The 57,099-nt window shown below is 34.8% G+C and carries 59 protein-coding genes, 6 tRNA genes and 3 pseudogenes (1 of these 68 only partly in view); 44 read left to right on the top strand and 24 right to left on the bottom strand.

Going from position 1 to position 57,099, the window contains the following annotated elements; all coding sequences use genetic code 11:
• From dapB to CCY98_RS04150, 12 genes are all read left to right on the top strand, one after another.
• Positions 1-553: the 3' portion of a 4-hydroxy-tetrahydrodipicolinate reductase gene (dapB, locus tag CCY98_RS04205; RefSeq protein WP_112057341.1), read on the top strand. It extends 215 nt beyond the left edge of the window; the window shows 553 of its 768 coding nt (coding positions 216-768); its start codon lies off the left edge, out of view; the stop codon is at positions 551-553.
• Positions 554-562: 9 nt separating this feature from the next.
• The gene (gene purF, locus CCY98_RS04200; protein ID WP_112057340.1) at positions 563-1,933 is read left to right on the top strand and encodes an amidophosphoribosyltransferase; all 1,371 of its coding nucleotides are present in this window, start codon (positions 563-565) and stop codon (positions 1,931-1,933) included.
• A 5-nt stretch (positions 1,934-1,938) separates the two neighbouring features.
• Positions 1,939-2,901 carry a TIGR01212 family radical SAM protein gene (locus CCY98_RS04195; protein ID WP_112057339.1) on the top strand — a complete coding sequence of 321 codons (963 nt, stop codon included), beginning with the start codon at positions 1,939-1,941 and terminating at the stop codon, positions 2,899-2,901.
• A gap of 11 nt (positions 2,902-2,912) precedes the next feature.
• On the top strand, positions 2,913-3,470 hold the full coding sequence (locus tag CCY98_RS04190; RefSeq protein ID WP_112057338.1) for an isochorismatase family protein: 558 nt from the start codon (positions 2,913-2,915) through the stop codon (positions 3,468-3,470).
• Between the two features lie 89 nt (positions 3,471-3,559).
• A complete protein-coding gene (locus CCY98_RS04185) occupies positions 3,560-3,865 on the top strand; it encodes an ATP-dependent Clp protease adaptor ClpS (protein ID WP_112057337.1) in 306 nt (101 codons plus the stop codon).
• Between the two features lie 9 nt (positions 3,866-3,874).
• Complete coding sequence (locus tag CCY98_RS04180) at positions 3,875-6,115, top strand: AAA family ATPase (protein WP_112057336.1); 2,241 nt, start codon at positions 3,875-3,877, stop codon at positions 6,113-6,115.
• On the top strand, positions 6,115-6,891 hold the full coding sequence (locus CCY98_RS04175) for a DUF815 domain-containing protein (RefSeq protein ID WP_112057335.1): 777 nt from the start codon (positions 6,115-6,117) through the stop codon (positions 6,889-6,891). Before CCY98_RS04180 ends, CCY98_RS04175 begins: the two co-directional genes overlap by 1 nt.
• Before the next feature lie 12 nt (positions 6,892-6,903).
• On the top strand, positions 6,904-7,731 hold the full coding sequence (gene galU, locus CCY98_RS04170) for a UTP--glucose-1-phosphate uridylyltransferase GalU (protein WP_112057334.1): 828 nt from the start codon (positions 6,904-6,906) through the stop codon (positions 7,729-7,731).
• Positions 7,731-8,180: a hypothetical protein gene (locus CCY98_RS04165; protein WP_112057333.1), complete on the top strand. Its 450-nt coding sequence runs from the start codon at positions 7,731-7,733 to the stop codon at positions 8,178-8,180. Before galU ends, CCY98_RS04165 begins: the two co-directional genes overlap by 1 nt.
• 9 nt (positions 8,181-8,189) lie before the next feature.
• Positions 8,190-9,458 (top strand): UDP-N-acetylglucosamine 1-carboxyvinyltransferase, encoded by a 1,269-nt coding sequence (gene murA, locus CCY98_RS04160; RefSeq protein ID WP_112057332.1) that lies wholly within the window; start codon positions 8,190-8,192, stop codon positions 9,456-9,458.
• On the top strand, positions 9,455-10,390 hold the full coding sequence (gene rsmH, locus CCY98_RS04155; protein ID WP_112057331.1) for a 16S rRNA (cytosine(1402)-N(4))-methyltransferase RsmH: 936 nt from the start codon (positions 9,455-9,457) through the stop codon (positions 10,388-10,390). The genes murA and rsmH overlap by 4 nt, the downstream gene beginning before the upstream one ends.
• An 8-nt stretch (positions 10,391-10,398) precedes the next feature.
• The gene (locus CCY98_RS04150; RefSeq protein WP_112057330.1) at positions 10,399-10,890 is read left to right on the top strand and encodes a hypothetical protein; all 492 of its coding nucleotides are present in this window, start codon (positions 10,399-10,401) and stop codon (positions 10,888-10,890) included.
• Between the two features lie 7 nt (positions 10,891-10,897).
• Here CCY98_RS04150 and CCY98_RS04145 read toward each other — a convergent pair.
• Both CCY98_RS04145 and CCY98_RS04140 read right to left on the bottom strand, forming a co-directional pair.
• Positions 10,898-10,974 (bottom strand) — tRNA-Met (locus CCY98_RS04145).
• A gap of 37 nt (positions 10,975-11,011) precedes the next feature.
• Positions 11,012-11,086 (bottom strand) — tRNA-Gln (locus CCY98_RS04140).
• Positions 11,087-11,286: 200 nt separating this feature from the next.
• On the opposite strand from CCY98_RS04140, the gene CCY98_RS04135 reads away from it, so the two are divergent.
• The 21 genes and pseudogenes from CCY98_RS04135 (at position 11,287) to CCY98_RS04040 (ending at position 32,894) form a co-directional block, all read left to right on the top strand.
• Entirely contained in the window at positions 11,287-12,318 is a 1,032-nt protein-coding gene (locus tag CCY98_RS04135; protein ID WP_112057329.1) for a bifunctional 3,4-dihydroxy-2-butanone 4-phosphate synthase/GTP cyclohydrolase II, read from the top strand.
• A gap of 163 nt (positions 12,319-12,481) precedes the next feature.
• A pseudogene (locus CCY98_RS08590) lies at positions 12,482-12,619 on the top strand (alpha-2,3-sialyltransferase); the annotation flags it as partial.
• Positions 12,620-12,727: 108 nt separating this feature from the next.
• A complete protein-coding gene (tpx, locus tag CCY98_RS04130) occupies positions 12,728-13,222 on the top strand; it encodes a thiol peroxidase (RefSeq protein WP_112057328.1) in 495 nt (164 codons plus the stop codon).
• A 55-nt stretch (positions 13,223-13,277) separates the two neighbouring features.
• The gene (locus CCY98_RS04125) at positions 13,278-13,823 is read left to right on the top strand and encodes a YqiA/YcfP family alpha/beta fold hydrolase (protein ID WP_112057327.1); all 546 of its coding nucleotides are present in this window, start codon (positions 13,278-13,280) and stop codon (positions 13,821-13,823) included.
• A 130-nt stretch (positions 13,824-13,953) separates the two neighbouring features.
• Positions 13,954-15,963: a hypothetical protein gene (locus CCY98_RS04120; protein WP_112057326.1), complete on the top strand. Its 2,010-nt coding sequence runs from the start codon at positions 13,954-13,956 to the stop codon at positions 15,961-15,963.
• 18 nt (positions 15,964-15,981) lie between these two features.
• Entirely contained in the window at positions 15,982-17,280 is a 1,299-nt protein-coding gene (gene hisD, locus CCY98_RS04115; protein WP_112057325.1) for a histidinol dehydrogenase, read from the top strand.
• Between the two features lie 10 nt (positions 17,281-17,290).
• On the top strand, positions 17,291-17,557 hold the full coding sequence (locus CCY98_RS04110) for a DUF2018 family protein (protein ID WP_112057324.1): 267 nt from the start codon (positions 17,291-17,293) through the stop codon (positions 17,555-17,557).
• Positions 17,550-17,987 (top strand): hypothetical protein, encoded by a 438-nt coding sequence (locus CCY98_RS04105; protein WP_112057323.1) that lies wholly within the window; start codon positions 17,550-17,552, stop codon positions 17,985-17,987. The genes CCY98_RS04110 and CCY98_RS04105 overlap by 8 nt, the downstream gene beginning before the upstream one ends.
• Positions 17,965-18,885 carry a polyprenyl synthetase family protein gene (locus CCY98_RS04100; protein WP_112057322.1) on the top strand — a complete coding sequence of 307 codons (921 nt, stop codon included), beginning with the start codon at positions 17,965-17,967 and terminating at the stop codon, positions 18,883-18,885. The genes CCY98_RS04105 and CCY98_RS04100 overlap by 23 nt, the downstream gene beginning before the upstream one ends.
• A gap of 8 nt (positions 18,886-18,893) precedes the next feature.
• Positions 18,894-20,222, top strand: a complete 1,329-nt coding sequence (gene hemA, locus CCY98_RS04095; RefSeq protein WP_112057321.1) for a glutamyl-tRNA reductase — start codon at positions 18,894-18,896, stop codon at positions 20,220-20,222.
• Complete coding sequence (locus CCY98_RS04090) at positions 20,222-21,958, top strand: proline--tRNA ligase (RefSeq protein WP_112057320.1); 1,737 nt, start codon at positions 20,222-20,224, stop codon at positions 21,956-21,958. Before hemA ends, CCY98_RS04090 begins: the two co-directional genes overlap by 1 nt.
• A 51-nt stretch (positions 21,959-22,009) precedes the next feature.
• A complete protein-coding gene (locus tag CCY98_RS04085) occupies positions 22,010-22,411 on the top strand; it encodes an FxsA family protein (protein WP_112057319.1) in 402 nt (133 codons plus the stop codon).
• A gap of 2 nt (positions 22,412-22,413) precedes the next feature.
• Positions 22,414-23,358, top strand: coding sequence for a hydroxymethylbilane synthase (gene hemC, locus CCY98_RS04080; RefSeq protein WP_112057318.1), 945 nt, complete (start codon positions 22,414-22,416; stop codon positions 23,356-23,358).
• A gap of 38 nt (positions 23,359-23,396) precedes the next feature.
• A complete protein-coding gene (locus CCY98_RS04075) occupies positions 23,397-23,816 on the top strand; it encodes a CrcB family protein (RefSeq protein WP_112057317.1) in 420 nt (139 codons plus the stop codon).
• Positions 23,817-23,975: 159 nt separating this feature from the next.
• Positions 23,976-24,808: pseudogene (locus tag CCY98_RS04070) on the top strand (ATP-binding protein).
• A 251-nt stretch (positions 24,809-25,059) separates the two neighbouring features.
• Positions 25,060-27,384, top strand: coding sequence for a type I restriction endonuclease subunit R (locus CCY98_RS04065; RefSeq protein WP_112057316.1), 2,325 nt, complete (start codon positions 25,060-25,062; stop codon positions 27,382-27,384).
• Between the two features lie 56 nt (positions 27,385-27,440).
• On the top strand, positions 27,441-28,238 hold the full coding sequence (locus CCY98_RS04060) for a HipA family kinase (RefSeq protein ID WP_112057315.1): 798 nt from the start codon (positions 27,441-27,443) through the stop codon (positions 28,236-28,238).
• Positions 28,222-28,938, top strand: coding sequence for a DUF3037 domain-containing protein (locus tag CCY98_RS04055; RefSeq protein ID WP_112057314.1), 717 nt, complete (start codon positions 28,222-28,224; stop codon positions 28,936-28,938). Before CCY98_RS04060 ends, CCY98_RS04055 begins: the two co-directional genes overlap by 17 nt.
• On the top strand, positions 28,938-30,206 hold the full coding sequence (locus CCY98_RS04050) for a restriction endonuclease subunit S (RefSeq protein WP_258438631.1): 1,269 nt from the start codon (positions 28,938-28,940) through the stop codon (positions 30,204-30,206). Before CCY98_RS04055 ends, CCY98_RS04050 begins: the two co-directional genes overlap by 1 nt.
• A gap of 120 nt (positions 30,207-30,326) precedes the next feature.
• Entirely contained in the window at positions 30,327-31,397 is a 1,071-nt protein-coding gene (locus tag CCY98_RS04045; protein WP_112057313.1) for a Fic family protein, read from the top strand.
• The gene (locus CCY98_RS04040; protein ID WP_112057312.1) at positions 31,398-32,894 is read left to right on the top strand and encodes a class I SAM-dependent DNA methyltransferase; all 1,497 of its coding nucleotides are present in this window, start codon (positions 31,398-31,400) and stop codon (positions 32,892-32,894) included. It begins immediately after the preceding gene.
• Positions 32,895-32,970: 76 nt separating this feature from the next.
• On the opposite strand, the gene CCY98_RS04035 is transcribed toward CCY98_RS04040, so the two are convergent.
• Genes CCY98_RS04035 through CCY98_RS04020 form a run of 4 tightly spaced genes read right to left on the bottom strand, consistent with a single transcriptional unit; the run spans position 32,971 to position 34,789 of the window.
• Positions 32,971-33,480, bottom strand: coding sequence for a hypothetical protein (locus tag CCY98_RS04035; protein WP_112057311.1), 510 nt, complete (start codon positions 33,478-33,480; stop codon positions 32,971-32,973).
• Positions 33,481-33,487: 7 nt separating this feature from the next.
• Positions 33,488-33,895, bottom strand: a complete 408-nt coding sequence (locus tag CCY98_RS04030) for a hypothetical protein (protein WP_112057310.1) — start codon at positions 33,893-33,895, stop codon at positions 33,488-33,490.
• An 11-nt stretch (positions 33,896-33,906) separates the two neighbouring features.
• Entirely contained in the window at positions 33,907-34,188 is a 282-nt protein-coding gene (locus CCY98_RS04025) for a putative quinol monooxygenase (protein WP_181566542.1), read from the bottom strand.
• A gap of 10 nt (positions 34,189-34,198) precedes the next feature.
• A complete protein-coding gene (locus CCY98_RS04020) occupies positions 34,199-34,789 on the bottom strand; it encodes an NAD(P)H-dependent oxidoreductase (protein WP_112057308.1) in 591 nt (196 codons plus the stop codon).
• 139 nt (positions 34,790-34,928) lie between these two features.
• On the opposite strand from CCY98_RS04020, the gene CCY98_RS04015 reads away from it, so the two are divergent.
• Positions 34,929-35,273, top strand: a complete 345-nt coding sequence (locus CCY98_RS04015) for a helix-turn-helix domain-containing protein (protein ID WP_112057307.1) — start codon at positions 34,929-34,931, stop codon at positions 35,271-35,273.
• Between the two features lie 98 nt (positions 35,274-35,371).
• Here CCY98_RS04015 and CCY98_RS04010 read toward each other — a convergent pair.
• The 4 genes from CCY98_RS04010 to CCY98_RS03995 form a co-directional block, all read right to left on the bottom strand.
• Positions 35,372-35,459, bottom strand: a tRNA-Ser gene (locus CCY98_RS04010).
• Positions 35,460-35,510: 51 nt separating this feature from the next.
• Positions 35,511-35,585, bottom strand: a tRNA-Cys gene (locus CCY98_RS04005).
• A gap of 25 nt (positions 35,586-35,610) precedes the next feature.
• Positions 35,611-35,697, bottom strand: a tRNA-Leu gene (locus tag CCY98_RS04000).
• Between the two features lie 38 nt (positions 35,698-35,735).
• Positions 35,736-35,810 (bottom strand) — tRNA-Gly (locus tag CCY98_RS03995).
• A 115-nt stretch (positions 35,811-35,925) separates the two neighbouring features.
• Between CCY98_RS03995 and CCY98_RS03990 the strand changes: the two genes are divergently transcribed.
• The 4 genes from CCY98_RS03990 (at position 35,926) to radA (ending at position 39,836) form a co-directional block, all read left to right on the top strand.
• The gene (locus CCY98_RS03990) at positions 35,926-36,903 is read left to right on the top strand and encodes a DUF3298 and DUF4163 domain-containing protein (protein ID WP_112057306.1); all 978 of its coding nucleotides are present in this window, start codon (positions 35,926-35,928) and stop codon (positions 36,901-36,903) included.
• 64 nt (positions 36,904-36,967) lie between these two features.
• Entirely contained in the window at positions 36,968-37,597 is a 630-nt protein-coding gene (locus tag CCY98_RS03985) for a TlpA disulfide reductase family protein (protein WP_242099736.1), read from the top strand.
• A complete protein-coding gene (ftsY, locus tag CCY98_RS03980; protein WP_112057305.1) occupies positions 37,597-38,484 on the top strand; it encodes a signal recognition particle-docking protein FtsY in 888 nt (295 codons plus the stop codon). The genes CCY98_RS03985 and ftsY overlap by 1 nt, the downstream gene beginning before the upstream one ends.
• Positions 38,485-38,492: 8 nt before the next feature.
• On the top strand, positions 38,493-39,836 hold the full coding sequence (radA, locus tag CCY98_RS03975; protein WP_112057304.1) for a DNA repair protein RadA: 1,344 nt from the start codon (positions 38,493-38,495) through the stop codon (positions 39,834-39,836).
• Between the two features lie 27 nt (positions 39,837-39,863).
• Here radA and fliY read toward each other — a convergent pair whose 3' ends face one another.
• Genes fliY through aroQ form a run of 9 tightly spaced genes read right to left on the bottom strand, consistent with a single transcriptional unit; the run spans position 39,864 to position 47,259 of the window.
• Complete coding sequence (gene fliY / locus CCY98_RS03970) at positions 39,864-40,721, bottom strand: flagellar motor switch protein FliY (RefSeq protein WP_112057303.1); 858 nt, start codon at positions 40,719-40,721, stop codon at positions 39,864-39,866.
• Positions 40,722-40,729: 8 nt separating this feature from the next.
• Positions 40,730-41,788: a flagellar motor switch protein FliM gene (gene fliM / locus CCY98_RS03965; RefSeq protein WP_112057302.1), complete on the bottom strand. Its 1,059-nt coding sequence runs from the start codon at positions 41,786-41,788 to the stop codon at positions 40,730-40,732.
• The gene (locus tag CCY98_RS03960; protein ID WP_112057301.1) at positions 41,781-42,488 is read right to left on the bottom strand and encodes an RNA polymerase sigma factor FliA; all 708 of its coding nucleotides are present in this window, start codon (positions 42,486-42,488) and stop codon (positions 41,781-41,783) included. Before CCY98_RS03960 ends, fliM begins: the two co-directional genes overlap by 8 nt.
• A complete protein-coding gene (locus CCY98_RS03955; RefSeq protein ID WP_112057300.1) occupies positions 42,472-42,861 on the bottom strand; it encodes a hypothetical protein in 390 nt (129 codons plus the stop codon). The genes CCY98_RS03960 and CCY98_RS03955 overlap by 17 nt, the downstream gene beginning before the upstream one ends.
• An 18-nt stretch (positions 42,862-42,879) precedes the next feature.
• The gene (locus CCY98_RS03950; RefSeq protein WP_112057299.1) at positions 42,880-43,737 is read right to left on the bottom strand and encodes a P-loop NTPase; all 858 of its coding nucleotides are present in this window, start codon (positions 43,735-43,737) and stop codon (positions 42,880-42,882) included.
• Positions 43,737-45,131, bottom strand: a complete 1,395-nt coding sequence (gene flhF / locus CCY98_RS03945) for a flagellar biosynthesis protein FlhF (protein WP_112057298.1) — start codon at positions 45,129-45,131, stop codon at positions 43,737-43,739. The genes CCY98_RS03950 and flhF overlap by 1 nt, the downstream gene beginning before the upstream one ends.
• Positions 45,128-45,739 (bottom strand): 2-amino-4-hydroxy-6-hydroxymethyldihydropteridine diphosphokinase, encoded by a 612-nt coding sequence (gene folK / locus CCY98_RS03940; protein ID WP_112057297.1) that lies wholly within the window; start codon positions 45,737-45,739, stop codon positions 45,128-45,130. The genes flhF and folK overlap by 4 nt, the downstream gene beginning before the upstream one ends.
• Positions 45,714-46,757 (bottom strand): M24 family metallopeptidase, encoded by a 1,044-nt coding sequence (locus tag CCY98_RS03935; protein ID WP_112057296.1) that lies wholly within the window; start codon positions 46,755-46,757, stop codon positions 45,714-45,716. Before CCY98_RS03935 ends, folK begins: the two co-directional genes overlap by 26 nt.
• Positions 46,758-46,773: 16 nt before the next feature.
• Positions 46,774-47,259, bottom strand: coding sequence for a type II 3-dehydroquinate dehydratase (gene aroQ / locus CCY98_RS03930; RefSeq protein ID WP_112057295.1), 486 nt, complete (start codon positions 47,257-47,259; stop codon positions 46,774-46,776).
• Between the two features lie 219 nt (positions 47,260-47,478).
• On the opposite strand from aroQ, the gene CCY98_RS03925 reads away from it, so the two are divergent.
• Genes CCY98_RS03925 through CCY98_RS03915 form a run of 3 tightly spaced genes read left to right on the top strand, consistent with a single transcriptional unit; the run spans position 47,479 to position 48,834 of the window.
• Entirely contained in the window at positions 47,479-47,946 is a 468-nt protein-coding gene (locus CCY98_RS03925) for a hypothetical protein (RefSeq protein WP_112057294.1), read from the top strand.
• Positions 47,927-48,520 carry a 16S rRNA (guanine(966)-N(2))-methyltransferase RsmD gene (gene rsmD, locus CCY98_RS03920; RefSeq protein ID WP_112057293.1) on the top strand — a complete coding sequence of 198 codons (594 nt, stop codon included), beginning with the start codon at positions 47,927-47,929 and terminating at the stop codon, positions 48,518-48,520. Before CCY98_RS03925 ends, rsmD begins: the two co-directional genes overlap by 20 nt.
• A gap of 2 nt (positions 48,521-48,522) precedes the next feature.
• Positions 48,523-48,834 (top strand): rhodanese-like domain-containing protein, encoded by a 312-nt coding sequence (locus CCY98_RS03915; protein WP_112057292.1) that lies wholly within the window; start codon positions 48,523-48,525, stop codon positions 48,832-48,834.
• A gap of 11 nt (positions 48,835-48,845) precedes the next feature.
• Here CCY98_RS03915 and CCY98_RS03910 read toward each other — a convergent pair whose 3' ends face one another.
• A complete protein-coding gene (locus CCY98_RS03910; protein ID WP_112057291.1) occupies positions 48,846-49,958 on the bottom strand; it encodes a YeiH family protein in 1,113 nt (370 codons plus the stop codon).
• Between the two features lie 157 nt (positions 49,959-50,115).
• On the opposite strand from CCY98_RS03910, the gene CCY98_RS03905 reads away from it, so the two are divergent.
• The gene (locus CCY98_RS03905; RefSeq protein WP_112057290.1) at positions 50,116-51,015 is read left to right on the top strand and encodes a LysR substrate-binding domain-containing protein; all 900 of its coding nucleotides are present in this window, start codon (positions 50,116-50,118) and stop codon (positions 51,013-51,015) included.
• Between the two features lie 3 nt (positions 51,016-51,018).
• Here the strand turns inward: CCY98_RS03905 and murD are convergent, their stop codons facing one another.
• Both murD and mraY read right to left on the bottom strand, forming a co-directional pair.
• Positions 51,019-52,233, bottom strand: coding sequence for a UDP-N-acetylmuramoyl-L-alanine--D-glutamate ligase (gene murD / locus CCY98_RS03900; RefSeq protein ID WP_112057289.1), 1,215 nt, complete (start codon positions 52,231-52,233; stop codon positions 51,019-51,021).
• 9 nt (positions 52,234-52,242) lie between these two features.
• Complete coding sequence (gene mraY, locus CCY98_RS03895) at positions 52,243-53,301, bottom strand: phospho-N-acetylmuramoyl-pentapeptide-transferase (protein ID WP_112057288.1); 1,059 nt, start codon at positions 53,299-53,301, stop codon at positions 52,243-52,245.
• Positions 53,302-53,381: 80 nt separating this feature from the next.
• Here mraY and gpmI point away from each other — a divergent pair, with 80 nt between their 5' ends.
• Positions 53,382-54,848 (top strand): 2,3-bisphosphoglycerate-independent phosphoglycerate mutase, encoded by a 1,467-nt coding sequence (gpmI, locus tag CCY98_RS03890; RefSeq protein ID WP_112057287.1) that lies wholly within the window; start codon positions 53,382-53,384, stop codon positions 54,846-54,848.
• A 151-nt stretch (positions 54,849-54,999) separates the two neighbouring features.
• On the opposite strand, the gene selD is transcribed toward gpmI, so the two are convergent.
• Entirely contained in the window at positions 55,000-55,992 is a 993-nt protein-coding gene (gene selD / locus CCY98_RS03885; RefSeq protein WP_250607486.1) for a selenide, water dikinase SelD, read from the bottom strand.
• A gap of 142 nt (positions 55,993-56,134) precedes the next feature.
• On the opposite strand from selD, the gene CCY98_RS03880 reads away from it, so the two are divergent.
• Positions 56,135-56,911, top strand: a complete 777-nt coding sequence (locus tag CCY98_RS03880; RefSeq protein WP_112057285.1) for a sulfite exporter TauE/SafE family protein — start codon at positions 56,135-56,137, stop codon at positions 56,909-56,911.
• A gap of 7 nt (positions 56,912-56,918) precedes the next feature.
• Here CCY98_RS03880 and CCY98_RS03875 read toward each other — a convergent pair.
• A pseudogene (locus CCY98_RS03875) lies at positions 56,919-57,099 on the bottom strand (hypothetical protein); the annotation flags it as partial.

Here is a 57,099-nt window from a genome sequence, read left to right as displayed (position 1 = left end):
ACAATTACTAGAAGTTGCTCTAAAACATCCTCGCCCTATTGTAATAGGGACAACTGGTTTGGAATCACACCATGAAAATTTAATAAAAGAAGCAGCCAAAAAAATGCCTATTCTTTATGCGAGTAATATGTCCTTGGGTGTGGCGATGCTCAATAAAGCTATTAAGCTTGTTGCAAGTGCGTTAAGAGATTTTGATATTGAAATTGTTGAAACACATCATCATTTCAAAAAAGATTCTCCAAGTGGAACTGCACTAAGACTTGCAAAATCTTGTGCAGAAGCAAGGAATCTTGATTTGGATAAAGTGCGTATTAGTGGTAGAAATGGAAATATTGGAGAGCGCACAAAAGATGAAATTGGTGTAATGGCGTTGCGTGGTGGGGATGTTGCAGGAATCCATAATATTGGTTTTTATGGCGAGGGAGAATATTTGGAATTCACACACACTGCAACTTCGCGATTAACTTTTGCAAAAGGTGCTATTAAAGCTGCTCTTTGGCTAAAAAATCAACCCAACAATCTTTATGGTATTGAAGATTCTTTGGGTTTATAGGAAGGCAAAGTGGAAGAAAGAAATTGGAATGAAGAATGTGCAGTAGTGGGGGTTTATAACGCTCCTAATGCAGCAAGTATTGCTTATTATTCTCTTTTTTCTATGCAGCATCGTGGTCAAGAGGCTACTGGGATTGCTTCAAGTAATGGAGAAAAGATCACAACTATCAAAGATCACGGATTAGTAACTGATGTTTTTTGCGATGAAACTTTAAAAAAACTAAAAGGCTTCAGTGCAGTAGGACATAATCGTTATGCAACCGCAGGAGCCGATTCGCTAAGTGATGCACAACCTATTTTTGCGCGTTATGATTTGGGAGAAGTTGCTATTGTTCATAATGGGAATCTGACGAATGCGGAAAAGATTCGCAATGATCTTATTAGGGATGGCGCCATTTTTCAAAGTCATATGGATACAGAAAATCTTATTCATTTGATCGCAAAAGCCAAGGAAGAAAATCTAGTAGATCGGATTAAAGAGGCGGTTTTAAAATTAGAGGGGGCTTTTTGCTTCATTATTTTAAGTCGCAAGAAAATGTTTGTTATTCGCGATAGAAATGGTTTTAGACCGCTAAGTTTAGGACAGATACAAAATAACGATGGTAGTGTTGGTTATATTGTGGCAAGCGAAACCTGTGCTTTTGATTTGGTGAATGCTAGATATTTGCGCGATGTGGAACCAGGTGAAATGCTTGTGCTATCTAAAGATGGTATTGAAAGTCATCATATTATGCCTAAGAATCCTTATCCTTGTGTGTTTGAATATGTGTATTTTGCGCGCCCAGATAGCCATGTTTTTGGGCGTTTGGTATATAATATTAGAAAGGCTATGGGCGTAGAACTTGCTAAAGAAAATCCAATTGATGCTGATATTGTGATACCTGTTCCTGATAGTGGCGTGGCAGCTGCGCTTGGATATTCGCAAGAAAGTGGAATCCCTTTTGAATTAGGAATTATTAGGAATCACTATGTGGGGAGAACTTTTATAGAACCAACCCAGCAAATTAGAGAATTAAAAGTTAAGTTAAAATTAAATCCAATTAGAGAATTAATAGAAAACAAACGCATTATTGTGATTGATGATTCGGTTGTTAGAGGGACTACTAGTAAGCAAATTGTTAAAATATTACGCGATTGTGGCGCCAAAGAGATTCATATGAAAATTTCTTCTCCACCAACTATTGCACCTTGTTTTTATGGGGTGGATACGCCAAGTAAAGATGAGCTAATTAGTGCTACAATGAGTAATGAAGAAGTTTGCGAGTTTATTAAAGCCGATTCTCTTTCTTTTCTTTCGCTTGAGGGTCTAAGGCGAAGCATAGGGGTGGAAAATTATCAATTCTGTCAAGCCTGTTTTGATAATAATTATATTGTAAGGTAAGTTTTATGAAGCAAATGTTGACTTTTGGGCGTTATTGCAAACGCCGTTTTGGGCAAAGGGTAAGAAAGATTCCAATTGCTCTTGCTGGATTTACCTGTCCAAATATTGATGGTAGTGTCGCTAGGGGAGGTTGTATTTTTTGTAAAAATGAAAGCTTTTCTCCGACTTTAGAACATGAACCAAAGGTACCTCTAAAGATTAATCCTAGAATGCAGGATAATCCACTATTGCCAATGCAACTCAAACAGCTTCATAGTCAATATCAATGGCAAACCGATTTTCATAAAAATAAGTTTGGTGTTGGGAAATATTTAATCTATTTTCAGTCTTTTACTAACACTTATGCGCCATTTGATACTTTGCAAAAACTTTACATAGAAGCACTTAATTTGCCTAATGTAGTTGGAATGTCTATTGGTACCAGAACTGATAGTGTTAGTTTGGAATTATTAGATTATTTAGCAAATTTGCAAGAGGCAAGAAAGCAAGAGATTTGGATAGAATATGGAATCCAATCTGTTTATGATGAAACTTTGAAATTTATTAATCGCGGACATACCACAGAGGGAATGGAGTATTGGATTAAGGAGACTAAGCAAAGGGGATTAAAGGTTTGTTCTCATATTATCTATGGATTACCTAATGAAAGTAAAGAGATGATGTTAAATAGCCTTAGGCAAGTGTTAGAGTGGGGAAGTGATGGGATTAAAGTTCATCCACTATATATTATTGAAAAGACTATTTTAGCACAAATGCATGCCAAGGGGGAATACAAGCCTATTACACTCAATGAATACATTGAATTAATAGTTGAAACGCTTAAGATGATTCCGCAAAATATAGTCATTCATCGTGTAAGTGCGGGAGTGAGAAATGATACGCTTATTGCGCCTAAGTGGTGTTTTGATAAAAATATCCAAATGCGTGCCATTCGAGATGCGTTAAGAGCAGCAGGAATTGAATACTAAAAGAGGAAAATATGCCTTCATATACTCTAAAACAAAAAGCGAGTTTTGCCAAAGAGGGGTGCGTTTTTGTCTGTGTTGATATTCAAGAAAAACTTTTTGGGGTTATGCAAAACCAAGAAAAACTTCTAAAAAATGCTAATAATCTCTTGAGATGTGTGGAGGCTTTTTGTCAAAATGCTTTGGTTTTGGAGCAGTATCCAAAAGGTTTGGGCAAGGCTATTGTAAGCCATTCTAGTCAAATTATCCAAAAAAATTCTTTTAGTGCTTTTGGGGAGGAGACTTTTTGTCGAGCATTAGAAAAATGCAATGCTCAAACTCTTATTCTCTTTGGCATTGAAAGTCATATTTGTGTGCGAGAAACGGCTTTGGATTCTTTAAAGAGAGATTTTGAAGTGTTTATTATAGAGGATGCTTGCAGTGCCAGAGATGATCATAATCACGCCTTGGCAATGCAAGAGCTAAGAGACTTGGGAGCAAGAATCATAAGCACTGAGAGCGCTCTTTTTTCATTTCTTTTGCATTCTAGGGAAGAAAATTTTAAAACTATTAGCGCACTTGTCAAAGAATAAATTAAAAGGTAAAAATTTTAAGCAAAAAATGCTATACTAAAAATATAAATTTAGCATTACTTTATTTTAATATTACTTTGGAGGGAAAATTGCCCAAACAAAATCAAATTGAAAACGCAACAGAAACCCTTGAAAAGCTACAAGAACCTATCCGCTACAAAGTTATTTTACTTAATGATGATTATACCACTCAGGATTTTGTAATAGAGATTTTGCAGAAAATTTTTCACAAAAATTTTGAAGAATCGCTCAATCTTATGTTGCAAATTCATCATAATGGGCGTGGAATGTGTGGAATCTATCCCTATGATATAGCAGAAACTAAAGCAATGCAGGTTAGAAAAATGGCAAAAGAAAAACAATTTCCTCTAAGAGCCATTTTAGAAAAAATGTAAAGAAATGCGATGATTGAGATTAGCAAAGAATTAAATTATATTTTGCAAGCCGCACAAAGTCGTGCTAAGCATTTAGGGCATGAATACCTTACACTAGAGCATATTTTCCATTCTCTTTTGGATAGTCAAACAATTAAAAAAGCTATTGAAGAATGTGGAGGCAATATTAAAGCGCTCAAATCGCAAATAGAGCGCTATTTAATGCATTTTTTGCAGTCTCACCCTGATGTGAGTGAGTTGCCTATAGAAACTCTAGCTGTTACGCGTGTTATTGAAATTATGGTAAGCCATGTAAAGGGTGCTCAACGCAAAGAAGCTCAAGTTGGAGATTTGTTAGCCGCAATTTTAGAGGAAGACAAAGCATTTTGCACTCAGCTTCTTAAAGCCCAAGGAATCACACGCCTTAATATTTTAGAGTATATTACAGAAAATCAAGATTTACAACAAACTCAAAAGTTTGAAAAAGATGAAAATAAACAAGAGAGCGTATTAGAGAAATATTGCATCAATCTCACACAAGAAGCAAAAGAGGGCAAAATTGATCCAATTATTGGGAGAGACAAAGAGATTGAAAGATGTCTAGAAGTCTTGCTAAGACGCAAAAAGAATAATCCACTCTTAGTAGGTGAGCCAGGAGTTGGGAAAACAGCTATTGCAGAGGGGTTGGCAATTGTTTTAAATCAAGAGAATAATCCACTTTTTGGTAATGAAATTTTTATGCTTAATATGGGGGCGCTTGTTGCAGGAACGAAGTATCGAGGGGATTTTGAAAAGCGGATTAAAGCTTTAGGTGAAGAAGTTTTAGAGCGCAAAAATGTTATTTTATTTATCGATGAGATTCATATGCTTATTGGAGCAGGAGCTACAAATAGCGGCAGTATGGATGCTAGTAATCTCTTAAAGCCTATGCTTGGCAGTGGAAAACTTAGATGTATTGGTGCTAGCACCTATGCAGAATACCGAAATTTTTTAGATAAAGACAAAGCATTTTCAAGGCGATTTGCTAAAATTGATGTGGATGAGCCTAGTCAAGAAGAAGCGGTTTTGATTTTACAGGGTATTAAAAAATACTATGAAAAACACCATAATGTTACCTATCCGCTAGAATCGCTTAAGTTAGCAGTGGAGCTCTCTAGCCGTTATTTGCATGATCGTTTTTTGCCTGATAAGGCAATTGATGTGATTGATGAAGTTGGAGCGGCTTATAAACTAGCTAACAAGAGTGGCAAGGTAAGTCTCTCTAGCATTAAACAAATGGTGGCTAAAATGGCAAAGATTCCCGAGATTGAAGCCACTAAAGATGACAAGAATCTCTTAAGAAACTTAGAAAAATACCTACAAAATAGAATCTTTGGGCAAGATTTGGCTATCAAAGAGATTGTAACAGCGCTCAAGCGAAATAAAGCTGGACTTGGATCGCCTAATAAGCCCATTGGTTCTTTTTTGTTTAGCGGTCCAAGTGGTGTGGGGAAAACAGAGTTGGCTAAGGAAATCGCTAAGGCTTTAGGGATTAATTTTGAACGTATTGATATGAGTGAATATATGGAGAAATATTCAAGCTCTGGACTTATTGGTGCACCTGCTGGTTATGTGGGCTATGATAAGGGAGGGATTCTTACAGAAATGATTAAGAAAAATCCTCATACTTTATTGCTTTTAGATGAGATAGAAAAGGCACACCCTGATGTTTTGAATATTTTCTTGCAAGTGATGGATAATGCCAAGCTAACAGACAATAATGGGGAGAGTGCAGATTTTTCTTCGGTGATTTTGATTATGACTTCTAATGTTGGCTCCAAAGAAGCTCCAACACTTGGTTTTGCACAAGATTCTGCGACAAAATTCAATTCTGCCATTAAGGACAATTTCACACCTGAATTTCGAAATCGTTTGGATGCTATTGTGGCTTTTAATCCTTTAAGTGAAGCAGAAATTCTAAAAATTGTAGAGAAGAATATCAACGATTTAAACGAGCAAATTGTTTCTAAAAATATCCATATTTTGCTAGATAAGAGCGCTAAAGAACAACTTGCTAAACTTGGATATAATCCAGAGCTTGGTGCAAGACCTCTTGGGCTTGTGATTCAAGAGAAAATTAAGAATCCTCTTAGTGATTTAATGCTTTTTGGTAAATTAGAAAAAGGCGGTGAAGTTATTTTTAGCTACAATAAAAAAAGTGATTCTTTTAGCTGTAAAACTAAACAAAATAAACCATTAAACAATAAAGTTAAAATCAAAAGAAGTCGTTGATGAATCAGTTTGAATGGGATTGTGAGCGACATTGTGCTGCCATTTATCGCAGTAGTGGCTATTTGCATCAAGTTTATGAATTAGAAAATTATGAGTGGGAAGATTTCTATAATTTACAAAAAGAAATAGGGCTTTTATGTGCCAATACCGAATCTTTTTTGTTTAAGGGAATGGGTGTGAATGTTTTGCTCTGGGGCGCTAGAGGTTGTGGAAAATCTTCATTAATCAAAGCACTTTTGCCAAAATACGCTAAAGCAGGTTTGAGAATCTTGCAAATTTTTAAACAAGACTTGAAAGTGTTGCCTGAAATTTTAGATTTTTTACGCACCAAAGATTATAAGTTTATTGTTTTTTGTGATGAGTTGAGTTTTGATGAAAATGATCAAGAATATAAGAATCTAAAAACAATTTTAGAAGGTAGTATTGAGAGATTTCCACAAAATATTCGCTTTTATGTAACTTCTAATCGTCGCCATTTAATGCCAGAATTTCATAGTGAGAATGAAATTTTTGGATTTGAGGGAAATGAAGATAAAATTGCTTTGTTTGAGAGATTTCCACTTTGTATTGGATTTTATACACATGGCAATCAAGAATATTTAGAAGTGTTGCAAGGTTATTTTAAAAAGTTGCCTTTAGAGTTGCAAAATCCCGATAATTGGGAAAATATTCGACAAAAAGCTCTTATTTTTGCATCTAAAAGGGGTTCAAAAAATCCAAGAATCGCAACACAATTTTTTAAACTTTACGAAAGTGGTTTGATAGATTTGATTTAAAAAGGAGAGATGATGATAAAAAAATGCCTATTTCCAGCTGCAGGATATGGAACGAGATTTTTACCAGCTACAAAAGCAATACCTAAGGAAATGCTACCCATTGTTAATAAGCCTTTAATACAATATGGCGTAGAAGAGGCTATTGAAGCAGGGGTTGCTAATATGGCAATTGTAACAGGAAGGGGTAAACGCTCTTTGGAAGATCATTTTGATATTAGTTATGAATTAGAACACCAAATACAAGGAACTAATAAAGAGGGCTATTTAAAAGACATTCGTCGCCTTTTAAACACTTGCACTTTTTCTTATACAAGACAAATGGAAATGAAAGGATTAGGGCATGCGATTTTAGTGGGTGAAAATCTTATTGGCAAGGAGCCATTTGGGGTGATTTTAAGCGATGATTTGTGTGATAATGAGGGTGGTGTTGGAGTGCTATCTCAAATGTGTGAAATTTATAAAAAATACAAATGTTCTATTGTTGCCGTCGAAGAAGTAGCAAAAGAAGAGGTAAGTAAATATGGAGTGATTTCTGGTAGAGAAGTGGATGATGGTGTTTTTATGGTGGATAATATGATTGAAAAGCCAAGCATAGAAGAAGCCCCAAGTAATCTAGCTATTATTGGGCGCTATATTTTAACTTCTGATATTTTTGAAATTTTAAAGCACACAAAACCTGGTAAAAATGGTGAAATTCAAATTACAGATGCCTTAATGGAGCAATGCAAAAAGGGAATGGTGCTTGCCTATAAATTTCAGGGTGTGCGCTATGATTGCGGAAGTGTTGATGGATTTGTTAGGGCAACTAATGTGTTTTATGAAAAATATCAAGGCAAATAGTGTATAGCTTTCAATTTTATCTTTTTATTTGGGTGGCATTATTTTTTGCGATGTTGCCTTTTGCTTTACTTACAAGTGCTTTTTTGATTCTAGGTAAGATTCAAGCTTATCTTGAATCACAAAAAAGCAGGGATAATTTGCTAAAAAATATTCAATACCTTATTTCAATTTTGCAAAATAGCCCTAGCAGGGAAGAATTAGATGAGATTTTAGATGCTTTTAGGAAAAACTTTTTAAATTTTGATAGCTTAAAGAAAGAAAGCAAAGATTATAAAGATAGGATGGATTTTATTTCGGCTTTGGCGTGCTGTTCTGCTGTTGATATTGATAGCGTGGCAAGATATAGGGAAGAGTTTGTAAAGGCAAATCCAAATTTTAAAAAAGAAATTGAAACACTCATTAGTGCGGCATTGAAAAATCGAGAAAGTAGCGAGAAAAATAAAAAATAAAGGAAAAAAATGGACTTTTTACGCATTGAGGGACAAGCGTGTTTGCAAGGTTCTATTCAAATTTCAGGAGCAAAAAATTCGGCACTTCCACTTATAGCCTTAAGTTTGCTTTCTAAAGAAAGGGCGACTTTAAGTAATTTACCTGATGTAGTGGATATTAAGACATTTTTTTCTTTATTGAATATGCTTGGTTGCGAAATTATTCAGCTAGATAAACACACAACAAGCATTGTTGCAAAAACACTTAATAATACAAAAGCCAATTATGATATTGTGCGTAAAATGCGTGCTTCAATCCTTGTTTTAGGACCACTTTTGGGGAGATTTGGTTGTTGCGAAGTAAGCTTGCCAGGGGGTTGTGCTATTGGCGCAAGACCTGTAGATTTGCACATTAAAGCGCTTCAAAAAATGGGTGCTGAGATTCGGTTGCAAGGTGGATATATTGTCGCAGAAGCAAAAGAGGGCTTAAAAGGGAGTGTGATAAATTTTGATAAAATCACCGTGACAGGCACCGAGAATATTTTAATGGCAGCTGCTATGGCAAAGGGTAAAACGCAAATCATCAATGCCGCAAAAGAGCCAGAAGTAATTCAGCTTTGTGAAGTTTTAAAAGCAAGTGGAGTGGAGATTAGCGGCATCGGAAATGATGAAATTGAGATTTATGGCACAAATAGAGAACCTTTAAATTTTCCTGCTAATATTGAGGTGATTCCAGATAGGATTGAGGCAGGGACATATCTTTGCGCAGGTGCCATTACTAATTCACAAATCACATTGCACCGCCTTAATCCCATTCATCTAACAGCAGTTCTCTCTAAGCTTGAGGAGATTGGTTTTGCAATGGATATTAAAGGCGATTCAATTACAATTTATCCTGCAAAGAATCGGCAAAGTTTTGAGATTTCTACAGCAGAGTATCCTGGGTTTCCTACTGATATGCAAGCGCAATTTATGGCTTTAGCTACGCAGTGTGAGGGGGGTAGCATTATTCAAGAGAGACTTTTTGAGAATCGCTTTATGCATGTAAGTGAGCTTCAAAGAATGGGTGCAAATATCAAGCTAAAAGGCAATATAGTAACAATTCAAGGTAAAAGTGAGCTTTTTGGTGCGGATGTTATGGCGACAGATCTGCGTGCTTCAAGCGCATTGGTTTTGGCTGCTCTTGTAGCAAAGGGAGAGAGTCATATTCATCGAATCTATCATCTTGATAGAGGTTATGAGAATCTTGAAGCCAAGCTCACTGGGCTTGGTGCTAAAATTTCAAGAGAAAAAGAATGAGAATTCCACATATTTCGGTTTTAAAGCAAGAAGTTTTAGAAGCTTTTAATACAGAAATAATCCATCAAAAGGGTGGAATCTTGATTGATTGCACTTTGGGATTTGGGGGGCATAGCTTGGCGCTTTTAGAAAAATATCCTAAGCTAAAAATTATAGGCATTGATCAAGATGATGAAGCAATCGCTCTTGCAAAGAAACGTTTAGAACCTTTTTTAAATCGTTTTAGCATCGAATATGGACGCTTTAGCGGAGTTTTAAAACAGATTTTACAAAGAGAGAGCAATGTTGTTGGAATCTTAGCAGACATTGGAGTTTCTTCAATGCAGTTTGATAGCAAGGAGAGGGGATTTTGTTTTGATTCAGAGTTTCTTGATATGCGAATGGATCAAAGTCAAAATTTTACTGCAAAGGATATTGTTAATTCATATCCACTAACTGAATTGGAGCGAATCTTTAGGGATTTTGGCGAGATTAGGGAGTATAAGAAACTTGCTCACTGCATTGTGGAATTGCGCAAAAAAGAAAAAATTACAAGCGCAAAAATGCTTAGTCAATTTATCGCCAAGCATTTTAAGCACCCCAAAATTCACCCCGCTACACTGGCTTTTCAGGCTTTAAGAATTGAAGTAAATAATGAGCTAGGCGAATTAGAATCAATGTTAAAAATTTTTGATTCTCAAGAAATGCAGGATTTTAGCCGACTTTGTCTTATTTCTTTTCATTCTTTGGAAGATAGGATTATTAAAAATAAATTTAAACAATGGGAAAATCCTTGTATTTGTCCGCCACAAGCTTTAAAATGTGAGTGTAGTAGAAATCATCAAAAGGGTAGAAGCCTTTATAAAAAGCCAATTATTCCAAAAGAAGAGGAGATTAAAGATAATCCTCGAGCGCGTAGTTCTAAGATGCGCGTTTTTGAGTTTTTGCATTAAGAGATACAATGGAATCTTATGAATCTTTGCGCTTAAAAGAATCTGATAAAATTCAAAAAACAAATTTTTGGGATCGGTTTAAAAAAGAAAATAGCCAAGAATTGGGAATTCAAGAAGATCTTAGAGAATCATCACAAAATATTCAAAAAGAAAGTCCCTATCAAGCAAATTTTTCTACTAGTGAAACTTCTAGCCAAGAGCTATTAGCTTCAATGGAGCAAACAAGCTTAAATCCACAGGAAAAAGAGGAAGTTTTACAAATTGATTTAGAAAAAAGAGAAATTTCTTTTAAAATGGTTTGTATTTCCATTGGGATAATGTTTTTTGCGCTATTGCTTTTTATTCCAAAAATCTATATCCGAAATAATATTTACTACACTAGTCGCAATATTACTCAGCTTCAAACGCAACTTGATTCGTTAGTAGAAGAAAACAAGCAAATTAAAAAGCAATTAGAAGATATTAAGTTTAGGAATCTAACTCACGAATTGGATTTTTAAAAAGATTTGGTAGCGGGGGGCGGATTTGAACCACCGACCTTTGGGTTATGAGCCCAACGAGCTACCGGACTGCTCTACCCCGCGATAAAAAAATGTAAAAATTATAGAAAGTTTTTGAAAGTGGCTGGGGTACAAGGATTCGAACCTCGGAATGGCTGGACCAAAACCAGCTGCCTTACCGCTTGGCGATACCCCAACAAAAAGTGAAATGGAATTATATTTGAATTTTATTATTTTGTCAAGGAATTTTAGAAAATATCCTAAAAATATTTGATTATTTGATTAAAGCATCTCTTTTAGGGCTTGTTTTTAGGGATTTATTGAAGTGGCTACTTTAGAGTATTTAAGTTTAATTGCATTATAATGCGCGATTATTTTTTTATTTGTTAGGTAGTTATGGAAGCGATTTTAAGAGTAGAAGAAGCAATTAAAGCCATTAAAAATGGTGAAATGATTATTATAATGGATGATGAAGATAGGGAAAATGAGGGCGATTTGGTTATGGCGGGAATCTTTAGCACGCCAGAGAAAATTAATTTTATGGCTCAAGAAGCAAGAGGGCTTATTTGTGTTTCTATTACAAAAGAAATTGCCAATGTGCTAGATTTGCCACCAATGGTTAGTCATAATAGCTCTAATCACGAAACAGCCTTTACTATTTCTATTGATGCTAAAGAAGCTAAAACGGGTATTTCTGCTTATGAGCGTGATTTGACTATAAGTCTTATGTGTAGGGCAAATGCAAAGCCTGATGATTTTGTGCGTCCGGGGCATATTTTTCCTTTGATTGCCAAAGAGGGTGGAGTGCTAGAGCGGACAGGGCATACAGAAGCGAGCGTGGATATTTGTAAATTAGCAGGATTAAAGCCTATTAGCGTAATTTGTGAGATTATGAGAGAAGATGGCTTGATGGCTAGGAGAGGCGATAAGTTTTTGAGTGAATTTTCTATCAAACATAACCTAAAAATCTTGTATGTTTCAGATTTGATTCAATATCGTTTAAGCTTTGAAAATCTTATTGCGATTCTTTCAAAAGAGAGTTGTCAATTTTTGCAAACTAAAACAGAAAAAATCAAAATCAAAGATCACTTAAATCGAATCCACACGATTTTTAAATTTAGCAATCCATTACAAAACCCTTTAGTAAAATTCCACACCATCACACAGGATTTAATGCTGCTAGAAGATACAGAAAAGTTTAATGGGTTGATGAATGCTATAGGCAAGCTAAAGAGCGAGGGTGGATATTTGATATTCCTTGCGACAGAGGCAAACAAGGACATTAAGGGGCTTGGCATTGGTGCACAGATTCTAAAAGCCTTGGAGATTCGGGATTTTAAACTGCTTACCACTTCTAAATTTGATGAAAATGATTGTGGTATGCTAAGTGGATTTGATTTAAAAATTCTTGAGAGGATTGAAATATGATGGAGACTAAGATAAGCTCGGTGGGGTGGGGGCAAATAATAGTGCTTCTTTAAAGGGAAGTATTGTTTTGCTTAGTGGAAGTAATTTAAAGAAATGTAAAATTTGGTTATTGTCAAATCTAATAATTGTTGAAATGTGCTAATTTTTAAATATCCCATTCAATCAAGAATCTCCTAAAGAAAAAGAATGTCTTACTTACAAGCTAGGAGAAGCTTTTATAAAAGCTGATAAAACTTGGTATAAGGGTGGATATGTTAAGTTGTGGTTTGAAGTGAGGAAGCTAAAGGGGGAGAGGAAGTGAGTGTATATTTTGGTTTCATAGGAATTCTAATTTTTTAGAAATTTATTTTTAGTTTAGGGTAGCTAATATAAAATAATAATCCATATTAAAAATAGAAAGGATAATAAAATGGTTACTTTTAAAGGAAATTCAGTTAGTTTAAGCGGTAAAACTCTAAATGTTGGCGATAGTGCTCCTAAAGTGGATCTTATAGCTGGAGATTTGAGCGTAAAAAGTGTGGGTGGTGCTAATGGTAAGTTTCAAATTATCAATGTTGTGCCTTCACTAGACACAGGTGTGTGTGCTACTCAAACACGCAAATTCAACGAAAAAGCCGCAAGTCTTTCTAATGCTGAAGTGTCTGTAGTGTCTCTTGATTTGCCTTTTGCGCAAGGAAGATTCTGTTCAACAGAAGGTATTAAAAATGTTGTTGCATTGAGTGATTTTAGGAATAAAGCATTTGGTGAGGCTTATGGAGTAATTTTGGCAGGTTCTCCACTTGAGGGACTTCTTACACGCGCGGTATTTGTGGTTAATCCAGAAGGTAAAATCGTGCATAAAGAAATTGTTAGTGAGATTACAAGTGAACCAGATTATGAAGCAGCTTTAGCAGCAGTTAAATAATTAGGCTTTTGTGATTTGTGAAGCTGTAAATTAAAAATATTTGTAAGGTAAGAAAATGCTTTTGTATTTGCATGGATTTAGAAGTGTTGGGCTTTGTTACAAGGGTAGTTTGATAGCTAGTTTTGCGCCTAATGCACTAACTCCCAACTTACCTTATGTTCCAGATTTGGCCATAGAATTGATAGAAAATTTTATTAAAAAATATCAAAAAACACAAAAAATCTGCCTTGTAGGTAGCTCTCTTGGTGGCTATTATGCAACTTTTTTAGCAGAAAAATATCAACTTAAAGCAGTGTTAATCAATCCTGTTATAAACGCATATCAAACCTTACTTCCAGCCATTGGTAAAGTATCTATTTCCTATAATAGAGAGAGTTTTATTTGGACGCTTGATTTGGTTGAGAGCCTTAAAAAATACTATGTGGAAGCTATTAATCCTAGTTTGTATTGCGTATTGTTACAAAAAGGTGATAGGATTTTGGATTATAGGGTGGCTGCGCAGAAGTTTAAAGATTCTAAATTGGTAATAGAAGAGGGCGGTTCGCATCATTTTGATAATTTTCTTTTTCAAAAAGATTTGTTGCTAAGTTGGGATTCTTAAAATCATTAATACTTCCAAAAAAATCTTTAAAAAATAATAATAATCTCCAAAGCTTATACTTTTTATGTCTTTTGTTTAAAAATAACTTGTTATAATAGTCCAAATTATTTTATTCCAAGGAAAATAAGCAATGGAACAATCAACGCTCAATCTCTTAAGTGCGTATATGCCAATGGCGCAACGCTACAGATCTCAATTTTCATCTCTTAATACCCTGCTTAGCAAGACGACTTTAACGGGCAAAATCAGCTCTTTAGATATTGCGGCTAATTTGTTTGATTATATGGAACAAACTCAAGAAAAATTTGAGAATCTCCAAGAAAAACTAATTAACACGATTATTGAGCAAAGCTTTTTAAATCTCTTTGAAGAGGCGCAAACCTCTTCAAAGATTTTTTCAGAAATGTTAAGTGCTTTTTTGCAAAGTCGCTATGGCGAGATTCTGGCTTTTTCAAAAAGTCGTTATATTTTGGAGCAATGTGCTAATGCACAAGCACAAGAAACTATTTTTGAATACTTAAGAGAATTTGCCAATCACAGCAGTGTTTATAAAGATATACTTTTGTTTGATGATAAGGGGAATTTATTAAAATCTCTTTTAACAAAAGTGCAAAACAAGACTAATTTGTCGGCTATCTTAGAGGCAAATAGTCTTGAATCTTTTGGGGATTTTTATAGTAAAGTTGATTTTTATAGCCAAAATGATTTTCAAGAAGAGAGGCAAGAGTTTTTCTTTGTGTTGCCTTTGCGTGAGGAAGAGGGGCGACCTATGCGATTTGCAGCGGTTTTTGTGCTAGATTTTCAGAGTATTTTTGAATGGTTAAATCGCCATTTTGCTTATCGACTTCCACAAGCAAGTCTCGTTATTGTTAATCAAAGAAATGTTATTTTATTTTCAAATAATCCCAAAAATTTCGTTATAGGGCAGACTTTAAAGGTGAATGCTTGTGGTGATTATAACTTTACAGAATTTCGTTCAAAAGCGTGTTTGCTATCTCAAAATGAAATTTCACCTATGCCTATTGGGAACTTGGTTGAGAATTGGAAAGTATGTCGGATTTTGCCCTTGTATGTGGCTTTTGATGTTAAGCAACAAAATAAACAAAAAATAGATGCTGAAATGCTAAAAGATTCGCTTTTGATTACAGATGAGCTAGATTCTGTGATTGCAGAGGGAGAGAACATTAACGAAGAGCTTGGAGATGCGGTAATTAATGGAGAAATTATTGCCTCTAAAAGTCATTCTTATACGCTTAATCCTATTTTAAATAACATTAGAATCTTGAGTGAAGAAATGAATACTTTGTGTGTTCAATCAACTGAAGAATTGCAAAGAGGTATTTATGGTGCGCTTTTTAATATTGTGAATTATTATTCAAAATACGCCGTGACATTAATGAATAATTGGGTAAAAGAAAGTGTTGATGAGATTGGTTGGATTAAAAATATTCCGGAATTTTCTAATTTTATCCTTTCTAAAAATGAAAATAAACACTCTGCATTTAAAAAAGAAAACTTACAATTATTTTTAAAAAATCTTAGTGAAAGCTTGAAAAAATATCACAATATTTTCTTGTTTGATAGAGAGGGAAATATTCTTGTTGATGCTCTTGATGAGGTTAAGATTGATAACAATCAAAAGACTAATTTAATTGAGCGTTTTGAAAATGGTTCTTTGAATGCAGGAATTGTGCCATCAAATTATGAGCAAACTTCGCTGTATAATAATAATTCTACAATCATATTTTATACTGGAATTAAAGATGGAGCACGGGTTGTTGGGGGATTAGCCTTTGTTTTGGATATTCAAAAAATTGTGGAATTAATTCAAAACATTATCCCTCAAGATTCGCCTATTATTTCAGAAAAAAGTGAAATTTTTGTAGCACTTTTTGATAATAATAGAAATATTTTAGCAAGCACAAATCCTGAATTTAGCTTTGAAAAATATGAATTAAATGAAAAAATTGATTTTAAAAATATTAAAGATTCAGAGCAAATTATTCAAATTGGGCAAAAACATTATCTTTTGAGAATGGAGGCTTGTCCAAATTCAAAAGGTGGCTTTATAGAATGCACAAAAAAGATGCTTTATTCTATGGTGCTTGTCGCACTAAAAGAGGAAGTATTGGAAGTATAGATTAATGAAGGATTAGCGATGATTGCCTTATTAAATACACAAGATGCCGATTTTAAGATTCGTTTTGAAGAATTATTAAAGCGCGGAGCAATGGATATTTTGAGCGTTGAAGGGCGTGTAAAAGAGTTATTAGAAGCTATCAAGCAAAAAGGTAAAAATGCGGTCATAGAGCAAGTTTCTAGGTTTGATAATTGGAATCCAAAAGATTTTTTGGATTTAAAAATTTCACAAGATCAAATGCAGGAAGCTTATGAAAAGCTAGATACAAAGCTTAAAAAAGCCTTACAAAAAGCTTATGAGAGAATCTATGCTTTCCATTCTAAGCAACTACCTAAAACCTGGCTTGATTTTGAAGAAAATGGAAGTATATTAGGGCAAAAGGTTAGCGCTGTGGATAGAGCAGGGCTTTATATCCCTGGAGGCAAGGCAGCTTATCCTAGTTCGCTTTTAATGAATGCGATTCCAGCTATTGTTGCAGGAGTGAGGGAAATTGTGGTTTGCACACCAACTCCCAATAATGAAATCAATCCACTTCTTTTGGCGGCGATGCATCTTTGTGGAATCAAAGAAGCTTATAAAATAGGTGGTGCAAGTGCTGTTGGCGTAATGGCATATGGCTGTGAGGGTTTGCAAAAAGTAGATGTGATTAGTGGTCCAGGAAATATTTATGTGGCAACTGCCAAAAAGCTTGTGTTTGGCGAAGTGAATATTGATATGATTGCAGGACCAAGTGAGATTGGAATCATTGCAACTGCTAATGCAAAAGTGGATTATCTTGCTTGGGATTTGCTCTCACAAGCTGAACACGATGAGATGGCAAGTTCGATTCTAATCACCCCTGCTCAAAGTCTTGCTAAAGAGGTTGCTTTAAAGTTAGATGAGTTTTTAGAGCAATTACCGCGCAAGGAGATTACAGCAAAATCCATCAATCAACGCGGAGCGATTATTGTTAGCAAGAATCTTGATGAAGCGATTTTTTTAATGAATCAAATTGCACCTGAGCATTTGGAATTAATTGTAGAAAATCCCCTTGAGATTTTGCCAAAAGTCAAACACGCAGGGGCGATTTTTATCGGAGAGAATACGCCAGAACCAATTGGGGATTATATTGCAGGACCAAATCATACGCTCCCAACAGGCGGTAGTGCGAAGTTTTTCTCCCCTCTTTGTGTGGAGCATTTTATGAAAAAGAGTTCTATTATTGCATTTTCTCAACAAGCCATTCAAGAATTGGGTGAGGATTGCGGTATATTAGCGCATACAGAAGGTTTGGATGCACACCAAAATTCTGTTTTAGTGCGATTAAATCAAAAATAAAGGAAGTGTGATGGATCATATTTTTGAAGGATTGCCACAAGATAAATGGGTAGAGATTGTTTTAAATGCTTCTCACTCTTCAAGCAGTGTTGAGCTTAGAAGGATTCTGGAGAAATTAGCCGCAATGGAAATTTTACTAGAGAAGCGCTTGGGTGAGACTTGGGAAGAGGAATTGGAATATCTTTTAAGCAGTGAAGAAGTCTCTGAAGAGATTCACACGCATACGCAGAATCTTGCCATTGAATCTATGGGGAATATTCTGACACAAAATGAATAAAATCTTTTTTTTGCTTCTTAGTTGGGTTTCTCTGCTTTTTGCTCCTATAGAGTGGAAAGCACAAAACACAATGGAGCTAAAAAAAGATGAATTTTATGTTATAAAGTTACAAGCTAATCAAGCGCAAAAAACTTTGTATTTTCGTTGGACTTTGCTAAAGAATGATGGATTGGTGGTGCATTTAAATTACGATTCTTTTCCGCATCAATTTGTGCTTTATGAAGATTATCAAAGAAATTGCTATAAGATAGCCTTGTGGAAACCAATTGATGGCTATTACAAAGAAGAGCCTTATTTTATGCTTTGTTTTAAAGATTACAAGCGCGTAGAAAAAATTGCAACTTTAAAATATTATATTCATGAGGGCAATCGAGATTTTAATATTATCGATGAAAGGAAGGTAGCTAATGGAAGTTTTGGCGCAAATTAATCAAAAAATCCAAAATTTTTTAGAAGAGCTAGAATCCCCAATTGTTCTGGGATTATCTCAAAGGATTCAAAGCGGTAAAATGTTGCGTAGTAAGCTTGTTTTGAATATTGCTAATAAGAGCGATGAATGCATTTTGTTGTGTGCAATTATTGAAATGATACAAAATGCATCTTTATTGCATGATGATGTGATTGATAATGCTACAATAAGAAGGTCGCAGCCTTCTATTAACGTAATTGCAGGGGATAAAAATGCAATTATGCTAGGAGATATTTTATATTCCAAAGCCTTTTGTGAGTTAAGTGCTTTTCAAGAAAATTTTCCAATGATTCCACGAATCATTTCTAGTGCAGTAACTATGCTTGCAATAGGGGAAATGGAGGATGTGGAGTTGGCAAAACAATTTAATACTAATGAAGCTAAATATTTAACAATGATTGAGCATAAAACCGCTTCTTTAATAGAAGCAACAGCCTATGCAGCAGCGTTTTTATCAGGCAAAAATCAAGAGGAAGCAAAAGACTTTAGGGTATATGGTAGAAATTTGGGAATTGCCTTTCAGATTATTGATGATGTTTTGGATATTACTGCTGATGAAAAAACGCTTGGAAAGCCAATATTAAGCGATTTTAAGGAAGGAAAAGTTACCTTGCCTTATATTTATTTGTATCATAGTTTGAATGAAGTGGATAAAAAACGCTTGGAGAGTGCCTTTAAAAAAGAGTTGCCTAAAAAAGAGCAAGAGTGGATCTTGCAGAATCTAAAAGAAAGTGGCGCTATACGACAAAGCATTGATTTGGCAAGACATTTGGGAAGAGTTGGGATTGAAGCTATTTCCAATTATTCTTGTGATAAACTTGTAAAAATAATGGAAGAAATGATTAATAGAGATTTTTAAGGTAAAAAATGGATTATTATATTTTAAGCTATTCGCACAAAAATACTGATATTGCGTTGCGTGAAAAATTAGCATTAGATACAAAAAATAAAAACACTAAAAAATTATTATTAGAATTGGTGGAAAATAAGTTTATAGAAGAAGCCGTTATTCTCTCAACCTGTAATCGTATTGAGTTTATTTTGAGTGTGCATAATCCACAAAAAGCAGAAGAATTTTTGTTTGCAAAATTATGTGATTATTCAGGAATTAGTGAAGATTCTTTGAAGAAACACGCCGATTCGTATGATAATATCGCCGCAATCCACCATCTCTTTAGTGTGGCGAGTTCTCTTGATAGTCTTGTGGTGGGAGAAACGCAGATTTCAGGACAACTCAAAAATGCGTTTAAATTTTCTTATGATTTGGGTTGCTGTTCGCTTAGTCTCTCTCGCGCTATCCATTTTGCTTTTCGTTGCGCAGCAAGTGTGCGTAATTCTACAAATATCTCACAAAATTCAGTTTCAGTTGCTTCCACGGCGGTGGTAAAGGCAAGAGAAGTTTTTGGGAATTTAAAGGGACAAAAAGTCCTTGTTGTAGGTGCTGGAGAGATGAGTTCGTTGTGTGTGAAGCATCTAGTTAATCACGAAGCACAAATTATTTTGCTAAACCGCGATATTGAGAATGCAGAGCGTTTGCGTAAGGAAGTTTTACAAAATAGTCCCAAAGCAAACATTGAAGTATTAAGCTTTCGGGATTTGGGAGTTTTGATTAATCAGCTTCCGCTTGTTTTTACCGCCACGGGTGCGCCCCATACTATTATTACACAGGATATGGTAGAAAAAAAAGAAATTTCGCGTTATTGGTTTGACTTAGCAGTTCCACGCGATATTGATCAGATACATGATGAGAAGATTCATATTTTTGCAGTGGATGATTTGCAAGACATTGTCAAAAAGAATCTTGCCCTAAGAGAAGAGCAAGCTAAGGTGGCTTATGGAATCGTTGGGCGTTGCACTCAAGAATTTTTTGCTTGGTTGCAAACTTTGAATGTGGAGCCATTAATTAAAGCAATTCGCCAACAAGCCAAAGATTCCAGTCTTAAAGAATTGCAAAAGGGGATTGCTAAGGGTTATTTGCCCAAAGAATATGAAAAAAATATTGAAAAAACTTTACACAATGCCTTTAATACTTTCTTGCATCAATTAACGATTAATCTAAAATCTGTAGCGAATACTTCAAAAGGCGATGGTATTATTGAATCATTACGCTTTTTGTTTGAAGAAAACACAGAGACAATAATGGTTGAAAAATACAAATGTGAATATTCTGATAATAAACCGCTAAAGGAAGACTAATGAGATTTTCAAAATTTTTTATCCCAACTTTTAAAGAAATGCCAAAAGATGTGGTGTTAAAAAGCCATGAATATTTATTAAGGGGTGGGTTTATTCAGCAAATTGGGAGTGGAATCTATAATTTTTTGCCTTTAGGCAAAAGGGTTTTGGATAAAATTTCTAGAATCGTAAAAGGCAAGATGGATGAAGCAGGAGCTAATGAAGTTTTGCTAGGTTGCGTAACTCCAGCGAGTTTATGGCAAGCAAGTGGTCGCTATGAGCGCTATGGAAAAGAGCTTTTGAGATTTAAAGATCGCAAAGAAAATGAATTTGTCTTTGGTCCTACGCATGAAGAAACAATCACAGAGTTAGCAAAGACTTATGTGAAAAGTTACAAGCAATTGCCTTTGCATTTTTATCAGATTCAAACCAAGTTTCGAGATGAGATTCGACCGAGATTTGGGCTAATGCGCGGAAGAGAATTTATTATGAAAGATGGCTATAGTTTTCATAGTAGTTATGAGGATTTAAAGCGCGAATTTGATGTGATGGAAAAAACTTATAGTGCGATTTTTTCAGAGCTTGGCTTGGATTTTAGGGCAGTAGAAGCAGATAGCGGCGCTATTGGAGGAAGTGGTAGTAAAGAATTTATGGTATTAGCAGAGAGTGGGGAAGACACGATTTGTGTGTGTGATTCTTGTGCTTATGCAGCAAATCTAGAAGCAGCTAGTCGTCTCCCTAAAATGCCCTTATCAACTCACCCTGAAGCTAATTTTGCAAAATTTCATACTCCACAGATTAGGACTATTGAATCTTTAGCAGAGTTTTTTAAGGTCGATTCTTATTGGACTTTGAAAGCTGTGGTTAAAAAGGCTTTGTTTGATGGTAGAAAGAGTGAATTTGTATTTTTCTTTTTAAGGGGTTGTGATAGCCTTAATGAAACTAAGGCGCTTAATGCGATTAGTGGGGCTAATGAAATGGTTGATGTTAGTGAAGAAGAGTTAAGAAAACTTGGCTTATTCCCTGGATTTATTGGTCCTTATGCTTTGCGTAATCTCACTCAAAGTCCTTATATTTATTTTGATTTAGAATTGCAAAATGCCAAAAACTTGATTTGTGGGGCTAATGAGGAAGATTATCACTTTGTTGGTGTGGATTTGGGGCTTTTTGAAGGTTTGGAGTTTAAGGATTTGTTGGAAGTTAAAGAGGGAGATTATTGTAAAGAATGCCACAAAGGAAAGCTTTATTTTACCAAAGGTATTGAAGTGGGGCATATTTTTCAATTAGGAGAAAAATACTCTCAAGCAATGGAAGCGACTTTTTTAGATGAAGAGGGCAAAGCAAAGCCTTTTGTTATGGGTTGTTATGGGATTGGAATCTCAAGGCTATTAGCGGCTATTATTGAGCAAAATCATGATGAAAAAGGTATGAAATGGACGACTTCTACTGCGCCTTTTTTGCTTGATATTGTGGTTTCAAATATTAAAGATGAAAATCAAAGCAAGTTAGCAGAAAAAATCTATCACACTTTAAATGCGAGTGGTTTGGAGTGCTTGCTAGATGATAGAAAAGAGCGTTATGGAGCAAAAATGGCTGATTTTGAGCTTATTGGAATCCCTTATGCGCTTATTGTAGGCAAGGGTGTAGAAGAGGGTAAGATTGAGCTTGTATGTAGAAAGAATCTAGAGAAAATTAATTTAGAAATTGCTGATTTTGAATCATTGATAGAGAATATTAAGCAGACTTTACAAATGTGAAGATAAACTTCATAAAAATGCCTTAAGATTTGCCTAAAAGAAAGGTTTTGTATGCGACTTATTTTGCTTGTAATGTATTTGATTATTGAAGTGTTTGTGAGTTATGAAGTTATTGATATAATCGGCGTTTTAGGATTTGTGCTAGAGATTCTTGTGAGTGCTTTTTTGGGATTTGGGATTTTATTAAATTTCCGATTGTTTTTTGGGGAGGCTTTAGGAAAGTTGCGCTCAAGAGAGATGACTTATGAGGCTTTTGTGGGATCTAATATTTTTAGAATCTTGGGGGCAATTTTATTGATTTTACCTGGTGCTTTTACTGATATTTTGGGTTTGTTAATGCAATTTAGTGTTTTTGGCTTAATGCTTGTTAAGCCGTTTGTAAAAGTGGATTCTGCAAAACAACATTCTGATATCATTGATGTGGAAGTTATAGAAAAAGAAATAAAGGATTAAAAATGCAAAAAATTATCATAGGCACAAGGGGAAGTGTTTTAGCGCTTTGGCAGGCAAATTTTGTAAAGGATTCTTTAGAGAAACAATATCCTAATTTGCAAGTAGAATTAAAAATCGTTAAAACTAAGGGGGATAAGATTCTTGATGTGCCTTTAGCTAAGATTGGCGGGAAAGGGCTTTTTACTAAAGAATTAGAAGAGTTAATGCTACAAGGTGAAATTGATGTAGCGGTGCATAGTCTAAAAGATGTTCCCGTGGAATTTGTTGAGGGGCTTGGGTTAGCTGCGATTACCAAACGCGAGGATGTGCGAGATAGTTTTTTAAGTTTTAAATACAAGAATTTACAAGAATTGCCACAGGGTGCAAAAGTGGGGACAACTTCATTAAGGCGTGTGATGCAGATTAATACTTTACGAAAAGATTTGGATTGTATGAGTTTAAGAGGGAATGTGCAAACGCGACTTAAAAGGCTAAAAGAAGGGGATTTTGATGCGATTATTTTAGCCCAAGCTGGAGTAAATCGCTTAGGGATTAAAGGGGAAGTGGATTGCATTGCGCCACTTGATTTTATGATTCCTGCTATGGGACAAGCAGCACTTGGGATTGAATGTAGAGTAGATAGCGAAGTTGCAAAATTACTTGAATTTTTAAATGACACAAAAGCCTCTTTTGAGACAAGTGCTGAGAGAGAGTTTGTAAAAACTTTGGAAGGCGGTTGTCAAGTGCCTATAGGCATTAACGCAACATTTGAAAAAGATAATTTAACTATTAGGGCAATTTTAGGGATTCCTGATGGCTCTAGGATTCTTAAAGATACTAAAGTATGTGCTGTTTCTAGCTTGGAGGATTGTAAAAAAGCAGGGAGAGATTTTGCATTGGAATTTATTAAAAAGGGAGCAAAAGAGATTCTACAAGAAGCGCAAAAGTGGGAATTTATTAAAGCTTAGAAATAAAGAATTGAGTAGCTAAAACAATAGAGTGAATAATGAATTTATACACGATTGCATTGGTGGGGTTAGGCGGATTTTTGGGAGCCGTGTTACGTTTTTTGGTTTATGAAATGTCTTTTAAAATTTCTAGCTTTTTAGCTAATGCAACTAATATGCAATTTGTTTCTTTGTTAGCTACATTGTTTGTTAATATTATAGGTTCTTTTGCTTTGGGATTTTTGTTTGCTTATGTCCAAAATGAAGAATTAAGATTGTTTTCCAAAGATATTTTGATGAGTTTTTTTGGCGTGGGGCTTTTGGGAGCATTTACGACTTTTTCTACTTTTTCTTATACAAATTTACTTCTTTTGCAAAATGGATTATATGGGCAATTGTTGCTTAATATTCTTTGCAATGTTGGGCTTTGTCTTTTGGCAGTGTATGGTGGATTATTAGTTTATGAAATTAGTAGATAAAATACAAAATGATTTTAAATCAAGTTGGTCTTTGGGATTGCTTGTTATTTGTTTTAAAAATTAAAAAATTTATTTTTAGATAATTATTCTTATTTTTTAAAATTTTGTCTATAGTTATATTTTTAATTTTAAGATAAAGGAGTAACAACGCTTAAAAAAATCGCAGTAAGTTTTGCTTTGGTAGGGGCTTTGGCTGCAAGTGCTTTTTCCCAAGAGATTGATGGGTTTTCTTATCCTGAGAGTGTTTTTTATCGTAGGTGAAGATGTCTTTGTGGGGAATGTGGGGGAGAAGTTAGAGCCATTTAATAAAGATAATGATGGTTTTATTTCAAAGCTTGATAAGAGTGGAAAAATTATAGAAAAGAAATTTTTATCCAATCTTAATGCACCAAAGGGTATGAATACAATCAATGGTGTTTTGTATGTAGTGGATATTGATACGCTTAAGGGATTTGATTTAAAAAGTAAAAAAGAAGTGTTGAATCTACCCATTAAAGGTGCAATCTTTTTAAATGACATTGTGGCTTTAGATGATGAGAATTTGCTTGTGAGCGACACAGGGACAGGGATTATTCATCAAGTGAATGTTAAAAATAAGCAATATGAAACTTTTGTGGTTGTGGATTCAAAGTTTGGCGGACCTAATGGAATCTTGCTTGATTTAAAGAATAATCGCCTAATTGCTGTGGGCTATGATCCAAATGGAAAGGCTAAAGGAAGCATCATAAGCATTGATTTAAAAAGCAAAGTGCATTTTAAGTGAGCCTTTGGGTACTTTAGATGGTGTAGTGTGGGCTAAAAATGGAGATTTATTAGTAAGTGATTGGGGAGAAAATTTGCAAGGTGTGATTTATCGCTTGGATAAAAATGGAAAGATAGAAAAGCTTGATTTACCAGCTATGAAAGGACCAGCAGATATGGTGAGCGATGGAGAGAATCTTTGGATTCCAAGAATGGTTGAAGGAAAAGTGCTTAAAATTACTTTGCCTTAAAAAATAGCTTAAATCTACTTTTATACTTCATAAAACCACCGCGAATCTATGGCGGTGGTGAAACTGCTATAATATAAATATTGTTTTTTTGAGAGTTAATTTACTTTTGTTTTGCTATTTATAGGTATTATTACTCTGTTTTAGATATTTATAAAATAAGTGCGCTATTTGTTAAATATTTTTAAGGTTTGGTTGCTTACAATTGAATATTTAAATTAATCAAAACCCAATAAAATATTGTGGGGAGTTAAATGCTAGGGGAAACGGATACAAGAATCAAATTTATCGATACCAAACTCAAAGATTCTGGCTGGAGCGAGGATTTTATCAAGCGTGAATATTATTTTACCGATGGTAGAAAACTGCTTGGAGGTAAAAGGGGTGTTAGAAAATTTGCTGATTATTTGCTGTGCTTCCAAAACAACAATCTAGCTATTATCGAAGCAAAAAGGCTTGGCAAAGATTCACTAGATGGATTATCTCAAGCCATAGAATATGGCGAGATTCTTGGTGTGCGTTTTGTGTATGCTACAAATGGCATAGACATTTATGAATACGATAGACTAGATTCACAAGGTCGCTATATAGATGAGTTTCCAAGCCCACAGATTCTCTTTGATAGGATTTTTGGCAACCTTTTGGAATGGCAACACAAACTCCTAACTCAAAAAGAACTTCATATCCCACAAAAGCCATTGCGTTATTATCAAAAAATAGCACTAGATAGGGTGATACAAGCCCTTATCAATAACAAAAAGCGAATCTTGCTCACCCTCGCCACTGGCACAGGCAAGACAACTATCGCCTTTGCACTTTGCTATCGCCTCTTGCAATCCAAATGGAATCTTGATAATGCCAATAGAAAGCCGAAGATTCTCTTTCTTTGTGATCGCATTACCCTACGAAATCAAGCTTTAAATGAGTTTAATCCCATAGAGGAGGATTGCAAAGAGATTAGTGCAGGAGAGATACGCAAAAATCAAGACAAAGTGCCTACAAGTGCTGATGTGTTTTTTGGTATCTATCAAAGCCTAAGCAGTGAGGAGAATATTCAAGAAGACGCCGAACAAGACAGGCACAAAGAAGAAAGCAAGTTGTATTTGCAATACCCAAAAGATTTCTTTGATCTTATTATCATAGATGAATGCCATAGAGGCGGAGCCAATCAAGAGGGGAACTGGAGGGCTGTGCTAGATTATTTTGAAAGTGCAGTGCATTTGGGGCTTACTGCCACGCCAAAGCGAAGCGATAATGTAGATACTTACAAATATTTTGGTAACGCTGTGTATGAATACAGCCTAAAAACTGGGATAGAAGATGGCTTTCTCACGCCTTATAAAGTCAAGCGTATCATCACCACTCTAAGCGATGGCTATACATACAACCCCGATGACATTGTGCAAGGCGAACTACAAAGCGGACATTATGCGCCAATCAAGTTTGAGCGTGAGATCACACTACCCAAATACAACGAATTTATCGCCAAAAAGATTCTAGAGCTTATCAATCCTATGGATAAAACGATTATCTTTTGTGCTAATCAAGCCCACGCAAGTGCTATAAAAATCGCTATTGATACACACAAAAAGGTTAAAAGAGATGATTATTGTGTGAGAGTTACAAGCGATGAGGGGACTATAGGGCTAAACTATCTTAAAGAATTTCAAGACAATGATAAAAGCTATCCTGTGATTCTCACAAGCTCCAAAATGCTAACAACAGGTGTCGATGCTAAAAATGTCCGAAATATCGTGCTTTTAGCAAATATCGGATCAATGATTGAGTTTAAGCAAATCATAGGGCGAGGCACAAGAGTGTATGAGGGCAAAGACTTTTTTACAATACTTGATTTTTTTGGTGCGACCAAGCTTTTTTATGATCCAAAATGGGATGGAGAAAGCAATGCCATAGATGAAGAGAGTAACACAGATTCTGATACTAGTTTCCCTGTAAGCACCAAAAGCAACAAACAATCAAACAAAACAGATGAAACGCCAAGCCAAAAGGTAGTGATTCACCTAAAAAGCACCAAGCTACAAGTGCTAGATATACAAACGCGTTATGTAGGAGGAGATGGCAAACCGCTAGGCACAAAGGAGTTTTTGGAATTTCTCATCGGCAAGCTTGGTGCATATTATGATGACGAAAAGAAACTAAAGGCGATGTGGAGTGAGCCAAAAAATAGACAAGCATTCTTAAAAAGTCTCCAAAATGAGGGGATTGATGATGAAGTGCTAGAGAATCTACAAGAGATTTTTGAGCGAAAAGATTGCGATATTTATGATATTTTGGCACACATTAGCTTTAGCAGTGAGATAGTCTCACGCAGTGAGCGAGTGATAAGCGTGAGAAAAAGTGGCTTTTTGCAAAGATTCCATAAAGAAAGAGCTATAAGACTTATAGAGTTTTTGCTAGGATATTATGAAAAACACGGAATCAACGCCTTTGACAACATTAGCACTTTGCTAGAGCTTAGCTCACTTGGCTCTATGCAAGAAATCATTAATGACTTTGGCGGAATCTCCGCACTAAAAGAGAGTATAGAGGATTTGCAAAGGGAGATATATGAGATTTAATAATCAAGAGAATCAAAAAAATATTATAATAATATAAATGATTGCGTAGGGATTTTATGGAAAACATAGAGACTAGGGATATTGATAGAATCATAAAAGTTATGGATTATGGTGTAACATATCCCATATTAATAGTGGCTAATAATGATAAACAATATATCTTAAAAACAAGGCAAGTGTTAGATGGCACTAGCGTATGTGCTAAGAATCTTTTTATAGAAATTTTTTCTTATTTATATTTAGATTTATTAAGGGTAGTCAATATACCTAAAATTTGCCTACTTAATATCACCGATGAAACATTGCTTATGGTTAATAAATTTCAAAATGGTAGCGAAAGAGAGCAGCAAGCATATCACAATATACATAATTCTAAAGGTTTAAATCTTGGGATAGAGTTTATTCCAAATACAAGTAAATTTAAGAATAAAAACGATAAAGCGTTTATAAAAAATACTATAAATTACGATGCTAGATTAATGAATACAGATAGAGATGAAAAAAATCCAAATATATTAGTTGATTGCAAAAATAAAAAATGGCTGATTGACTTTGGTTTAGCATTTGATTGTATGGAGTTATTGGATAACCTACACTCACCCAATAAACTTAAACTAAATATGCCCAATGAGTTGTATTATAGTAAGTGTTGTTTTAGTGATTATATATTTGATGATTACAGAAAAACAACGGCAATTTTGAATAAAAAAGTTCAAAAACAAGAAATACAAAATATTATGAGTTTAATTCCTAGCGAATGGTATCCAATCGACACAGAGGAATTAGGAATGCTATGTGAAATAATATCTCAAAGACAATCACATAAGGAGATTTTGTATGCGTCAGGTTTATAAATATAGATTAGTCAGATACTATCCTTATTTGCGTAGTGATGAGTTTTTTAATGTTGGTGTTTGGGTGGTAGGGGAAAATGAGAATAGGCAGCTCTACATAGATAGCCAAGAAGAACATATTAAACATTTATTTAAATTCCTTTCATTAGACAAAAAAATATTTATGTTCTTTTTAGAGAGCTTAAAAAAAGAAACAGATATTAACTCTTGGTATGGAGAATACCTCCGCTTTAGTGAAATTGATGTCGTCGCAAGTAGTAGCAGTATAGATGAAGTAACAAAGAATCTTTATAGGGATTACATTGGATATAAGTTTAAAGAACAAGACAAAAAAGACAGATTTAGAGAAATTAACGAGAAAACTAGAGAAATTTATGAAAAAAAATATAATAAATTCTTTCAAATGTCTAGTGATAATCAATATTCATTTAAAATTTTATATAAAGACAAGCAGTTTTTTAACAGATTTGGTAGTATTGGGGATAAAAATGATATTATGGAAACAATCTATTTTAGTCTTAACGATAAGAAATATACAACAATGAAAATGTATTTTTTAGACATTATTAAAAATTCACAAAAAGATATTAAAAATAAAGTTGAAGATTTTTTAAAGCCAAATCATATTGATTATGTATCATATATTACAGATGACAATATAGAAGAGCATTTTGAAACAAATATTATACAATCAGCATAATGCAAAATAACACAATGACACATTTACCGCAGGGGTGGGAATGGAAAACCTTAGAAAATATTGCCGAGATTCAAATAGGTAAAACGCCTAATAGAAACAATCTTGACTTTTTTCAAGGTGAAAATATTTGGCTAAGCATTAGAGACCTCAAGGATAAGTTTATATCTTCCTCAAATGAAAAAATTTCAGATGAAGCGATTGTAAAGACAAATATGAAAAAAGTTCCAAAAGGGACTTTGTTGATGAGTTTTAAATTAACATTAGGTAAAACTGCTTTCGCCGATTGTGATTTATATACAAATGAAGCTATTGCGGCAATTTTTATCAAAGATGAGAATGTTAATAAATATTTTTTAGATTACGCTTTAAAATTTACAAACCTAGATAAATATGTAGATAATGCAGTTAAGGGCAAAACGCTTAATAAGCAAAAGCTTAAGCAAATTGAGATTCCACTTCCGCCGCTCAAGGAGCAAGGGAGGATAGTGGGGATTTTGGATTTGGCGTTTGAAAAGATTGATACAAGCGTGGAGTTGCTCAAGGCAAATCTTGCTAATCTCGATGAGTTAGCCCAAAGTGTGCTTGATAGAGCTTTTAATCCTTTGGGAGATTCTATAGATTCTACAGAATCTACACAGAATCCTAGCACACACGATGCACAATCTCCCTATCCCCTCCCGCAACATTGGGAATGGAAAACCTTGGGGGAGATTGGAGACATTATTACAGGTAGCACCCCTAGCAAAAATAATCCAAAGTTTTATGGCAATGACTATCCATTATTTAAACCTAGTGATTTAGGGAGTGGTAATACTATTAAGGCGAGTGATAATCTTTCAAAATTAGGTTTTGAAAGTGCAAGAAAGCTTCCCAAAAATACACTTCTTGTTGTGTGTATTGGGGCTTCTATTGGAAAAATTGGCTTAAGTGGAATTATTGGAAGTTGTAATCAACAAATTAATGCCATTATTCCAAGCCCTAATGTCTTATCAAAGTATTTATTTTTTGTGTGTCATAGCAAATATTTTCAATCCATTCTTAAAAAAAATGCCTCACAAACTACTTTGCCTATCATCAATAAAACTGAATTTTCAAAACTTGAAATCCCCCTCCCAAAAGACATAAAAGAGCAAGAGCAAATCGCTATGCACTTAGATTCTGTCTTTGATAAGATACAAAAGCTAAAAGAGCTTTATAACGCACAGCTACAAGACTACGAGGAGCTTAAGCAATCCCTGCTTACTCAAGCTTTTAGCGGAAAGTTATAAATGTTAAAAAATTTGCCAAACTTTAACACAACAGCAAGATATGTTAAAAATTTTGGATTTTTTTAACATATTCTCTTATAATGTTAAAAAATTTTAGAAATTTTAATATATGGAAATTTTATGAAAGAATACATACCGCCAAAACTACCCTTGAATCTAGAGCTTAACGCAAGTATTTATAATCTCATCATTAGTGCTTCAAGGAAATTAGCCGAACTAAATGGACTTAGCAAAAGTATGCCAAATCCAGATATATTGATTAATGCCTTAATCTTGCAAGAAGCAAAAGATTCAAGTGAGATAGAAAATATTATCACAACTCACGATGAACTTTTTTTGTCCCAAATTGATGAAAGCAGACTTACACAAGCAACCAAAGAAGTCAAAGATTATGAAAATGCTTTAAAAAAGGGTTATGAGCTTTTGAAAAAAGAGGGGTTGTTGCGTAATGCTCATATTTTGGAGATTCAAAAAAGACTAGAGAGAAACAATGCAGGGTTTAGAAAACAAAGTGGCACAATGCTTAAAAACCCTATTACAGGAGAAATCAAACACATACCCCCACAAAATCATAATGATATATTAAGGCTTATGGAGAATCTAGAACGATACATTAATGATGATGCTTTAGATGAGCTTGATTTTTTGGTAAAAATGGCAATTATTCATTATCAATTTGAAAGCATTCACCCATTTTATGATGGCAATGGCAGAACAGGCAGGATTATAAATATACTTTATTTGGTTTATAAAGGCTTGCTTGATTTGCCTATCTTATATTTGAGTGCTTATATTGTAAAAAATAAAGTAGAATATTATAGTCTTTTGCAAAAAGTGCGTGATAAGGGTGCGATTTTGGAATGGATAGAATATATACTAAAAGGCGTAGAACAAACCGCTACAAAAACGATTGAAACTATTACCACAATAGAAAAAATGATGAATAATGTAAGTGAAATTTTGCAAAACAAAACAAATTTTTATAGCAAAGATTTTGTAGAACTTTTGTTTTCTCATCCTTATACAAAGATAGATTTTTTGATAAAAAAATTAGATATTTCTAGGCAAAGTGCCTCAAAATATCTTAAAATTTGTGAAAATTTAGGGGTGCTAGAATGTGTTAAGATAGGTAGAAATCATTATTATATAAATAGAGAACTTTTGAGACTTTTTAGAAAAGGAATGTTTTAAATGCAAAATACAATCGATAGAATCACAGACATACTAAGGCGTGATGATGGCATAAGTGGTGCGATGCATTATAGTGAGCAGATTAGCTGGATATTGTTTTTGAAGTTTTTAGATGATTATGAAAGAGAATTAAAAGATGAAGCGTTTTTGAATGATGTGCCTTATGTGAGCATTTTAGATTCTAAGTATGCGTGGCAGAGCTGGGCAGCACCCAAAAAAGATGGCAAACTTGATGTGAAAAATGCACTAAGTGGAAGTGATTTGCTAGAGTTTGTCAATAATGAGCTTTTCCCTTATCTCAAAAGTTTCAAAAACAATGAGGACTTTAAAAGTATCGCGTATAAAATCGGTGGAATCTTTGAATTTATCGACAACAGAATCGCCAATGGACACACGCTAAGAGAAGTGATAAACCTCATCGATGAGCTTAGCTTCAGCAAAGAAAGTGATGTGTTTGCACTAGGTGATGTGTATGAGAAACTACTCAAAGATATGGGAAGCGATGGCGGTAATAGTGGGGAGTTTTATACGCCAAGGGCGTTGGTTAAAGTAATGGTAGAAGTTATCAACCCTAAGCCAAAAGAGAGAATCTATGATCCTGCGTGTGGGAGTTGCGGATTTTTGGTGGAGAGTTTTTTACATATTTTGTATGAAGATAGGGCAAAAGGACAAAAAGCAAATCTTAGCGTAGAGGAGCTAGAGTTTTTGCAAAAAGACGCACTCTTTGGCAAAGAAAAAACGCCACTTAGCTATGCTATGGGGGTTATGAATATGATACTTCACGGGATAAAATCCCCAAATATCATCAAAACAAACACGCTAAGTAAGAGAATAACAGACATAATAGAAAGTGAAAGATATGAAGTAATCTTAGCAAATCCTCCTTTTGGCGGCAAAGAAAAAGAGCAGATTCAGGGCAATTTTATCGTGCCTTCCAACGCCACAGAGCTTTTATTTTTGCAACATATCCTAAAATCACTCAAAACCAATGGTAGATGTGCGATTATCGTGCCTGAAGGGGTGTTGTTTCAAAATTCAAATGCCTTTGTGAAAGTCAAGCAAGATTTGATAGAAAACTATAACCTAGAATGTGTGCTAAGCCTACCTAGTGGCGTGTTTCTCCCATATAGTGCAGTAAAAACCAATGTGCTATTTTTCTCCAAAGGATTAAGGGGCATTGTAGATGAGCAAGATAGCAATGTGTATTATTATGAGCTTATCCTGCCTTATAAACTCACCAAAAATAAGCCTTTGAAATATGCGCATTTTAAAGAATTTTTGGAGTGCTACAAACAACGAAAAATCACACCGCATTCTTATCTTGTGAGTTTGGAGGAGCTAAAAGCAAGGAATTATGACCTAAGTGCCAAAAATCCAAATACAAAAGAGGAAAAATCCTTGCGTGAAGTGGGAGAGATTTTAGAATCTCTAAAAAACACGCAACAACAAGCAGAAGCGATATTGCAAGATCTAAATGGCATAATTAATCATAAGTAGTAAATATTGTATTCTTTAATTTAGATAAGGTTGCTTTATTACAAATCAAAAACATAGTCATATTTCTTATATGATTTCATACAATATGAGCTACAAATTTTATGCCTTTGATTCCATTTTCAATTTCCTTAAGGGCTTTAGGTATATCAGCAAAGTCTATATTTTTAATCTTTGGTAATAATATTTTTTGCTCAAGTGATAATCTGTATAGATTCATAGCATTTGAAACAAGCATAGAAAAATCAAAATCGCTACCATAGCTATGTATAGCACCCAATGCTATTTCGTGTAAGCTTGGATAAATTGAAAAAGCGGGTATAGTATTTTTATCTATTCTACCTAATATAGCCACTATATGTCCGTAGTATTCTAAACAATCAAGTAAAGTTTCTGCTTTGCCGGTTGTGTCAAATATTGCATAGAATTTTTTATTAATCTTTTCTGTATAGTCATAGCATCTATACACACCATTGTTATTGAATTCTTTGTGATGCATTTTGTTGGATACAATAGATACCCTAGCTCCATGTAACAATAATAAAGACACAAGCACTTTGCCAAGCATACCACCAGCACCATTTACCAATACATCTTTAGCAAATAAGTTGGGTATTTTTTTGGATTACTTGATATGCATTCAAACCAGGACAAGGCATACTAGCAGCTAAATTGTCATTTATAAAATCATTGACAGGTATGAGAGCCCTTGCTTTTACTATGGTATAATCAGCAAAACTACCATCATATCTTAAATCACAATGATAAGCGTATCTAGATAGAAGTTTTATTCTTGTATCTTTGGTTTTGATTGCAATTCCTACACCATCAACACCAGATATAATATTATTGTTCTTTTTTACTTTCCAATCTACTGGATTGAGAGATGCTGCTGTATTTTTGATAAGCACCTCATCATCTTGTAAATCTCTTAATTGTTTTTCTATTGGATCTAATTCATCTCCCCTAAAGGCAAAACCGCAAATCTTGCTTGGTATTTTCATTGTATTTATCCTTATGATTCTATTGTTTTGTAAAATATAACTTCGCTTTGTCTATCACTTAGGCTTTTTAGATACTCTATATCGATAGACTGATTTTCTATATGTAAATCAAGCTTTTCTTGATTTTCCCACTCTTCTATAAATAGGATTCTCCCATTGTTGTCTTCATTTAGCGTATAAGATATACAACCATCATCTTTTTTGCTTTTTAAGACAAGGCTTGAAGCAATCTCCAAAAATTTTTCTTTACATTCTTGTTTTGGATAACAAATAGCAATTAACTTTATACTCATAGCACAATCCTTATTGCATATCTTTAAACACATTGTTTAGATGAAGTTTGTAATCTTGTATGTATTTTTCTACTTGTGGATTTTTGATAACATCATTGCATATAAAGGTAGGTAATGGCTGCATTCCTAAAAACTGATGAGCTTTATGCAGGTGCAAATACACGCCATCTACGCCAACACCCTCAAAAAATTGATCTTTTTCTACAAATGCCTCTAATGGTGCATTCCAAGTAAGAGAAAACATATATTTTTTGTCTTGTGATAGACCACCACTGCCATATTTTTTGCTTTCATCATTTCTTGATCGCCCATCACTTGTATAGAGCTTACCGTGCCCCATAGTAAAAACCTCATCAATATATTTCTTTACTATCCAAGGCTCACCCATCCACCAACCAGGCATTTGATAAATAACGACATCAGAATCTAGAATCTTTTGTAATTCTTCTTCTATTTGATAGCCTTTATCTATATGTGTTTCGCGTATGTCAAATCCCAAACTACATAAAGTTTCTTTAGCTACATTATGCAAAGTCTCATTTAATCTACCAGCAGAATGCCCAAAACTCTTGCCACCATTTAATAAAAGTATATGTTTCATTTTCGCTCCTTTGTTTGAAAAGTATTGTATTTGTCTTAAATTTGTATGAGAATTTTAGTTTATATGATTTATAATGTCAATACGATATATAAAGTAGGATACTATCCAAAAGTAAAGTGTAAGTAATAAGGAAGTTATGATGCAAAATACAAAAAATTCAAACTGCAACTACCAAGAATGTGGATTTAACTATACTTTGAATGTGATTTCAGGCAAATATAAATTGAGTGTGCTTTATTGCCTTTATAAAGACAATATCGTGCGTTATAATGAGCTTAATAGAATCCTAGCTCCAATATCGTTTAAAACTCTAACAAATGTCTTGCGTGAGTTAGAAAGCGATGAGCTAATCATACGCAAAGAATATCCACAGATTCCGCCGAAAGTAGAATACAGCTTATCAAAAAAAGGACAAAGTTTTATTCCTATTTTACAAGCAATGTGTAATTGGGGTGAGGAATATAAACGCTATACAAAGAAATAAGAAGTTTAAGGTTTGCCTGATAAGAAAAAAGTTAGTCTTTGGTTTGTAAATAAAAGAATTAAGAAAATTTATTGTGAGATAAGAATTATCAAAAGTAGTGGCCGGGAGAGAGGGATTCGAACCCCCGGAGGTGTGACCCTCAACGGTTTTCAAGACCGCCGCTTTCGACCACTCAGCCATCTCCCGAAAAAAGTGTGAGCTTTTAGAGAAGCTAGAATTTTAAATGAAATCATAAATTGGAGGCGACACCCAGATTCGAACTGGGGAATCAAGGCTTTGCAGGCCCATGCCTTACCGCTTGGCTATGTCGCCACCATTTTGATTGTTACTACCATAGTGGTGCCCGGGGCCGGACTTGAACCGGCACGGACGCAATGTCCGAGGGATTTTAAGTCCCTTGTGTCTACCATTTCACCACCCGGGCTAATTATTATCAAATTCATTACTTTTATGATTTAAAAATGGAGCGGGAGACGGGGATCGAACCCGCGGCCCCAACCTTGGCAAGGTTATGCTCTACCACTGAGCTACTCCCGCACAAAAGCAAGGGTAAAATTATAGCAATGCTTTTAAAAAAAATCAATAGTTTTTTGCAAAAAAATTAAAAATAATGCTAGAATCTTTAAAACTTTTTGATTTTAAAGGGTGGAGAATGCAAATTAGGGTGGCTTTATTGAAGGTGTTTGTTGGCGTAATATTAGCATTTACTAGTGGTTTTGGAATGCAGGGTGAGGATATTTCTTACAAGATTTATGACTTTGAGGAAGGAAAATTGTATCTTGCGCAAAATGCACAGGGGATTTTGTTTGCTGGGGTAAAGAATGAAAAGTTTCAAGGCTGTGAAATATCGCCCAATAAGGTTTTGAAAAATGGTGAGCTAAAGTGTGGAGAAAAGGTTTTCGTGATTAAAAATGGTGAGATTCAAAATAAGATAGCACTTCAAGATTCTTTTAATCTTAAAAGCCAAGAGGTTGTTTATCGCTATTCTAAGGATAGTTTAAGTCAAGTGAGTGCCTTGGTGCTATGCTCTAGTGATTTAGAAGTTCAAAATCTTTTAGAATTAATGTATGAAAAAGACTTTAATTGTGCAAATGTTAAGGAGACTTTTTTGCCTTCTTTAGAAGTATCAATGCAAGAATATTTAAAAAATATTGAGGGAATGGAAGCATCGGCTTATCTTAAAAAATTTCCTTTAGAAGAAATGGTTAAAGATAGACTTTATTATTTTGATGATGAGATTTTGGTGCTTGAGAGAACGAGCTATCTCTATACAGGTGGTGCTCATGGGAATCACGGAAAATGGGGCGTAATAATTTCAAGAAAGGAGGGAATTGTCCCACTTAATGAAATGATTGATTTAAATAATTTGGAATTAAAAAAGCTACTTTGGACAGAATACCAAAAATATCTTACAGAAATTGACAATGTAGCGCAAGATTATGTTGATTTTGAAAATTTTAAAGTTTCTGACGCGATTTTGATTGATTATGATGGTGTAGTTTTTATTTACCAGCCCTATGAAGTTATGCCTTATGTTTATGGGATTGTGGAGCTTAAGCTACCCTTAGAATCAATTGAGAAATTTGGCAATTTTAGTCATTCTGCCTTAGGATATTTATTTGCAAAATAAGCTTTAATGTGGTTTTTCTTTATAGGAGTGTATAATTTTGTTCTTTAATTTTAGGAGAGTAGATTTGAAAAAAGTAATCTTAGTAGTGATGATTTTAGGTATTGGATTGTTTTTTAGTGCTTGTGAAAAACCAAAAGAGACTTTGGAAACCACTCAAAAGCAAGAAATTTTAGATAATTTAGGCATTTTAATGAATAATGGCGAAAAGCTTATTGTTAATCAAAAAAATACGCAAGATAAGACGCAAAATTTTAAAAATATTGAACCTAAAAAAGTAAATGTTTTGCGGGATTTGCTTGTTACTACTAATAAAAAGAATATAAAAATGTTATTTTTCTTTACGACTTGGTGTGAGCCTTGCATTGCTATTTTGGCGCATTTAGAGAATTTGCAAAAGCAATTTGGCGAAGAAATTAGCATTTATGGAATCGCAATTGATGATTTAGTGGGAGAAGTGGAGAATTTGCAACAAAGCATTGAAGTTTTTATCCAAGAAAATCAATACTCATTGCCTTTGGCTTATGGAGAAAATAGAGATAAGCTTTTTGAAGCATTAGAAGGAATTGAGGGAATCCCTTTGATTGTTTTGTATGATGAAAAAGGGGAGTATATTATTCATTATTTAGGGGCGATTCCAGAAGAAATGATGGAATTTGATTTATCACAAAGTGTAGCAAAGATGAGGGCAAAATAATGTTTGATATTCTCAAAAAAACTTTACAAAAAACAGCGCAAAGTATTAGGGAAATACTTCCAAAAGCCAATAAAAAGCTCACCAAAGAAGAACTAGAGGAAGTGCTAATTGCAACAGATATGGATTATGATTTAATTGAGTTAATCCTTTCTCCACTAGGAGATGAGATTAGCAAAAATGAGCTTGAAGTTGCATTGCTTAGGCTTTTTAGGGGAGAGAGTTATTATGATAAAGTGCAAGTTAAACAAGTAGAAGCTAAGCCTTGTGTGGATTTGATTGTTGGGGTAAATGGAGCGGGTAAAACCACCACAATTGCAAAGTTGGCTAATCGTTACAAAAAGCAAGGAAAAAGTGTTATTTTGGGCGCAGGAGATACTTTTAGAGCAGCGGCTATTGAGCAGCTAACGCTTTGGGGGAATCGCCTTGGTCTCCCAGTAGTTGCTTCTAAACAAGGACACGATCCATCAGCAGTAGCTTTTGATACGATTACTTCAGCGGTGGCAAAAGGAATAGATTGTGTGATTATTGATACGGCAGGGAGATTGCATAATCAAAGTAATTTGCAAAATGAATTGCAAAAAATTTTGCGAATCTGCAACAAAGCAAAAGAGGGTGCGCCTCATAGAAAAATTTTGATTTTAGATGGCACACAGGGTACTTCTAGCCTAGATCAAGCAAAGGTTTTTAGTCAAACTTTGGGTGGTGTTGATGGAGTGATTATCACCAAGCTTGATGGGACAAGTAAGGGTGGGGCTATTTTTAGCATTATTCATACTTTGCGTGTGCCAATTCTTTATATTGGAGTGGGAGAGGGTGCAGAAGATTTGATTGAGTTTGATGAGGCTAAATACATTCAGACAATCTTGGATTCTATTTTTGATTCTTAAGGGGCTAGATGGCTAAGAAAAAGGCGCAAATCTTTGAATGTCAGCATTGTGGATTTCAAAGTTCTAAATGGCTTGGAAAATGCTCTAATTGCGGCGCTTGGGAGAGTTTTTTAGAATTAAAAGAAGAGCATATAGAAGCCTTTAATCCCCTAAATCAAACTTCAAAAGTTACACCTATTACAGAGGTTAAAGAAGAAGAATTTATCCGTTTTAGTTCTGGAGAGAGTGAGCTTGATATTGTGCTTGGTGGCGGGATTGTGCTTGGGGGAATGTATCTTGTAGGCGGAAGTCCTGGAGTTGGAAAATCAACTTTATTGCTTAAGATTTCTAGTAATCTTGCCAAAATGGGTAAAAATGTCCTTTATGTAAGTGGCGAGGAGAGTAGCTCACAAATCGCTTTGCGTGCGGAGCGATTAGAAGCAATGAATCCAAATTTATATCTTTTAAATGCAATTCAATTAGAAGAAATTATTGCATCTATTAAAAGTAAAGAGCGCAATTATACAATGCTAGTCATTGATAGTATTCAGACACTTTATAGTGAGAAAATTGCTTCAAGTCCTGGAAGTGTTTCGCAAGTGCGTGAGGTTACTTTTGAATTAATGCGATTGGCTAAGGAATGGGGAATCTGTGTTTTTATTATCGGTCATATCACCAAAGAAGGATCAATTGCTGGTCCTAGAATCTTAGAGCATATGGTAGATTGCGTGTTGTATTTTGAAGGAGATTCTAGTCGTGAATTAAGATTCTTAAGGGGTTTTAAGAATCGTTTTGGAAATACTAGTGAAGTTGGGATTTTTGAGATGAGAAGTAATGGGCTTGTGGGGGCTAAAGAAGCATCAAGAATATTTTTTTCCCAAAAGACTTCAAGTCCAGGAAGTGCCTTAAGCGTGGTTTTGGAAGGAAGTAGGGCGCTAGTTTTAGAAGTTCAAGCCTTAGTGAGTGATTGTGCTTATGGTATGCCAAAACGATCTAGCACAGGTTTTGATACAAATCGTTTAAATATGATTTTAGCTCTATTGGAGAGAAAGCTTGAGATTCCGCTTAACCGCTATGATGTTTTCATTAATGTAACAGGCGGAATTAAAATTTTGGAAACAGCAGCGGATTTAGCCATTGTTGCAGCGATTCTTTCAAGCTTTCGTAATCGCGTGTTATCACCACAAAGTGTATTTATTGGTGAGGTGAGTTTGGTAGGAGATATTAGAGAAGTTTCTAATGTAGAACAAAGACTTAAAGAAGCGTTATCTTTAGGGATTGATAAGGCAATTCTGCCTAAAAAACCTTCGCAAAACCTAGGCATTAAATGCTTTGAGGTCCAAGAGGTTACAAAGATTATTGATTGGATGTGATTTGTAAAACTTTTAGGTTATTAGGTTTTACATAAGTTGTTCGATTCTATCTTTTTTAGGAGCTATTTCTGTGATTTGGATTCCAAAGTTTCCATCTACAATCACAACTTCTCCTTTAGCAATCACCTTATCATCTACCAAGACTTCCAAAGGATCATTGGCAAGTTGGTTTAATTCCACAACACTTCCAATATCCATAGCAATAACATCTTTTAAAAGCATTTTTTTCTGTCCGATTCGCACCTTGACTTGCAAACGCACATCAAGCAACATTGCCATATTTTTCATTTCTGCATTGTTGAATTCTAAGGCGGTGTCATCTTGATGACTTGTATTTTGGGGTGAAGGTTGGGGTGATTCCTGGGAGGTTTCTTGGGGATTTTCTTTGAAAAGATTCTCAAAAGTTTCTGAAAAAGCCAAAAATAAAGAATCTTGGATATCACCTAAGTTAAAAGAAAAAGTATAAAAACTTGCAAAATGATCGATTTCTAAATCAGAGGTTTCGCTGATAAATTGAATATTTTTGAGATTAAAGCTAAGCTTTGGCAATTCTTTTTGTGCGCCAAGAGAAGTAGAAACTGCGCCAAAAATATTAGACACAATCTCTTTGGTTGCATCTAAATCATCATCATCCATTGTTTCTTTTGCGCTTCCTTCTCCACCTAACATCATATCAGCAAGGGCAGTCGCGACTTTTGGAGAAATAAAAAAAGCAAGTTTAGCACCATTGTCTGCTTCAATATCCACTCTAGCCATAGGAGCTTCAATGGCAGATTTGTCATTATCTTTTTCTTGCAAATAGCTAACATCTGGGGCTTGACCTAATAAACCTTCAATAGTGGAGATACTTTCTTGTGTGATGAGGTTTAAAAAATTATTAAGCATATTTTCTCCTATTCATCTTCAATTTCATTCGCTCTTGATTTTCGTTGTGATTCAAGCATTTCTAAGATTTCTTTGACTTGATCTTTTTCGGTTTTAATCATTTCTTTGATTTCAATGGTTTTGCGGTATCGGTGTAGCCCAATACCAGCTAGGAATTTTTCCCTACCATCTACATTAATAATCACGGTGTCATCAGCAGGTCGATCAAGTCGCATAATATCGCCTACTTCCAAATCCAAAACTTCCCTTAGTGTGAGTTTGGTTTCACCAAGGATAGCAGCAACATTGACTTTGGCTCCACCCAAAAGGGCTTGAAGCTCTTTATTGCGAGATTTTTTAGAGCTAGTTTCACTAAGCATAATATCACGACTAGCAAGGCGAGAAAGGACGGATTCTAGAGAAATAACAGGGTAGCAAAGATTCATCATTCCACTACTATGTCCTATGATAATCTCCATAACTACCATGATGACAATTTCATTTTGTGCAACAATTTGCACAACATTGGGACTTGATTCTTTAACATCTACATTGGGGAAAATCTCTGTAATAGGCGCCCATGCTTCTTTTAGGTTTTGCATCATTTGACGCAAAATAGTATCTAATAAATTAAGCTCAATATCGCTAAATTCGCGCGTTGATTCATAAGGATCGCCTTTACCCCCTAAAAGCCTATCAATCATAGGAAATGCAATGCTTGGGTTAATTTCTAAAACACCAGTTCCATCAAGGGGTTTCATAGAAAAGACATTAAAGCTTGTTGGACTTGGCAAACTCATTAGAAATTCTCCATAAGTCATTTGATCCACGCTATGGAGTTGAATCTCAACAATGGAGCGCATAATAGCTGAAATTTGACTAGAGAGAGAACGCGCCATTTTATCGTGAATCCCCCTAAAAGCCCTTAATTGTTCCTTGCTAACGCGATTGGGACGCTTGAAGTCATAGAGAGTGATTTGTCTTTGATGAATGGTGGCTGGTTTTTCAAAGGTTTCGGGTTCTGCTCCCCCATCATCCACGACTTCTAATAGCGCGTCAATTTCTTCTTGACTTAATATATCAGCCATCTATCCCCCTTTCTTCAAGGTATGCTCTGATTTTACGAATCACAGCCTTGTGGATTTGTGAAATCCTTGATTCGCTAATTTCTAAAATTTCTGAAATTTCTTTAAAGTTTAATTCTTCATAATAGTAAAGCTGTATTACAAGTTGTTCATTTTGCGATGCAGATTCCAAGATATTTTGAATAATTTCAACTAGTTCTTGCTTTTCTATTTTATTAAAAGTTTTATCTTCTTGTATTGCACTTAATTCTTCATCTAGTGGCAAGATTCCATAGATTTCACTAGCATTTCTTGCTTCTTTGATTTTTTCAATATCTTCATTTAAAATCTTGCTAAGATAGGCATTATCTGGTTCTTCTTGGTGTTCGTTATAGTATTTTGCAATTTCTTTATCAATGCTTTTTACGAGTGTTCTTGTTTGGCGACTCATACAATCAAGCCCCCTTAAATAATCAAGCATAGCGCCATAAACTCTTGATTTTGCATAACCCCAAAAAGAATCATTAAGGTTTTGATCGTATTTGCGTGCAAGTTTGATAAGTTCTTCTGTGCCTATGGACACTAAATCAGAAAATTCTACACTTGCAGGTAATCTTTCTTTAAGCCTTGCTGCAAGTGCTTTGAGAGCAGGTAAATAGGCTAATGCTAGATTATCTTGATTTTGTTTGATGATATTTTCATATCCCCTAGAAGTTTTCAACATTAGCTTTTTCTTTCTTTGATTTGCTAGTTTGAGCGACTTTGTCCTCTTGCTCTTCTTCGTGCATAGTTTTTTCCATAGCGCGTAAGAAACCTCGAATTTTGTTTGCAACTTTTTCGCGTTTGTCAAATTCTTGAATATATTCTTCTAATGTTGCATTATAAGAAGCGCGTCTATCGCTTGTTTCTTGATCATTGATAAAATGCACAAAAAGAGAAACACTTACTAAAGTGATTAAATAAAATCCTATGGTTGAAATAAGCGTCCAAGCAACAATCATTTCTGGTTCATCAAACTTCAAAAAGGATAATAAAAGTCCGATAAAAAATCCATTTACAATCGCAAAACTTAAAAAATTATCCATTTTTAATGCCATAAATTCATCCTTAAAATTTTAAAAATGTCCTAAAATTTTTTTGAGAAATTTCCCAAACTTTTTATCTTCCTGCACTAGCACATTTTGTTCCAATTTTGCTGCTAAGGATCTTGCAATTTTTTCAATTTCCATTGAAGCGTTGCAGTTTGGCTCCTCTTTGACAAAAAGAGCGCGATTTTTGCTGTAGCGACTAATGAGTGGTGTTTTAGTAAGTTTTCCGAGGTATTCTAAACGAATATTTTCAATATTATTTTGTGCAATTTTTTGGATTTTGTTAAAGATCATTTCGGCTTCTTCTTGATTTTTTGTCATATTAATGAGCATAAAGATTCTATCTTTGAAAGTAGCAGTAAGTTTGATAGTGGCATATGCATCAGTGATAGCTGCTGGATCTGGGATTGTAATCACAATGGAATCATCACTATTTTTTAAAAAAGTTTGGGTGTATTCTCCAATTCCTGCTCCTGTGTCAATTAAGATAAAATCCAAAGAATCTAAAAAGCTAGAATCTTCAATGAGTGCTTCAAACATAAATTCGCTCTTGTAGCGAAAAATATCTGTGCCTGAATCACCTGGAATTAAATAAAGATTGTGTTCAATAGGGATAATAATGTCTTTTAGTTTAACTTGATTTTTTAGCACATGCAAGAGATTCTTTTCGCATCGGACTCCAAAGAGAATATCTAAGTTTGCAAGTCCAATATCTGCATCAAAAATCCCAACTTTAAAGCCAAGTTGCCAAAGTTTATAAGCAAGATTTGCGCTAAAGGTAGATTTTCCAACTCCACCTTTTCCGCTTGTAATGGTGATAAATTTGGTATTAGTTTTTTTTGTTGTGTCAAGGAGAAGTTCTAAATTTGCAGCTTGATTTTTCATTATCGAATTAATCCATCTAACAAGCAATCAATTAAAAAATCGCTAGTAGCGACCATTAAATCATTGGGCACTTCTTGTCCGATTGAAAAATAACTAGTTGCTTTTTTTGTATCATAAATAAGAGAGAAAATATTTCCATAGCTGTGAGTTTCATCTAGTTTAGTAAAAATAAGCGTGTCAATCCCTAGTGTAGAAAAGGTGTGATAAATATCTTTTAAATCCTCATATTTTGTGGTTGCACTCATTACAAGACTTACATCAATTTTGGTGTTAGGATCAGCATTGACAAAACTTTTAAGAGATTCAAGTTTGGCTCTATCGTGCTGGGAGCTTCCGACCGTGTCAATTAAGATATAATCGCAATATTTAAGCGAATCAAGTGCGCCAACAAATTCTTCTGTATCCACAACAGTGTCAATGCTTAGTTTCATTTTCTTAGCATAAAACATAAGTTGATCTACTGCACCAATCCTGTAAGTATCAAGGGTGATGATTCCTACTTTGTAGTTTTTATTAAGCATTCTAGAATAGCGCGCAGCAAGTTTGGCTAAAGTCGTGGTTTTACCCACCCCAGTTGGACCTACAAGCATCATAATGTTTTTGACATTATTATTTAGATTTTCTGTTCTTGCATAGACCATTTTTCTCAAAACTTCACGGAAATAACGCTTAATTAGCACAGAATTTTCGCGCATTTTAATAGGCATTAACTCCAAAGTAAGCTGCATAATTTTTTCTAAATGCTCCTTTGCCATTCCGCTTGCTTTGGCAATACGATAGATTTCTGCAAATTCGTGAGGGATAATCAAGCCTTCTTTTTTAGGTCCCCTTTCTTCCCAAAACATATTTTGTATAAGTTTGATTTTATCATTAAGTTTATCAATTTCACTGCGAATAATTCTTAAATTTGATAGATCTTGGATTTCTTCTTGTTTCTTTACTTTAGCGGTTTCTTTGGGTTTTTGGGGAGTGGAATCATCTTTAATTTGGGGTGATGGTAACTCTTTTGGATAAGTGGATTTTGGCGGAATCTTAGTATTAACTCCAGCGATTTGAGAGATTTGGCGCACCGCATCAGAGAGTTGCAAGGAAACATCTTCGGGTAGATTCTGCAGACTTTGGGCGGCGCGTTTTCTTTCTAACTCTTTTTGGGCAATGAGCTCTAGACGCTCTGCGATATTGTTGTTTCTAATAGGAAGTGGCTGCTCTTTTTTAGTTTGCTCTTGCTTGGTTTTGAGCTGTTTTAAATCTTCTTCGCTAATGGCAACAGAGATTTCATAGTTACCATCGGCAAGTTTTTTTTGTGAGATGATGGAAAATTCATCGCCGAGTTCTTTCTTGGCTTCCGCTAAAGCAAGGGCAGAAGTTTCAGCATTATAAGTAAATAATTTCATAAAAATCCTTTAAGAGGGATAGTTACACTTGGTCTATTTGCCCATTCTTTGTGTGGAATACACAAATGTTTGAAGCGAATAGTTTTGTTTTTGAATCCTAAAATATCAAGATCTAGAGTCCTTGGCGCATTTTTAAATTCTCTTTTTCTTTTTCGCCCAAAAATTCTTTCCAAGTAAAAACAAAAACTAAAAAAATCAGCACAACAAAGTTGTGTTTTAATCCAAACTATACCATTATAAAAATCAGCTTGTTGGGTGTATCCAAAGGCTGGATTTTTTAAAAAAGGTGAATAAGCAATTATAGCATTTTTCTTTTTGAGCCTTAAAAAAAGTTTCCAAAAAATTGTCAAAGAATCTCCTTGATTGCTACCTATACCTAAAAGTGTGTAAGATTTTAGCTTTGAATTATTTTTAAACAAATCATAAGGGCTTGGTGGGCGTATGAATCGAGATTTTGGGATTTTTCTTGTAAGAGAAAAGGCATTGTTTTTGGGGAAGTGTTTAGGGGTGTAGAGCAAAAAGTCTTTTTTGAGTGAAGTAATTTTGTAAGATTTGCTTCCAAAATAAGAATTCAAGCAAGGTTTATTCTCCAAGAATTCTTGCTCCATTGCTTTCTATCACCACTAAATCTTCGATTCTAACGCCATATTTATTGGGAATATAAATGCCAGGTTCAATAGAAAAAACCATTCCCTCTTCAATGCGAGTTTTGGAGCGTGCTGAAATAATGGGAAGTTCGTGAATGTCTAAGCCTATGCCGTGACCTGTAGAATGCACAAAATATTTACCATAACCCGCTTTTTCAATAACATTGCGCGCTAGAGCATCAATTTCACAAGCTAACATTCCAGCTTTGGCGTGTTTGATAGCATTTTCTTGTGCTTTTAAAACAATATCATAGATTTTTTGTAGTGTTGAATCTTTGAAATGTTGCTCTTTTTTGAAGTTAAAGCCGTTTTTGCCAAAATACCCTGTCCTTGTCCTATCTGAGCAATACCTTTGGTATTTTATTCCTGCATCAAAAAGCAACAAATCGCCTTTTAAGAGCTGATCATTAGAGGGCAGAGCATGTGGCTTTGCGGCATTTGCATTGATTCCAACAATAGGATTAAAGCTTAAATCATATTTGCCTTTTTTGGTTAAAAAGGCTTGGGATTTAAAATGCAAAAAAGCCTCATTTTTGTCTTTAGCATTTTTAGAAATCCACGCTGCAAACTTGTCAAAGGCTTTAATATTTAGCTTTTGAGAATGCTCAATAAGTGCAATTTCTTCTTTGGTTTTACAGATTCGTTTTTCTTGATGGAAATTTGGCTTGGGCACAAAGTTGATTTTTAAACCACTGGTGAGTTTCTCGTAAAAATAGAGTGAAAATTCTTGTGGATTAAAAATAAAAGTAGCCTTTTCATATTTTTTTAAAATATTTTTTGCAGTGCGTATGAGATCGTGGCTAATTAGAATTTCAATCTCATATTGAGTGCTTTTAATATGCTCTTTTGCCTCTGTCTCATAACGACCATCGGTAATGAAATATCCTTTTTGACCAATGGCTAAAAAAATGGCATTATCACAACTATAGTGTGTTTCAAAATAAAGGGCATTTTCATCTCTGATAATGAAATTTTCCATATTTTATAAACTTAGACTATGAATTTGTGGCTTGAGCTTGTTGTTCTCTAGCTTGTTTGATAGCTTGAATCTCATTAAGAATCTGTGAAAGCCCCTGCAATGCTAAATGATAGCCCATAGGACCAAACCCTGCGACAACTCCTGCGCAAACTCCTGCGGTTATACTTTTGTGGCGAAAATCTTCTCTTGCATGGATATTGCTGATATGCACTTCAATAGTTGGGAGATTAACCGCGCTAATAGCATCACGAATAGCAATAGAAGTGTGAGAATAAGCAGCTGGATTGATGACAATGCCATCGTATTGTCCGAGTGCTTCTTGGATTTTATCGACAATTTCTCCTTCAAAATTACTTTGAAAAAAATCCACTTCTAAGCCAATTTGTTCAGCGTGGTTTTGAATATTTTGGTGAATTGTTTCAAGTTTTGCAGGTCCATAGATTCTAGGATCTCTAATACCTAACATATTAAGATTTGGACCTTGGATAACAATCACTTTCATAAAAACTCCTTGAAATAAATTAGGTGGATTATAGCAAAAAAATATATAAAGCTTATTAAAGCTAAAGATTTTAGTGGATTTGAGTTTTTGCAATTTGATTATGAAGTGCAGTGGTGTGATTTTGATTTTTTGCTTTATTTGAATTCTTTTTCCCTTACTTTTTTGTATTTTTTTTAATATAATGTTTAAAATTTTTCTTTACAAATTTTAAGGAAAAGCATGAAAATAGCTCTTATTAGCGATTCTCTTTTATTGGGTAAAACTTTGGAAATGTATTTAAAAGATTATTTGACAAGCTGCAAGGCGTGTGATTTTGTAGTTGCTACTCAGCCTATTGATTCTCAAAAGCCCGTTTTTTTGATTGGTGAATATGAAAATGCTAACTTAAATAAGCCTTTTACCAAGGAGGTTTTATTGGAGAGATTGCGGATATTTTATGAATCAATTAAGAATGAAAAAAAAATCAAAGAGGAATATAAGGGAGAGAGTGAGGAAGAGATTAAACAAACCAATGTGGAGAGTGTGAATTGGAATGAAGTGTTAAGTGATGTAGAGTTTTACAAGCAAGAGAAAAAAGATGATGTTTTGCATGAGAAGATTCGTGATGTTTTGGAGCGATATGCAAGAGAGATTGAGGGCATTATTTTAGAGCATTGGAAGGATAAAGATGCAAACAGACAATTTTAAAAAAGCAACTCTAAAGGTTATTGGCGGAGTTTTTAAAGGCAGGAATCTTCAAATGGCTCCTTTGGAAATCACTCGTTCTTCTAAAGCAATCTTAAAAGAGTCGTTTTTTAATACATTAAATTATGATGTAGTAGGAGCTAATTTTGTAGAGTTTTTTGCAGGGAGTGGAAGTGTTGGCATTGAAGCGTTAAGCAGGGGAGCTAAAAGTGCTATATTTTTTGAGCAAAATAGAGAATCTTATGAAGTTTTAAAAAGCAATATTCAAAAGGTCTGTAAAGATTGTGATTGTCAAGTTATTTTTGGCGATACTTTTGAAAATTACAAAGAAACACTAAAGGGAATTAAGGATTTTAGTATTGGCTATTTTGATCCACCTTTTGATATGCGCGAGGGAATGGGGGGAATTTATGAAAAATGCTTTAAGGTGGTTAAGAGTTTGGATTCTAATGTTTTTGGCATTGTGGTATTAGAGCATATTTCTAGCCTTAAAATCCCTCAAAAACTAGGTGATTTTGAATGTGTAAAAACAAGAAAGTTTGGCAAAAGTGCTTTAAGTTATTTTGTAAAAGGATAAGAATGCAGTATTACGGAAAAAATTATAAAAGTCTTGCAAAGGCGATTTATAAAGAAGATTTAAAAGATATTTTAGAAAATGAAGAGTGGATTTGTGTGGATATCCGAATGCCAGAGGATTTTAGAAGAGGGCATTTAAGGGGTGCTAGAAATATTACAACCAAAGAAGAATTGCAAGAAGTTTTAAATCAAGATAAAAAGATTCTAATTAATTGCTATTTGGGGCATTCTGCATCTTTACTTGGAACTGATTTGGTAGAAGCAGGGTATTTAAATATCTATTATTTAGATGAGGCAGTGGCAAATTGCCTCTAAAGTGGGCAAAATCACCAAAGGATTCCTTGGAAGCAGAGGGTTAGTAAATATCCCCCAAAGATTAAGATGAGAAAGAGCAAAAAGGCTAAACCAAAGGCTTTACCACCTAATTTGATAAATTTTTTAAAATCAATTTGAAGCCCTAAAGCAGCCATAGCATAAACAATACAAAGTGTGCAAAGGAATCGACCGCTTTCAACAATAGATTGAATGCTAAAGACATTTAAAATAAGTGTGTCTTTATGGGCGCTTAAAAAAGTATTAAGCACAATAACCCCTAAAAACATAAAAGCAAAATAAGGAATGTCAATTCTCTTGCTAGTTTTTTGGGCGGTGCTTTGCGCATTGTTATCCCTAGCGATAAAATAAGCAACAATCAATAAAAAAGGCACGAGTAAAATCACGCGCATCATTTTAATGATGACTGCAAGATTAGCAGCACTTTGAGTGAAGATTCCATTTGTCATCTCTTTTGCCATTTCAGCAGCACCAGCAACATTGGCAACTTCATGCAAAGTGGCTCCCATAAAAAGCCCCATTCCATCGCTATCTAATAAGGGTATGATTCCAGTGCTAAAGGCAATGGGGTATAAAAACATCGCAATCAAGCCAAAAATTACCACGCTACCAACGGCAACAACGCCTTTAAAAGAATCGGATTTTAGGCTTGATTCAAGAGCTAAAACTGCAGCAGCACCGCAAATAGCGCTTCCAGCACCCACAAGCATAGAAGTTTCCCTATCAAGCTTAAAGATTTTTGTCCCTGCAAATAAGGCAATTAAAAAAATACTTACAATCACAATAAAAGCAATCAAAAATCCGTAAAAACCGATGCTGTATAGCTCACTAAAAGTAATATTAAATCCATAAAGCACGATTCCTAGTCGCAAAAGTTTTTTAGCGCTAAAATGCACACCTGCTTGGAGTGTGTGTTGGAATCTAAAAAACCAAGGTGAGAGGGCTGCTCCAATGATAATTGCAAAAGCAGTAGCAGCTAAATGGGTGGTGTCTTGAATAGCTTGGATTCCAGAGAGATAAAAGGCAAAGGCAACAATTAAGCTAACTAATAAAAGTCCTTTGAAATTTGAAGAAATCATTTGAAATAAATGTTTATTTCTTAACATTTCCAACCCCTATTTGAGAATTTTTGTGGGATTATAGCACCAAATGTATCATAATAAAAATATATTAATTTAATTAAAAATATGGAATACTTAACAACAAAAATAAAATGGCTTTTATATCGGATTCTAAGATTTTTTAAATAAAAAAGGGGTGAAATTGAAAATTAGAGATTTGGAGATTTTCTTAGATTTATTGCATACCAAAAGTCCGACTTTAACCGCACAAAATTTTAAAATTACACAGCCAAATGTTTCGGTGCTTATTAGAAATATAGAAAAAATGCTTGGAATCACTCTTTTTGAGAGATTGGGGAAAAGGCTTGTCCCTACAACAAGAGCTTTATATCTTGGGAGTTTGTGGGTGGAAGTAGTGCAGAGTTATTATTCGAGCTTGGAAGCTTTGGGAGAAGAGGGTGTTTTGATAGGAGAAATTAATCTTGTAGCCACACACACTATAGGGGAGTATTTTTTGCCTAGAATCTTATTTGATTTTGCAAAGGTATATCCAAAAGTCAAGGTTAATTTAAAGATTTATAACACTCAAGAATGCTTAAATCTCTTAAAAAATGGTAGCGTAGAATTGGCATTAGTGGAGGGTGAAATTGGGCTAGAATATGCACAAAGTGAGGGGTTAATTCGTGAAGTTTTGTGTGAAGATCGTTTGATTGTAGCAAGTAATGATTTTATTTTGGCTTCAAAACCGCGTTATATTGATGAATTATTAGATAAAAAGTGGATTTTTAGGGAATATGGTTCGGGATTAAGGGATAGCTTTTTAAATGCTTTGGGAGAATTAAAAAAAGAAGTTCCAATTTTTTTAGAATTAGATAGGACAACGGCTATTAAAGATTTGGTGGTAAATAAAGGAGCTATTGCGGTTTTTTCTGAAGTAGCTATAGAGCAAGAGCTGAAAAATGGCATTTTATTTTCTATTGAAATTGTTAATCTTAATTTAGAGAGACATTTTTATAGTTTGAAGCGAAAAAGTCATCCTATCAATACTATTTTAATGCGTTTTGAAGAGTTTATTAATGAAAGCTTGCAAAACAAATATTAAAATTTAGAGAGATTGGACATAGACTTTAAATTTATCACCCCTTTCTTTATAAGAGCTAAATTGATCTAAACTTGCTGCAGCAGGTGAAAGCATTGCGATGCTTTGTTGTGTGTGGTGTTTGTGGATTTCTTGCACCGCAGTTTCTAGGGTATGGCAAGGAAAACAAGGGATATGGTGATCTTTAGCCAAAAGAGTTATTTTTTGGGTATTTGATCCGATGGCATAAAGGGTGATTTGACATTTTTCTATCAATTTAAAAAGTGGCGTTAAATCTGCACCTTTGTCATCTCCTCCCAGAATCAAATGGAGTGCTTTATTTTGATAGCGTTTGATAGCCTCCATTGTGGCATCAAGATTAGTGCCTTTGCTATCATCAACCCAAAGGCGATTTTGGCTATCAAAAAATTCTTCAATTTTATGAGCGCCGATTTTAAAACTATTAAGCAAATCATAATCCACCTCATTAAAGAGAATCCGTGTAGCACTAAGAGCAAGAATGGCATCGAGTAAAAAGGGTTCTTTAAAGGTAATTTTGTTTAGATCTAGGAAGAACTGCTTTGCTAAAGATTGAGAATCAGAGTAGAAAAAAAGTTTAGCTAGGGTTTTTTGACAAAAAGAATGAGACTGCAAAGATTGGGGGATGATGGCTATTTCTTTGTCTTTCATCGACAAAAGAGGTTTGAGTTTGTCTGCGATATAAGATTCATAATTGCCATGCCAGCTAATGTGATCTTGGGTTATGGGTAAAAGTAGGTATAGATTGGGTCTAGCTATATTGGTGTAATGGATTGTAAAAGAGCTAGTTTCTAAAATCCAAAGGGGAGCTTTTGGGTTAAGATTAGCTAAGGGAGTGCCAATATTTCCGCCACTAAGAGCACCTTTGTTTTGGAGGAGGTGGGTTAGCATTTGCGTGGTAGTGGTTTTTCCATTGGTTCCACTAATCCACACGCTAAAGGGCATTGTGGAGGCAAAAAAATCATATTCACTAATGGGTTGGCTAAGCTTTATCATCGGATTTTGTGGAGGGATACCTGGGCTTGTGATAATTTGTGCGTTAGGGTATTTTTCTAAATAATCTTTTAGTTGGTTTGAGGGCAAAAGCGTGTTGCCTTTAGAATCTTTAGAGACTTCCTTAAAGTTATCATCAAAAATGTAGCAAGGGCTAAATTTATCAGCAATTGCTTGATTGGTTTTGCCATATCCGAGTAAAAAAAGCATTCATATCCTTTAGCGAAGTTTGAGGGTTAAAAGTGCGATGAGGTTACTCATTAGAGCTACAATCCAAAACCGCACGATAATTTTACTCTCTTTTAAGCCCTTTTCTTCAAAATGGTGGTGGAGTGGTGCCATTAAAAAGAGCTTTTTGCCCCTTGTTTTGTAGCTACCAATTTGCAAGAGCACGGATAGGGCTTCAACAACAAAGATAAATCCTATCACAAAAAGTAAAATTTCATTTTTTGAAATAATTGCCATATAAGCAATGAATCCACCGATAGCAAGACTTCCACTATCGCCCATAAAAACTTGTGCAGGGTGGCAGTTATACCACAAAAATCCAATAAGAGCACCAATGAGTGCTGCAGAGAGAATCACAACTTCTCCACTCTCTTGAATCTTAGGATACAAAAGATAAGCACTAAGCCCTGAATGACCTGCAACATAAACAAAAACTCCTAAAGAAACAAGCGCATAAATGGAGGGAATTGCCACTAATCCATCTAAGCCATCAGTGAGATTGACTGCGTTGCTAGTAGCAACAAAAACTAGCACCCAAAATAAAAGGCTTAATATCCCCCAATCCCAAATGGGATTTTTTAAAAAAGGGAGATAAAGGTGGCTATTCATTCCATAAAAATAAAGCCCCAATGCGATAAAAAGTCCGCTTAATCCTTGTAATGCAAACTTTGTCCGTGCGCTCATTCCTGCATTTTTCTTTTGCATTACTTTGGAGAAATCATCATAAATACCAATGCTAGAAAATAAAATAAGACTTAAGATTCCAAGAATCACATAAGAATTATTGAGTTTAGCACAAAGCAAGGCTGCAATTAAGGTAGAAAAAATAAAAACGATTCCGCCCATTGTTGGAATATTGACTTTTTGTTGGTGGTTTTTGGGTGCAAATTGTGAGATGGGCTGATTAGCCTTTTTGCTACTTGCCCATAAAATATAATAGGGCATTAAAAAAATAGTCATCAAAAATGCAACAAAAAAGGCAATGGCAGCGCGAAATGTGATATATTGAAACAGGTTAATGTTTAGAAATTCATAAAAATAATACAACATTCATCAAACTTCAATTAAAAATTATAAAAAAATTGGATAGGATTCTATCTAAATAAACTTTAAAAAGAATGGAATGAATTATGAAAACAATTTTGGTTATTACAGATGGGATTGGTTATAGTAAGCAAGAGAAGTTTAATGCATTTTTTGAGGCTAAGAAGCCTAATTATGATCGCTTATTTAAGGAAGTTCCTTATGGAATGATAAAAACTTATGGGCTTTCTGTGGGATTGCCAGAGGGGCAAATGGGAAACTCTGAAGTGGGGCATATGTGTATGGGAAGTGGGAGAATCTTGTATCAAGATTTGGTGAAAATTAACCAAGCTATTCAAGAGGGTCGCCTTTTAGGCAATCCTGCTTTGGAAGTTTTAAAGGAATGTAAGCGGATTCATTTAGTGGGATTAATGAGTGATGGTGGAGTGCATTCGCATTTAGAGCATATTCTTACCCTAGCTGAAGGATTGCAAGAGAGATTTGAGATTTTGTTGCATCTAATCACAGATGGGCGGGATGTCTTGCCACAAACTGCTTTGAAATTTTTAGAAGAAGTGGAGCGTAGAATCCAAAATAAAAATATTAAAATCGCTTCCATTAGTGGTCGATTCTATGCTATGGATAGGGATAATCGCTGGGAGCGTGTGGAAGAGGCGTATAATGTGATTGTTTGTGCGGAGAATCTGCAAACCATATCGCCTAAGCAATACATTCAAGAACACTATAATCAAGGAGTTTTTGATGAATTTATCAAGCCTGCTAGTTTTGATGCAAGTGGAATCAAAAAGGGAGATGGCTTGATATTTGTGAATTTCAGAAGCGATAGAGCAAGGGAGATTGTCAGTGCGCTTGGAAATGAAGAATTTAGCGGATTTGAGCGTAAAAAATGGATACCAATCCCGCTTGTAACTATGACGCCTTATGATAAAAACTTTAATTTTCCTATTTTATTCCCCAAAGAAAGCATTCCAAACACTCTTGCCGAAGTGATTTCAAACCATAATTTAAGACAATTTCACACAGCTGAAACCGAAAAATACGCTCATGTAACTTTCTTTTTCAATGGTGGGATAGAAGAACCATATCCTAATGAAACGAGAGTTTTAGTCCCTTCTCCTAAGGTAAAGACTTATGATCAAAAGCCTGAAATGAGTGCTAGAGAAGTTGGCGATATGGTATTAAAGGCGATGGAAGAGGATTATGATTTTATTGTGGTGAATTTTGCAAATGGTGATATGGTGGGACACACAGGGGTTTTTGAAGCGGCAGTTAGGGCGGTTGAAGCAGTGGATAGAGAGATCGGTAGAATCTATGAAAAATCCAAAGAGAAAGATTATGCCTTTGTGATGACAAGTGATCATGGGAATTGTGAAGAAATGCAAAATGATAAGGGTGAGATTCTAACAAACCATACCATAGGAGAAGTTTGGTGTTTTGTCTCTGCTCCAAGTGTAAAAGAAGTCAAAAATGGCGGATTAAATAATATCGCCCCAAGTGTTTTGAGGCTTATGGAGCTAGAGATACCACAAGAAATGGATGAAGCGTTGTTTTAGGGATTGTTGGGTAGATTTTGGAAAGCAAAAAAGTTGAAGGAGATAATCCAAAAAATGGATAGAAAAATTTATCTTTGTAGTTTTGCAGATACAAGACTTGGGATTTCTGCTTGTAGATTTAAGCAACAGGCAGAAATATGAAAAAACTGCCTTAGATAATATTTATAGGAGAATCATTTGCAGGTATGATTTCTCCAATAATTTGAGCTGAATCTATTCCTTCGTTTTTTAATTCATTTAGCAAACTTTGAGCTTGATTATAAGGGGTGGCAAAGACTAATCCACCAGAAGTTTGCGCATCAAAAAGTAAAATTTCCAATCCCAAATACAAAGAATCCAAAGGAAGTGCAAAATGGCAATAAGGATTGATTGCCTTTTGATTAGAGTGGCTACCTCCGGGAATAATTCCCATTTTGGCAAATTCTATGGCTTCTTGTAAAAGTGGAATTTGGTTTGAATAAAGCTTAATCGAGATTTTGGGATTTGTCATCTCATATAAATGCCCCAAAAGCCCATAACCTGTAATATCTGTGCAGGCATGAATGGTGTATTTAGAAGCTATTTTAGTGGCTTTTTGGTTAAGTGTTGCCATAATTTGAGAGATTTTTAGCTCCACTTTAGAATCAAGCATATCTGCCTTAAGCGCTGTTGTTAAAATCCCCATTCCAATGGGTTTGGTAAGGATTAAGCAATCCCCAATTTGTCCTGTGTTGTTGCGCCATATTTTTTGTGGATGAATGATTCCTGTTACGCTTAACCCATACTTTTGCTCCTTGTCTCCTATCGTATGTCCGCCAAGTAGCACACCTCCAGCTTCTTTGATTTTGGATAATCCACCCTCAAGCACTTCGCTAATCATTTGTGAATCAAGGTGGCAACTATCCCACATTAGTAGATTTAGCGCAGTTTTCACCTCTCCACCCATAGCATAAATATCGCTAAGTGAATTTGCCGCTGCAATCTGCCCATAAGTATAGGGATCATTGACAAGTGGTGTGATAAAATCCGCACTCTGCACAAGCGCAAGTTCATCGCTAATTTTATAGATTCCGGCATCTTCGTTTCCGCTAAAACCCACAAGGATATTTGAATCCTTGTTATTTTTGAGATTGCAAGAGAGATGTGAAAGGTCTTCCAGACCCACTTTTGCAGCTCAACCAGCAGACTGAACGAAATGTGTAATTTTAATATCGTCTTTGATTTTAAGTTCTCCAAATTTTTTGCCATTTTAGCAATTTTTAGCTTATTTTTATAATAAAATATTGTTTTTAAATAAAGGTTTGAGTATGGAAGTTTTGACACTGGACTTTTGGAGTATAGGTGGATTGCTTGCAGTGGGGCTTTTAGCAGGGATTCTAGCAGGGCTTTTTGGAATTGGCGGTGGGGCGATTATTGTTCCAATGATGATTTTACTTGGAAATGATATTAAAATTGCCATTGGAATCTCCATTATGCAAATGATTTTTTCTTCTGTTTATGGCTCTTATGTGAATTATAAAAAGAAAAATTTAGATTTTAGAGATGGTGTTTATGTGGGGATTGGTGGGCTTATAGGGGCGTCTTTTAGTGGGCTAGTTATTTCTAGTGTGTCCTCTGGTATTCTAGAAATTATATTTAGCCTTTTTATTGTTTATAGTATTGTGCGATTTTTCTTTACTAACGCTTATGGTGGCGAACGTAAAGTGGGCGAAGGTTGGAAGTCAATTTTGTTTTTAATGGGTTGTGGGTGTGTGGTTGGAGTTTTCGCAATTTCGCTAGGAATTGGCGGAGGAATGATGTTAGCACCGCTTTTGGCGTATTACCTTGGATATAACTCAAAGCAAATTGTCCCTATTTCGCTATTTTTTGTGATTTTCTCATCAGTATCAGGATTTACTTCTTTAGCATTGCATGGCTATGTGGATTATATCCAAGGCTGTATTGTCGGTATTGCTTCTTTGGTTGGGGTTAGGATTGGGATTTGGACTTTAAGTAAAGTGGATTCTAAGAAACACAAATACGCGCTTTTGGCGATGTATTTGTTTGTTTTAGCTATTATGTTTGATAAAATGCTATTTGGGTGATAGAGGGTTACTTTCTCTCCCCCTTCAACTTCCTAATTTCAAACCACAACTTAACATATCCACCCTTATACCAAGTTTTACTTGCTTTTATAAAAGCTTCTCCTAGTTTATAAGTAAGACATTCTTTTTCTTTTAAAGATTCTTTGTAATCAGGATAAGATTCTAAATTAGGGAGTTTAAGATTAGGA

Origin of the sequence: Helicobacter sp. 11-8110, assembly GCF_003288905.1 — a bacterium.
Lineage (GTDB): Bacteria > Campylobacterota > Campylobacteria > Campylobacterales > Helicobacteraceae > Helicobacter_D > Helicobacter_D colisuis.
This window is presented reverse-complemented; position numbering and strand designations above follow the sequence as displayed.

Coding starts and splice junctions, on each gene's coding strand:
- CCY98_RS04195 (WP_112057339.1), top strand. CDS start 1,939: ATGAAGCAAATGTTGACTTTTGGGCGTTATTGCAAACGCCGTTTTGGG.
- CCY98_RS04190 (WP_112057338.1), top strand. CDS start 2,913: ATGCCTTCATATACTCTAAAACAAAAAGCGAGTTTTGCCAAAGAGGGG.
- CCY98_RS04180 (WP_112057336.1), top strand. CDS start 3,875: ATGATTGAGATTAGCAAAGAATTAAATTATATTTTGCAAGCCGCACAA.
- CCY98_RS04175 (WP_112057335.1), top strand. CDS start 6,115: ATGAATCAGTTTGAATGGGATTGTGAGCGACATTGTGCTGCCATTTAT.
- galU (WP_112057334.1), top strand. CDS start 6,904: ATGATAAAAAAATGCCTATTTCCAGCTGCAGGATATGGAACGAGATTT.
- murA (WP_112057332.1), top strand. CDS start 8,190: ATGGACTTTTTACGCATTGAGGGACAAGCGTGTTTGCAAGGTTCTATT.
- rsmH (WP_112057331.1), top strand. CDS start 9,455: ATGAGAATTCCACATATTTCGGTTTTAAAGCAAGAAGTTTTAGAAGCT.
- CCY98_RS04150 (WP_112057330.1), top strand. CDS start 10,399: ATGGAATCTTATGAATCTTTGCGCTTAAAAGAATCTGATAAAATTCAA.
- CCY98_RS04135 (WP_112057329.1), top strand. CDS start 11,287: ATGGAAGCGATTTTAAGAGTAGAAGAAGCAATTAAAGCCATTAAAAAT.
- tpx (WP_112057328.1), top strand. CDS start 12,728: ATGGTTACTTTTAAAGGAAATTCAGTTAGTTTAAGCGGTAAAACTCTA.
- CCY98_RS04125 (WP_112057327.1), top strand. CDS start 13,278: ATGCTTTTGTATTTGCATGGATTTAGAAGTGTTGGGCTTTGTTACAAG.
- CCY98_RS04120 (WP_112057326.1), top strand. CDS start 13,954: ATGGAACAATCAACGCTCAATCTCTTAAGTGCGTATATGCCAATGGCG.
- hisD (WP_112057325.1), top strand. CDS start 15,982: ATGATTGCCTTATTAAATACACAAGATGCCGATTTTAAGATTCGTTTT.
- CCY98_RS04110 (WP_112057324.1), top strand. CDS start 17,291: ATGGATCATATTTTTGAAGGATTGCCACAAGATAAATGGGTAGAGATT.
- CCY98_RS04105 (WP_112057323.1), top strand. CDS start 17,550: ATGAATAAAATCTTTTTTTTGCTTCTTAGTTGGGTTTCTCTGCTTTTT.
- CCY98_RS04100 (WP_112057322.1), top strand. CDS start 17,965: ATGGAAGTTTTGGCGCAAATTAATCAAAAAATCCAAAATTTTTTAGAA.
- hemA (WP_112057321.1), top strand. CDS start 18,894: ATGGATTATTATATTTTAAGCTATTCGCACAAAAATACTGATATTGCG.
- CCY98_RS04090 (WP_112057320.1), top strand. CDS start 20,222: ATGAGATTTTCAAAATTTTTTATCCCAACTTTTAAAGAAATGCCAAAA.
- CCY98_RS04085 (WP_112057319.1), top strand. CDS start 22,010: ATGCGACTTATTTTGCTTGTAATGTATTTGATTATTGAAGTGTTTGTG.
- hemC (WP_112057318.1), top strand. CDS start 22,414: ATGCAAAAAATTATCATAGGCACAAGGGGAAGTGTTTTAGCGCTTTGG.
- CCY98_RS04075 (WP_112057317.1), top strand. CDS start 23,397: ATGAATTTATACACGATTGCATTGGTGGGGTTAGGCGGATTTTTGGGA.
- CCY98_RS04065 (WP_112057316.1), top strand. CDS start 25,060: ATGCTAGGGGAAACGGATACAAGAATCAAATTTATCGATACCAAACTC.
- CCY98_RS04060 (WP_112057315.1), top strand. CDS start 27,441: ATGGAAAACATAGAGACTAGGGATATTGATAGAATCATAAAAGTTATG.
- CCY98_RS04055 (WP_112057314.1), top strand. CDS start 28,222: ATGCGTCAGGTTTATAAATATAGATTAGTCAGATACTATCCTTATTTG.
- CCY98_RS04050 (WP_258438631.1), top strand. CDS start 28,938: ATGCAAAATAACACAATGACACATTTACCGCAGGGGTGGGAATGGAAA.
- CCY98_RS04045 (WP_112057313.1), top strand. CDS start 30,327: ATGAAAGAATACATACCGCCAAAACTACCCTTGAATCTAGAGCTTAAC.
- CCY98_RS04040 (WP_112057312.1), top strand. CDS start 31,398: ATGCAAAATACAATCGATAGAATCACAGACATACTAAGGCGTGATGAT.
- CCY98_RS04030 (WP_112057310.1), bottom strand. CDS start 33,895: ATGAAAATACCAAGCAAGATTTGCGGTTTTGCCTTTAGGGGAGATGAA.
- CCY98_RS04025 (WP_181566542.1), bottom strand. CDS start 34,188: ATGAGTATAAAGTTAATTGCTATTTGTTATCCAAAACAAGAATGTAAA.
- CCY98_RS04020 (WP_112057308.1), bottom strand. CDS start 34,789: ATGAAACATATACTTTTATTAAATGGTGGCAAGAGTTTTGGGCATTCT.
- CCY98_RS04015 (WP_112057307.1), top strand. CDS start 34,929: ATGCAAAATACAAAAAATTCAAACTGCAACTACCAAGAATGTGGATTT.
- CCY98_RS03990 (WP_112057306.1), top strand. CDS start 35,926: ATGCAAATTAGGGTGGCTTTATTGAAGGTGTTTGTTGGCGTAATATTA.
- ftsY (WP_112057305.1), top strand. CDS start 37,597: ATGTTTGATATTCTCAAAAAAACTTTACAAAAAACAGCGCAAAGTATT.
- radA (WP_112057304.1), top strand. CDS start 38,493: ATGGCTAAGAAAAAGGCGCAAATCTTTGAATGTCAGCATTGTGGATTT.
- fliY (WP_112057303.1), bottom strand. CDS start 40,721: ATGCTTAATAATTTTTTAAACCTCATCACACAAGAAAGTATCTCCACT.
- fliM (WP_112057302.1), bottom strand. CDS start 41,788: ATGGCTGATATATTAAGTCAAGAAGAAATTGACGCGCTATTAGAAGTC.
- CCY98_RS03960 (WP_112057301.1), bottom strand. CDS start 42,488: ATGTTGAAAACTTCTAGGGGATATGAAAATATCATCAAACAAAATCAA.
- CCY98_RS03955 (WP_112057300.1), bottom strand. CDS start 42,861: ATGGCATTAAAAATGGATAATTTTTTAAGTTTTGCGATTGTAAATGGA.
- CCY98_RS03950 (WP_112057299.1), bottom strand. CDS start 43,737: ATGAAAAATCAAGCTGCAAATTTAGAACTTCTCCTTGACACAACAAAA.
- flhF (WP_112057298.1), bottom strand. CDS start 45,131: ATGAAATTATTTACTTATAATGCTGAAACTTCTGCCCTTGCTTTAGCG.
- folK (WP_112057297.1), bottom strand. CDS start 45,739: ATGGAGCAAGAATTCTTGGAGAATAAACCTTGCTTGAATTCTTATTTT.
- CCY98_RS03935 (WP_112057296.1), bottom strand. CDS start 46,757: ATGGAAAATTTCATTATCAGAGATGAAAATGCCCTTTATTTTGAAACA.
- aroQ (WP_112057295.1), bottom strand. CDS start 47,259: ATGAAAGTGATTGTTATCCAAGGTCCAAATCTTAATATGTTAGGTATT.
- CCY98_RS03925 (WP_112057294.1), top strand. CDS start 47,479: ATGAAAATAGCTCTTATTAGCGATTCTCTTTTATTGGGTAAAACTTTG.
- rsmD (WP_112057293.1), top strand. CDS start 47,927: ATGCAAACAGACAATTTTAAAAAAGCAACTCTAAAGGTTATTGGCGGA.
- CCY98_RS03915 (WP_112057292.1), top strand. CDS start 48,523: ATGCAGTATTACGGAAAAAATTATAAAAGTCTTGCAAAGGCGATTTAT.
- CCY98_RS03910 (WP_112057291.1), bottom strand. CDS start 49,958: ATGTTAAGAAATAAACATTTATTTCAAATGATTTCTTCAAATTTCAAA.
- murD (WP_112057289.1), bottom strand. CDS start 52,233: ATGCTTTTTTTACTCGGATATGGCAAAACCAATCAAGCAATTGCTGAT.
- mraY (WP_112057288.1), bottom strand. CDS start 53,301: ATGTTGTATTATTTTTATGAATTTCTAAACATTAACCTGTTTCAATAT.
- gpmI (WP_112057287.1), top strand. CDS start 53,382: ATGAAAACAATTTTGGTTATTACAGATGGGATTGGTTATAGTAAGCAA.
- CCY98_RS03880 (WP_112057285.1), top strand. CDS start 56,135: ATGGAAGTTTTGACACTGGACTTTTGGAGTATAGGTGGATTGCTTGCA.